Genomic DNA, 56745 nt, shown 5'->3' with positions numbered 1-56745 from the left:
GCCCGGAAACAGGGGGTTCGAACGGGTGCTGTCCGGGATGCCAGACCCACCCGGGTACCCCAAGCAACTGGCAGCAGGGGCCGTTTTGAACGCCCAAAACGGCCCCTGCTGCCAGTTACTTGTCCGGGTCAGGCGGAGGGGCGGCCGTGGATCCGGGCCGAGAGGTCATCCGCGGCCTTTTTGACCCGCGCGGCCAGGACCGGCCACTGCTCCGCGGGCAGTTTGTCCTCCAAAAACGTCACAGCGACGGCGGCGGTGGGCCAGCCCGCATGGTCCGTCACGGCGGCGGCGATCGAGCCGAAGCCCGGCGTCACCTCGCCGTGTTCGGTGGCGTAGCCGCGCAGCCGGACCTGGTCCAGATGCGAGGACAGCGCGGAGTACTTGGTGATGGGCGATTCGGTCTCATGCCGCGCGCTGAAGGCCGCGGCGTTCGGGTACAGCGCCCGGACCTGGGACTTCGGCAGCGCGGCCAGGATTGCCCGCCCGCTGGCGGTGAGGTGGCTGGGCAGCCGGACGCCGACGTCGGTCACGAGCGAGGGCCGGTTCTTGGCACGCTCTTCGACGATGTAGAGCACGTCGCGGCCATGCAGCACGGCCAGGTGGGCACTCTCGCCGAGCACGTCCACGAGCGTCGCCAGCATGGGCCGGCCCAGCCGGGAGAGCGGCTCCTGGCGGGAATAGGCGGAGCTGAGTTCGAAGGCGCTGATGCCAAGGCCGTAGCGCTGTTCCTCGTGCAGGTGCAGCACAAAGCCGTTCGCCTCCATCACGCCCAGCAGGTGGTAGACGCTGGAGCGCGGCAGGCCCAGGGAGGTGGCAATGTTCGACGCCGCCATCGGCCCGCGTTTGGAGGCCAGCAGTTTCAGGATGCGCAGCGTGTTCTCGGCCGCCGGGACCTTGGACGCGGTCCTGGCGGATTTGGCGGCGGGCTTCGGCGTGGCGCTGACTGCCACGTCTGGCGGGATGATGGCGGCTGGCATGTGGTCCTTTTCGACGTCGGGCGGTGTCCGGTATCCCGTACTTAAGCATGCACCCTGGCAGCCGGCACCGGCGGGTACGCAGCAGAAACCGGTGTCTGGAATACCAGACATTGTCGGGGTCGCCGCTGCGGGCCTTCCGCCCCTAGCCCGGCAGCGGGCGGCGGTGCTTCGCTGGACGCACGCCCCGGAACACGAGGAGGACCGCCGTGCGCTGGCTCGCAGGACTGTTTCTGGTCGCACACGGCCTCGTCCACCTGGCCATTTGGCTGCCACGGCCGGACGCGCAGGCGCCGTTCGACGTCGGCCGGTCCCCGTTTGCCGGGGAGGTGCTCCGGCTGGCCGTTGCCCTGGCCATCGCCGCCGCGGCGGTGCTGGGCCTCGGTGGCCTGGGGGTCCTGGTGGCGGCGCCGTGGTGGATTCCGGTCACGGTTGCCGGAGCGGGAATCTCCGCGTCCCTGCTGCTGCTCACATTTAACCCGTGGTGGCTGATCGGTCTGGGCATCAATGCCGCCATCATCGTCCTGGCTCTGCAGCAGGGGTGACGCAGGCGTGGTCATTCGTCAGAGCCTGCGGGAGGCCGGGCTGAAAGCCGTCAAGACGGTGCACACGCTGGCCTGGTTCAGCATCGAGGCGTCGATGGTCTACGTCCTGTATGCCGGGATCCGGGGGCGCTCCGACCGGCGGGCCGGCATTGCCGGCGCCATCGTGTTCGCCGAAACGGCGATCTTCGCGGGCAACGGCTTCCACTGCCCGCTGACGGCGGTCGCGCAACGCCTCGGCGACGAGAGCGGCTCCGTGACTGACATTTACCTGCCCCAGTGGTTTGCCCGAAACCTGCCGGCGATCCACGTGCCGCTGTTCGTGCTGGCCGTGGCTCTGCACGGGCGCAACCTCCGGGCGGCCGTTAAGGAAACCGGCGGCAGGATCGTCTCGCTCATGCGCCCACTCTAACCACCCGCCAGGCCCCCCGGGGAGCTACCCGCGGGTAAGTAGTTTTCAGGTGCGGCCCAAGTGGTTTGGGGGTGCCAAAGGGGTAGCTGTTACTCGTGTTACTCAGGACGGCGGACCGTAAGGTTGCCGTACGACGTTACCGGACCGGCCGGGCGCCTCCGCTGGGGGAGACCTCCGATCGATACGGGCCGCCGGGGCCCCGCCGCCGGCCAGAGCGGCGGCGGGAGCCCTCCGCGCTGAGGTGGGACTCAGCGCCCCGGTCTCGGAAACTGGGCGCCAAGTCCCACCTCGGCAGCAGCGGAACCCGCCGCTCGTGAACCGGCAGGCAGCCTACCGGGCGGACCAGCCGCCATCCATGGTGTAGCTGGCGCCGGTGACCATGCCAGCGTCGTCAGAGGCCAGCCAGGCCACCAGCGAAGCCACCTCCTCGGGCTCGACCAGCCGCTTGACGGCCGCCTCGGTGAGCATGATCTTGGTCAGCACCTCGGACTCGGGGATGCCGTGCACCTTGGCCTGGTCCGCAATCTGGGATTCCACCAGCGGCGTCCGGACGTAGCCGGGGTTGATGCAGTTGGACGTGACACCGTGCGCGCCGCCCTCCAGCGCCGTCACCTTGCTCAGCCCTTCCAGGCCGTGCTTGGCGGAGACATAGGCGCTCTTGAACGGCGAAGCCCGCAGCCCGTGAACCGAGGACAGGTTGATGATCCGGCCGAACCCGTTTGCGTACATGTGCGGCAGCGCGGCCCGGACCAGCAGGAACGGTGCCTCCAGCATCAGCGTGATGATCCGGCGGAAGTCGGCCGGATCGAATTCCTCGATCGGGCTGATGCGCTGGATCCCGGCGTTGTTGACCAGGATGTCGCAATCCAGGCTGAGCGTCTGCAGGGTTTCGACGTCGAGCAGGTTCACCGCCCAGGCGGTTCCGCCGACCTCGTCGGCGAGGGCGGTCGCGGCGGCCTCGTCGACATCCGCGACCACCACCTTCGCACCCCTCGCAGCGAGGGCACGGACGCTGGCCGCGCCGATTCCGCCCGCGCCGCCGGTGACCAGTGCCTTGCGGCCATTGAGCGTATTTTCCATTACCCAGCCTTCCAGTTCAGAGATTCACGGTCATCAGAGTCAAACAGTTCAGCGGTTGGCCGCCACGGCCAGGCCCTCGCGTTCGGCGTCGGCCCGGTCCACCTCCTCAAGGGCGATGCCCTTGGTTTCCTTCAGGCTAAGCACTGCCACCGTCGTAATGGCGCAGGCCACTACCAGGTAGATGGCGGTGGGCAGCCAGGAGCCGGTGTCCTTGAGCCATGCGGTTGCCAGGAGCGGCGCCAGCGAACCGGCGAAGATCGAGGTGACCTGCGAGCCCAGCGAGACGCCCGCGTAGCGCATGCGGGTGGGGAACAGTTCGGACATGAGCGCCGGCTGGCCGGCGTACATAAACGCGTGCAGGCACAGGCCGATCGTCACGGCGAGCACAATGATCACCGGGTTGCGGGTGTCGAACATCGGGAAGGCGAAGAACGGCCAGGTGGCACCGGTGATCGCGCCGACCAGGTAGACCGGCTTGCGGCCCCAGCTGTCCACGAGCCTGCCGACCTGCGGGATGACCAGGAAGTGGATGACGTGGGCAATCAGCAGGGCGAGCAGCAGCGAGGACGTGTCGTACTTGTGCACGCTCTTGAGGTAGACGATCGCGAAGCTCACCACGAGGTAGTACATGATGTTTTCCGCGAACCGGAGGCCCATGGCCTGCAGGATGCCCTTGGGGTACTTGCGGATGACTTCGCGCACGCCGTAGCTCACGGCCTGCTCCTGCTCCAGCTGTGCCTTGGCCTCGAGGAAGATCGGCGCCTCGGAGACATGGGTGCGGATGTAGTAGCCGACGAACACGATCACGGCGGAGAGCCAGAAGGCCACACGCCAGCCCCAGCCGAGGAAGTCTGCGGCGCTCAGAACGTTGGACATGATGAACAGGACCAGGGTGGCCAGCAGGTTGCCGACCGGGACAGCGGCCTGGGGCCAGCTGGACCAGAAGCCGCGGGACTCGTTGGGGCTGTGCTCGGCCACGAGCAGCACGGCGCCGCCCCATTCGCCGCCGAGGGCGAAGCCCTGGATGAAGCGCAGTGCAACCAGCAGGGCCGGGGCGAGGTAGCCGATGTCGGCGAAGCCCGGGAGGCAGCCCATCAGGAAGGTGGACACACCGATGATCACGATGGTGAGCTGCAGGGTGGGCTTGCGGCCCAGCTTGTCGCCGATCTGGCCGAAGACGATGCCGCCGAGCGGGCGGGCAACGAACCCGACGGCGTAGGTCAGGAACGCCTGGATGATGCCGTCCAGCTCATTGCCGGTGGCCGGGAAGAAGTACTTGCCGAACACCAGGGTGGCGGCGGTGGCGTAGAGGAAGAATTCGTACCACTCCACGACGGTGCCGACCATCGATGCGGCGACGATTTTCTTGAGGCCTGCACCCTTGGCGGCTGCGGCGGGGGATGCTGCGGAGCGTTGTTCTACGCTCATTTGGTTCTCCTTAGTGTCCACGGTGACACGCGCTGTGATTCACGGCACGGAAAATGGGCTTCATCGAGTATTGCCGCACATTACCCGTGGTTCAATGGCCAAACGGGCACGATGTGTGTGCAGAATTGCAGATATGAAGGCAAATCCCGACGATCTTTTGGTCCTGCTGGCCGTCTCGCGTTCGGCCAAATTCACGACGGCGGCGCAGGCCCTGGGCCTGAACCACACCACGGTCTCGCGCCGGATCGCCGCCCTGGAGAAGGCGCTCGGCGGCAGGGTCCTGTCCCGGGCCTCCGGAGGCTGGGAACTGACGGACCTCGGCGCCGCGGCGGTGGCCGTAGCGGAGCAGGTGGAAGGCGCCGTGCGCTCGCTCGAGCAGCCGGGCACGACGCCGGACCCGGTCACCGGCGTCGTGCGGATGACCGCCACGGACGGTTTCAGCGCCTATATCGCGGCCCCCGCGGTGGCCCGGCTCCGTCGCCTCCACCCCGGCCTCAGTGTGGAGATCATCACGGTAACCCGGCGGGCGCTGCAGCAGCGCTCCGGGCTGGACATTGAGGTGGTGGTCGGCGAGCCGCAGGTGCACCGCGCCGAGGCGGCCCGGCTGGGCGAGTACATGCTGGGCATGTACGCCTCGCGCAGCTACCTGGCCGAATACGGGACGCCGGCGTCGGTGGACGAACTAAAGGAGCACCCGCTGGTCTACTTCGTCGACTCGATGCTCCAGGTGGACGACCTCGACGCCCCGCGCCGGCTGGTGCCGACGATGCGGGACGGGCTGAGCTCCACCAACGTCTTTGTCCATGTGGAGGCGACACGGGCCGGGGCGGGGATCGGCTTCCTGCCCTGCTTCGCCGCCGACCTGCACCCGGACCTGGTCAGGCTGCTGCCGGAGCAGTTCGCCGAACTGCTCCCCTACTGGATGGTCCTGCGGCCGGATTCGATGCGACGGCCCGCTGTGGCCGCCGTCGTCCAGGCGCTGCGTGAGCAGACCGATGCGCACCGGGAGGCCCTGATGGGCCGCGGCGGCTACGCATCGACTGCTCCGTAGGCGCCGTTTTGGGGCCCGAAAAGGGCAGTTACGGAGCAATCGACGACGACGGCGCCGGGTCGGGTGACGACGACGCCGGGTCGCGGCGGACGGCGGCGCCGGCGGCGAAGGCGCGCACCTTGGCGTCGTCCCAGCTGTGGGCCGGCACGGCGCCGCCGAGCAGGCGACGAGCGAGGCCGGGGTCGTCGTCGAACGGCTCATCGCTGCCGGCGATGATCATGTTGCCGTAGCGCCGGCCCTTGAGCATGGCCGGATCGGCGATGATCATGGTGTGCTTGAAGGCCGCCGCGATGGTGGCGGCGTCCTCGCGCGCGTTGGTCAGGGCGGGGGCGTCGCCGGAATTCACCAGGTAGATCCCGCCGGGCGCCAGCACCCGCTTGGCGTGTTCGGTGAATTCCGCGGTGGTGAGGGGCCGCGGGGTCACGGCGCCGGCGAAGACATCGCGGATAATGAGGTCCCGGGTCTGCGGGGTGAGGCTCTCCGTCACTTCCCGGGCCTCCCCCACGCGCAGGCGCAGCAGCGGGGCCTTGGGCAGGTCGAACCAGCCGCGGACGTACTCGGCGAGCTTGCCGTCCAGTTCCACCACCACCTGGCGGGCGTCCGGATACGCGGCGTGGAAGTAGCGCGCCAGCGAGCATGCCCCGCCGCCGAGGTGCAGGGCTCGCAGCTTCGGCCGGGCCGCAGGGGGCCAGCGCGATTCCACCAGCGCGGCGATCCAGCGCATGTACTCGAAGTCGAGGAACAGCGGGTCCGCGAGGTCGATGTGGGAGCTCATGACGCCGTTGATCCGGAGCAGCCAGCCGGTCGAATTGTCCTGGTCCGGAATGAGTTCACAGTCGCCGGTATCGATGTAGTAGACGCCCGCGGCGGGGCCGTCAGGGCGGGCACCCTTCGGCACCTCCACCACTCCCGGCGCCGGTGTTCCGGCGTTTCGGCCGGCCGCCCTGCCCCGCTTCGCCATCAGCCGTCCGCCGTTTTGCTCATGCTTCAACCCTAGCGGGCGCCGTTCCGGCTATTTTCCGGATCTCCTTGAAATCGAATGCGAAGCGTGCTTAGTATCGAATGGTAATCATGCTTACTATTCGAGTTCGGCGCTGCCGGTCGGTTAGCCGGCAGCAGATCTACAAGGAAAGAGAGCGACGATGACAGAGAACCAATGGCCCCAGGACAGCACCTACGGAACCGCAGGGGTTCAGGGCGATACTGAACTGCGGCAGAGCTCGACCTTCCCGCCCGCTTCCGCCGGAACCTCCACCGGTACGTCTTCAAAGACCGACGCCGCCAAGGGTGAGGCGAGCGAAGTCAAGCAGCAGGCTGCCGAAGCGGCACAGAACGTGACCGAAACGGCAAAGGCCGAGGCCGCCAACGTTGCAGGCGAAGTCAAGAGCAACGCCAAGGACCTCCTGCACCAGGCACGCACGGACCTCACCTCGCAGGCCGGCACACAGCAGCAGAAGGCTGCCCAGGGCTTGCACTCCATCTCCGAGGAACTGCACACCATGGCAAGCGCTTCGGACCAGCCCGGCGTAGCCAGCGACCTGATCCGTCAGGCGGCCGAGCGGTCCTCGTCCGTGGCCACCTGGCTCGAAAACCGCGACCCGGGTTCGCTGCTCAACGAGGTAAAGTCCTTTGCCCGCCAGCGCCCCGGGACCTTCCTGCTGGCCGCTGCAGGCGCAGGTATCCTCGCCGGCCGCCTTAGCCGCAGCCTCAGCGCCGGCGCCCCGGAGACGACGTCAGCCGGCACCGCCGGTACCGCCGCGCAGTACAACGCCCCGGTCACCCGGGTGCCCGATGCCGGCGTCGCGGTCCCCCCGCCGCCGGTGACCTACCCGGAATCCACGACGGCGGGCGCCGCCGGAGGATACGCGACGCCGGGCGCGGAGACTTACCCGCCGAGCCCGCTCGAAGGATCCGGCATGCAGGATGATCCGTGGGCCAACGACCCGCTGGCGGCCGACCCGTACCGCATCGATCCGGCTGTCGACCCCGACCGTAAGGATCCGTTCGACGGAGGCCGTCGATGAGCAGCGAGATGCCCACGGGCGCCCCGATGCCTCCCACCGAGGCCCACGTGAAAGCGGAGACCAACTCCCTGGGTGATCTGCTCGGTGACGTCACGCGGGACATGTCCACCCTGATGCGTCAGGAAGTGGAGCTCGCCAAGGCCGAACTGAAGCAGACCGCCAGCCGGGCCGGCAAGGGCAGCGGCATGTTTGCCGGCGCCGGCGTCGCGGGCCACTTCGTCCTGCTGTTCCTCTCCCTCGCCCTCTGGTGGGGGCTGGGAACCCTGATGGGACTGGGATGGTCCGGCGTCGTCGTTGCGATCATCTGGGGCATCATCGGCGCCGTGCTGGCCTCGATGGGCCGCAAGGAACTGAAGGCGATCAAGGGTATGCCGCAGACCGCGGAGACCCTCCAGGAAATCCCCCCGACCCTCAAGCCCAGCCACTAGAGCGAGGAAAACACAATGAGTGAAAACCCGGATGCCATCCGCGCCGACATTGAAGCAACCCGCGCCCGGCTCGGCACCAACGTCGACGCCGTGGCCGACAAGGTTACCCCGTCGCACATCGTCCAGCGCCAGACTGACAAGGTCAAAGACGCAGTGTTCGGAGTGAAGGAGAAAGTCATGGGAGCAGCCGACCACACCACCGGCAACGTGCATTCCGCGGGCGGCAGCGCCGCCTCGCACCTGAACGACGCCGGCTCCGCCGTCGCCGACGCACCGCACCAGGCCAAGGTCAAGACCCAGGGCAACCCGCTCGCTGCGGGGCTCATCGCCTTCGGCGCCGGCTTGCTGGTGTCCTCGCTGATCCCGGCGAGCACCAAGGAGCGGGAAGCCGCGGACGCCCTCAAGACGGCCGCCGAGCCGCTCACCACCGAGCTGACCGAGGCCGCAAAGCACGTGGCCGAGGGCCTCAAGGAGCCCGCCCAGGACGCCATGGAGAACGTCAAGGCCACCGCCGCCGACGCCGCCCAGAACGTCAAGGGCGACGGCCAGCTGGCCGTCGCCGACGTCAAGGACCGTGCGGCCGACGCCAAGGACAACGTCCAGCAGGCCTAGCCCCACCCGGTAGACGGCCGGCTGCCCTCGCTCACGCGCTGGGCAGCCGGCCGCTGCGCTTAACCCACGAAAGAAGATTCCGATGGCCAAGAACCTCACCACGGCGGAAACTGGCTCCATGGACGACGCCGAAACCGCCAAGAGCAGCACCGCCAAAGCCAGGACCGCGCCCGCACCGGACGACGCGCGCAAGCCGGATCGCCCTACCGATGTCACCAAGCCCTCCTGGCAATACATCGCGAAGAAGACCCTGCGGGAATTCACGAAGGACCAGTGCCCGGACCTCGCGGCATCGCTGACCTACTACTCGGTGCTTTCAATCTTCCCGGCCCTGCTGGCGCTGGTGTCACTGCTGGGTCTTTTCGGGGACGCCCAGAAAACCACCTCGGCGCTGCTGGACATCGTCCAGGGGATCGCGCCCGGTGAGACCGTCAAGACGATCCGCCCGGTCGTCGAAGAACTGGCCAGCTCCTCGGCCGCTGGCTTGACGTTCATTGTGGGCCTCCTCACCGCCCTCTGGTCCGCCTCCGGCTACGTCGGGGCCTTCGGGCGGGCGATGAACCGCGTGTATGAGACGGACGAGGGCCGGCCTTTCCTCAAGCTGCGCGGCACCATGCTCGCGGTAACGGTGGTTAACCTGCTGATCGTCGTTGTGCTGGCCGCGATGCTTGTGCTCAGCGGGCCGGTGGCCGAGTCCGTGGGGAACATCATCGGCCTGGGCGGGGCCTTCCTGGCCGTCTGGAACATCGCCAAGTGGCCGGTGATGCTGGCGCTGGTGATCGTGGCCATTGCCATCCTCTACTACGCCACCCCCAACGTGAAGCAGCCCAAATTCCGCTGGATGAGCATGGGATCGGCCATCGCCCTGGTGGTCTTCCTGCTGGCATCCCTGGCGTTCGGCTTCTACGTGGCCTACTCCAACAGCTACAACAAGACCTACGGCGCCATTGGAGGTGTGATCATCGCGCTGCTCTGGCTGTGGATCCTGAACATGTCGCTGCTCTTCGGCGCCGAGTTCGACGCCGAAACCGAGCGCGGACGCCAGCTCCAGGCCGGCATCGAGGCCGAGGAGACCATCCAGCTGCCGCCGCGCGACACCAAGCAGAGCGACAAGCTGCAGGCCAGGGAGGAAGAGGACATCCGGCGCGGGCGCGAGCTCCGCGAGGAACACCGCCGCAACGGCCGGGCGGGGGACCAAAGCCCCTAGGCGCCCCGCACCCGGACGGGCTGTACTGGGGGGACGCACCGCTGGGGGGTGCCACCGTCCGCCTACCGGGAGGGTACATGCCGGCACCTGCAGCAGCTTCCCGGCCGGTCGCCGTCGGTTACGACGGTTCCGAGACCTCGCAGCTCGCCGTCCGCTGGGCCGCCAGCCATGCCGTCACCCGCCGTCTGCCCTTAAAACTGGTGCACGCCTGGGTCTGGCCGATGTTCACCAAGGATCTGGGCCCGGTGAAGGGCGTCGCCGGCAGCGGGCTCCGGCATTCCGCCGAGGCCATCCTCGCCGAGGGCCTCGCGCTGGCCCGCGAGGCCGCGCCGGGGCTCGACGTCGACGGCGTGATGGAAGCCGGCCTGCCCGCGCAGGTGCTGCGGCACGCGTCCGACGGCGCCGCCCTCCTGGTCGTCGGAAGCCGCGGCATGGGCGGGGTGCTGGGACATCTGGCCGGGTCGGTCTGCCTGGAACTGGCCAGCTCCGCGCCGTGCCCGCTGATGGTGGTCCGCCGCCCGCACCTGCCCGGCCGGCCCGTAGTGGTGGGCGTCGATGCCGCGGCCCGGAGTTCGGCCGTCCTCGCCGACGCCGCCCGGCTCGCGGCCGCGATCGGGGCCGGGCTGCAGCTGGTCCACGTCGAGACGGGCCGAGGCGGGACCGGCAGGGAGCACGGCCGGCACGCCCCGCTGCACGGCTCCGAGCTGCTGGAGCACGCCGTCGCCGAGGCCGGGCGGCTGGTCCCCGGGCTTGCCGCCTTCGGCACCCTCAAGGACGGCCACCCGGCCGCCAAAGAACTGGTGGAGGCGGCGGCAGACGCGGACGTGCTGGTGCTCGGCACCCACAACCGCGAGGGGGGACTCGGCAACACCGTTTCCGCGGTGCTGCACAAGGCCCCCTGCAATGTCATGATTACGCGCTGATTCCCGGGCTCCGGGAACGCCGGTTCCGGAGCCCCCGATTCAGGAAGAGGAGTGTGGGAAAGGGAGGCGCTGTGCGAGCCTGGTGGGTTGCGCAGCCGGGCCCGATTGCCGCCGGGCCGCTGGTGTTCGGCGAGCGCCCGGACCCTGTGCCCGGCCGCGGGGAAGTCCTGCTGCGGGTGCGCGTCTGCGGGGTGTGCCGCACGGACCTGCACCTGGCCGAGGGCGAGCTGGCGCCCCGGCGGCCCGGCGTCGTCCCTGGGCACGAGGTGGTGGGCGAGGTGCTCGACGTCGGCCCCGGAGCGGCCAGGTTCCGCCGCGGCGAGCGGGTGGGGGTGGCGTGGCTGGGCGGCACCTGCCGGTCCTGCCGGTTCTGCCTGCGCGGGCAGGAAAACCTGTGCCTGTCCCCCACGTTCACCGGCTGGGACCGCGACGGCGGCTACGCCGAACTGATCACCGTTGCCGAGGATTTTGCCTACCGGATTCCGGACATCTTCCCGGATGAGCAGGCGGCTCCGCTGCTGTGCGCCGGCATCATCGGCTACCGCGCCCTGGTCCGTGCGGAGCTGCCCGTCGGCGGCCGGCTGGGCATCTACGGCTTCGGCGCCTCCGCCCACCTCGCCGCCCAGCTGGCGCTGTACCAGGGGGCCAGGGTCTACGTGATGACGCGGTCGCGGGAGGCCCGCCGCCTCGCGCTGGAGCTCGGCGCCACCTTCGCCGGCGGAGCCGACGAAGTGCCGCCGGACCCGCTCGACTCTGCGATCCTCTTTGCCCCGGCCGGCGCCCTGGTGCCGCCCGCGCTGCGGGCCCTCGACCGCGGCGGGACGCTCGCCGTCGCCGGCATCCACCTCAGCGACATCCCGGCCCTGCACTACGCCGCGGAGCTGTTCCAGGAGCGGCAGTTGCGCAGCGTCACGGCCAACACCCGGGCCGACGGCGAGGAGTTCTTCCGTCTCGCCGCGGAGATCCCCCTCCGCCCCACCACGGTGGCCTACCCCTTTGACGCCGCGGACCGGGCGCTGCAAGACCTGGCCGCTGACCGGGTCACCGGCGCCGCCGTCATCCGCGTGTCCCCCTAGCCATCCTCTAACCGTTCGCTAACCGGCGCGGCGGAACTCGTGCTTCTCGCCGGCCCGGAGCAGCACCTGCCGGGCGCCCACCCGGACCAGGACCGGGGCGGCGTCCCCCGGGGCGGCGGAAACGAGTAGCCGGTCTGTTTCCAGGTGCACGGCCAGCAGCTGGTCGCGGTAGCGGACCTGGAAATCGACCCGGCGGAGTTCGGCCGGGAGCCGGGGCGTGAAGTCGAGGGCGTCCCGGGTGATCCGCAGCCCGGCGAAGCTGCGCTGGATGACGTCGATCGTCCCGGCCATGGCGCCGAGGTGGATGCCGGAGCTGGTGGTTCCGCCCTGGGTGTCGTCCAGGTCCGCGTCCAGGGCTTCGCGGAACGTGGCCCAGGCCTGCTCGGGGTCGCGCTGGGCGAGGACCGAGGCGTGCGCCACCCGGCTGAGCGTGGAGCCGTGCGCCGTCCGGGCCAGGTAAAAGTCCACGGTCGCGGCCAGCTGCGCCGGGGTGACCGTGTAGCCCAGCCGGCCGAGGACGCCGAGGAGCTGGTCCTCGCCCAGGACGTAGAGCAGCATCAGGACGTCGGCCTGTTTGGCGAGCCGGTAGTGGTTGGTGCTGTCGCCTTCTGCTTCCAGGATGAGGTCCAGCCGCTCGATGTTGCGGTAGCTGCGGCGGTAGTGGTTCCAGTCCAGTTCCCGGAGCGCACCGTAGCCCGCGAACTGGCTGATGATGCCGTCCCCGTGGAAGGGGACGAACATGTGCCGGCTCAGCCGCGTCCAGGCCGCTATTTCCGCCGTCGTTACGCCGAGCCGGGCCCGGAGGTCCTCCATGTCGAAGCCCCGGACGGACCGCATGATCCACCCGGCCTGGTCGAACAGCCAGGCGGCCATGATGTTGGTGTAGGCGTTGTCGTCCAGGCCGCCGCCCGGGTCGCCCGGATTTCCGGTGTGGTACTCGTCCGGGCCCATGACTCCGCGGAGGTGGAACCGGTCGTCGATGGGGTCATGCTCGGCCATCGAGGCGAACAGGCGAGCAACCTCGACAATGAGTTCCGCGCCGTGCTGGGTCAGCCAGCCCCGGTCCTGGGTGGCCTCGAAGTACTGCCAGGCGTTGTACGCGACGGCCAGCCCCACATGGCGTTGGAGGTGGGAATAGTCCGGCACCCAGTGCCCGGAAAGCTTGTTGTAGAGCAGCTTGGGGGTCTGCTCCGTGCCGTCGCTGCCGCTTTGCCAGGGGAACAGCGCGCCGCGCAGCCCGGCCGCCTTCGCGGCGTCGCGGGCCGTGCCGAGCCGCCGCCAGCGGTAGTCGATCAGCTCCCGGGCCAGCGAGGGCAGCCGGGAGTTCAACACCGGAAGGACAAACAGCTCGTCCCAGAAGACGTGCCCGCGGTAGCCCTCCCCGTGCAGCCCCCGGGCCGGCACACCCGCGTCCAGCTCGGCGGTGTGCGTCGTGAGGGTCTGCAGCAGGTGGAAGACGTGCAGGTTCAGGATCAGCTGCGCCTGTGAGGGGGCGTCGGACTCGATGATGAACGGGGCGAGCAGCAGGTTCCAGGCCCGCTCATGGTCCGCCAGCAGCGCCTCGAAACCGCCGGACCGCGCCAGCACCGCCTCCGCGCCCGTCAGCGGCGAGGAGACCGCGTGGTCGCGGGAGCTGGCCACCCCCACCGTCTTGGTCACCGTCACGGCGCTTCCGTCCGCGACCGGCACCTCGAAGCGGTGCGCGTACAGCCCGCCCAGCTGCTCGAAAACTGAATTGGCCGGGCCGGACAGCTCGGTCCGCAGCGCCAGGGCGATGCCGATCCTGCTCTGGCTGGTCTGCACCTGAACGCTCAGTCCGACGGCGCCGTCTACGGCTGTGTTCTGCCCACCGGCGGACTGCACACCGGCGGAGTCCGTCACCTGCACCGCCGTCAGGTGCCGCGCGGATAACTGCGCGTCCTCCGGGACGTTGGAGTTAGTCACCCCGGTGTCGCAGCCGCTGCGGATGCTGACGCGGCCGCTCCAGCCGTCGGCAGTGAGCCGCGTCTCCAGCGCGGCGAGGTGCGGCTCCGCCATCGAGACGAAGCGGCGCTGCACCAGCTGCAGCCGCCGCCCGGCGTCGTCCTCCAGCAGCGCTTCCCGGGTGAGCAGCGCCCGCTTGAGGTCCAGTGTGCGGCGCTCCCGGCGCAGCGTCAGGCCTCCCTCGGACCACCAGGAGCCTTCCTCGATCCGCAGGTCCAGGTGCAGCCAGTCCGGGATGTTCACCATGTGCTCGTCCACGGTCCGCTGGCCCTGTACCGTGCTGGCCAGCCGGTTGTAGACGCCCGCCAGGTAGCTTCCGGGGTAGTGGACCCCGCCGCCGCGGTGTTCGGGCGCCGCGCCGCGGGTGGCCAGATAGCCGTTGCCCAGGGTGGTCAGGGCCTCCCGGTGCCCCTCGTGCGCCGGATCGAAGCCCTCGTAGACCAACAGCCAGGGGTGGGTAATGACGAGGCCGATGTCCAGTTCGCTGACGTCTTCGACCACGATGTCCGCGCCGGCGGCTTCCAGTTCAGCCCGCCGGCCCGAGCGGTCGATGCCAACCACCAGCCCGAAACCGCCCGCGCGTCCCGCTTCCACCCCGGCGACGGCCGCTTCAATAACCATGGCCCGGCCGGGCGGGATGTCCAGCCGGCGGACCGCTTCCAGGGCCAGCGCCGGTGACGGCTTTCCGGCGACGTCGCGCCGCGCCGCCGCCTGACCGTCGGCAATGTGGTCGAAGGATCCGTCGAGGCCGACGGCGGCGAGGAGCTCGGCCGCATTGGTGGCGGAAGTGGCGAGGAGCTCGGCCGCATTGGTGGCGGAAGTGGCGAGGAGCTCGGCCGCATTGGTGGCGGAAGTGGCGAGGAGCTCGGCCGCATTGGTGGCGGAAGTGGCGAGGAGCTCGGCCGCATTGGTGGCGGAAGTGGCGAGCAGCACCGGGATCCGGCCCGCCCTGAGCCGTTCCAGCAGTGCCACCGTGCCGGGGAAGGCCCGCGGCGGCTGGCCGCGCAGCAGCTGCCCGAACAGCGCGTCCTGGCGTTTCCCGAGTCCGAACGCCGTCCAGTCCTCCGGCCCGTCCGCGGGCGAGCCCGCCGGCAGCCGGACCCCGCGCGAGGCCAGGAACGCCGCGGCCCCGTCGGCAGGGGTCCTGCCCTCGATGAACGCGGTGTAGTCGGCAACCGTGAGCGGCCCGTGCCGCGCTCCCGCCGGCAGCCGGGGATCGCCGAAAACCTCCTCAGCGAGCCGCTGCCAGGCGGCGGTGCGCAGTTCCGCGGTGTCCAAGACCACGCCGTCCAGTTCGAAGACCACCGCGTCGACGGGCGCCAGTGCGGCGGCGACTGTGGGCGAGTCCGTCATGCGCTATTCGTACCAGTCATCGGTGGGACGCAACAGTGGCGGCCGGCCCGGCGCGCGGCTTAGCCAAGGAGCGCATCCAGGGTCGCGAAGCCGTAGCCCGCCTGGCGGATCCGGTCGATGAGCTGCGGCAGGGCGTCGGCGTCCAGGGTGCTGCCGTCGTCGGGGTTGGAGCCGATGTGCATCAGCACGATTTCGCCCGGCTGCAGCCCGGCGAGCGCCCGGTCGGCGACGGTTTGGGCCGTGATCGCGCCGCTGGTCCCCTTCCAGCCCAGGGTGTCGACGCTCCAGCGGACCGGCAGGTAGCCCAGCGCGTTCACCGCGGCGATGGTCCGCGCGTCCCGCTCGCCGAAGGGGAAGCGGAACAGCGGGCGGGCATCGGCGCCCGCGGCCGCGATCGCCGCCTCCGCCCCGGCCAGTTGCTGGGCGATCTGCGCGTCGCTGAGGGACGTGAAGCCCGGGTGCGTCATCGAATGGTTGCCCACCCGGTGGCCGGCGGCCACAATCGAGGCGACCCCGGCCGGGTTGGCGCTGGCCCAGTTGCCGGTGAGGAAGAAGGTCGCCCGGACGCCGGTGGCCGCGAGGGTCTGCAGGATGCTCGGCAGGCCCGACGAGTTGGCGCCGGCGTCGAAAGTCAGGGCGACGACGGGCCCCGCGTTCGGGATGAGCCCGACGTCGGCGCCCCGGAGCGCCGCCGGGAACGGGTCCGCGGGCGGCGGAGGCTCGGCCGGCGGCTGCGGCGGGGGCTCAAGGGGCGGCGGTTCGGCGGGCGGCGGTTCGGCGGGCGGGGGCGGGGCCTCGGTTGAGGGCGGGCTCGATGGCGGGCTGGCTGTGGTGCTCGAGGGCGGCGACGGCGTCGTGCTCGGGGTCGGCGCAGCGGCAGCGGACGCAGAGCCCGAGGCCGCCGGGGACAGACCGACGGGCCGACCGGCGAGGATCACCGCCGTCACCACCGCCGCGGCGACAAGCAACACCGCGGCCGCCAGCGCAACCAACCGGCGGCGGTTCCCGGCCACTATCGACCACATGCTTCACCATGGCACCACCGGCCCCCGCGAGGTAGGGCTGAAGGACCCACGCCACGGAGATGGGTAGGCTGCGCAGTAGGATGCAGGTAGGCGCAGGCGAGGGATCCTGAGCGAAGAACGAGGCGGGTTGACCGTGAAAATTGTGCTCCGGTATCCGCTGGTTGCGGGCACGGTTGCCGTTCTCCTGGCGGTGATATTGCTGCTGGTGTCGGGCCAGAACGGCATCGCGAGGATCGCCGCGAGCATCTATGCCCTCGCCGTCGCCGCCTACCTCGCCGTTGGCATGGTCCGCCGCGTGATCGGGGGCCAGTGGGGCATCGACATCCTCGCCGTCACCGCCATCGTCAGCACAGTGCTGGTGGGCGAATTCGTCGCTTCCATGATCATCGTGCTCATGATGGCCGGAGGCACCGCCCTCGAGGACTACGCCGCGGGCCGGGCCAAAAAGGAACTGACGTCCCTGCTGGAGCGCGTCCCGCAGACCGCGCACCGGGAACGCACCGCCGGCGCGGCGGAGCCCAACGGCACCAACGGCACCAACGCCACGAAAACCGCCGGAACCAACCCGGCCGATACCAACACCGACGGCCATCATGAGGACGTGGCGGCCACCGACGTCGCGGTCGGCGACATCCTGCTGGTCCGGCCCGGCGAAGTGGTCCCGCTGGACGGCGTGCTGCTCTCCGGGGCCGGGACGTTCGACGAGTCCTCGCTCACCGGGGAAAGCCTGCCGGTGGAACGGGTCGCCGGCGAGCCCCTGATGAGCGGGTCGCTGAACGGCGAGGCCGCCATCCGGATGCGGGTCACGGCGCTGATGGAGGATTCGCAGTACAGCCGGATCATCGCCCTGGTGAAGGAGGCGGCCGAGAGCAAAGCGCCCATGGTGCGGCTGGCGGACCGCTACGCCGTCCCGTTCACCGCCTTCGCCTACCTGCTGGGCGCCGTCGGCTGGATCATCAGCGGCAGCCCGGCCCGCTTCGCCGAGGTCCTGGTGGTCGCCACCCCCTGCCCGCTCCTGATCGCCGCCCCGGTGGCGTTCCTGGGCGGCATGAGTCGGGCCGCGCGCGGCGGCATCATCGTCAAGTACGCCGGGGTGCTGGAGCTCCTCGGCCGGATCCGCACCGCCGCGTTCGACAAGACCGGGACGCTCACCTATGGCAGGCCGGCCCTGGTGGAAGTCCGGACCACCGGGGCCCTGCCCGAGGACGAGGTACTGCGGCTGGCCGCCTCCGCCGAGCAGTACTCCTCCCACGTGCTTGCGGCCTCCGTGATGGACGCCGCCCGCTCCCGCGTGCTGGCCTTCGAACGCGCTTCCGAGGCGACCGAATACGCCACGCACGGCGTCCGCGCCCGGCTGGACGGGCGGGACGTGGTGGTGGGCAAGCCGAACTTTGTGGCCGAATCCGCGGAGGGGGTGGTGGAGACGGAGCTGGTGTCCGGGCAGCTGGGCATCTACGTGGGGGTGGATGGCAAATTCGCCGGCTGCCTCGTGATGAGCGACCCGCTCCGCGCCGAGGCACGCCGCACCCTGGCCGAGCTCCTTGACCTGGGGGTCTCCGAGACCGTCATGCTGACCGGCGACGCCCTGGCCACCGCCGAACACATCGCGGAGGCCGCCGGACTCACGGACGTCCGGGCCGAATGCCTGCCGCCGGACAAGGTAGAGGCCGTGCGGTCGCTGCCGCTGCGCCCGGTGATGATGGTGGGCGACGGCGTTAACGACGCCCCGGTCCTGGCCGTCGCCGACGTCGGGATCGCGATGGGCGCGCGGGGTTCGACGGCGGCCGGCGAGTCCGCCGACGTCGTAATTATCCTGGACGACCTGTCCAAGGTGGCCTCGGCCGTGCGGATCGGCCAGCGGACCGTGAAAGTAGCGCTGCAGAGCATCTGGATCGGTATCGCGTTGAGCGTGGTGCTGATGGTGGCGGCCGCCGCCGGCTACGTCCCGGCGATCGCTGGCGCCCTGTCCCAGGAAGTGGTGGACCTCGCCACCATCCTGAACGCGCTGCGCGCGCTCAGTCCCGGGCAGCCCAAGGGCAGCGCCGCGGGCGGGCCTAGCTCCCGGACGCCAGCTTCTCGGCTTCCGCGATCCGCGGGACGGTCCTGAGGTAGCTGTCCGGGTTCAGCGAGATCGAATCGATGCCCTCGCTGACCAGGAAGGCCGCGAACTCCGGGTGGTTGCTGGGGCCCTGCCCGCAGATCCCGATCTTGATCCCGGCGGCGTGCGCCTTGCGGATCGCCTCGCTGATCATGGCCATGACCGCCTCGTCGCGCTCGTCGAACAGCGCGGCCAGCTGCGCGGAGTCGCGGTCCACACCCAGGACCAGCTGGGTGAGATCGTTGGAACCGATCGAGAACCCGTCGAAGCGGGTGGCGAACCGCTCGGCCAGGACCACGTTGGAGGGGATCTCGCACATCATGTAGACCTGCAGGCCGTGCTCGCCGCGGACCAGGCCGTTCTCCGCCATCACGGCCAGCACCTTGTCCGCTTCCTGCGGCGTCCGGCAGAACGGGACCATCACGATGATGTTGCCAAAGCCGATCCGTTCCCGGACCCGTTTCAGGGCCCGGCACTCGAGCGCGAAGCCGTCCCGGTACCGCTCGTCGTAGTAGCGCGAGGCGCCGCGGAAACCGAGCATGGGGTTTTCCTCGGCCTCCTCGAAGGCTGAACCACCCACCAGGTGCGCGTACTCGTTGGTCTTGAAGTCGCTGAGCCGCACAATCACCGGGTTCGGGTGGTAGGGCGCGGCGATCTTCGCGATGCCGAGCGCCAGGGTGTCCACAAAGTAGTCGCGCGGGTCGGCGAAGCCGCGCGTCAGGTCGCGGATCTGCGCGGCCTCCTGGGGGTCCGTGACCCGTTCCGGATGGACCAGGGCCATCGGATGGACCCGGATCAGGGCGCTGATGATGAACTCCATCCGGGCCAGCCCGACGCCGTCCGCGGGCAGCCGCCACCACTGGAAGGCCGCCGCGGGGCTGGCGATGTTGACCATCACCTTGGTGCGCGTCGCCGGCAATTCGCCCAGGTCCACCTCCTCGGTTTCGAACGCGAGCGTGCCGGCGTAGACGCGGCCCGTATCGCCTTCGGCGCAGGACAGGGTCACCGCCAGGCCCTCGGCCAGCACCCCGGTGGCGTTTCCGGTCCCGACGACGGCGGGGACTCCCAGTTCCCGGCTCACGATCGCCGCGTGGCTGGTGGGGCCGCCGTGGTCCGTGACGATCCCGGCCGCGCGTTTCATGATGGGGACCCAGTCCGGGTCGGTCATTTCGGTGACGAGGATGGCGCCGTCGCGGAACTTTTCGATGTCCGCGGCGCTCCGGATCACGCAGGCCGTCCCCTGCGCGATGGAGTCGCCGATCGCGGCCCCGGTCGCGAGGACGGTCCCGGTTTCCAGCAGGTGGTGCAGGGTGAAGCGGGAGCCGGTTTTTAGTGACTGCACGGTCTCGGGCCGGGCCTGGACCATAAAGAGTTCGCCGGTTTCGCCGTCGCGGGCCCATTCCATGTCCATCGGTCGGCCGTAGTGCTCCTCGACGGTCACGGCCCAGCGGGCCAGGGTGAGGATCTCGGCGTCGGCCAGGACGAAGGCGCGGCGTTCGGCGTCGGAGGTGTCCACCGTCCGGGTGCGGGCGTGGCCGCCGCGGCTGTAGACCATCTTCTGCGCCTTGGAGCCGAGGGTCTTCTCGATGATCGGGCTGATCCCCGCGGCCGGTCCTTCCGCCGCGGCGGCTTCGTCGAGCAGCGGCTTAAATACGAGGTACTTGTCCGGGTTGATGCTGCCCTGGACCACGGTCTCCCCCAGGCCCCAGGCGGCGCTGATCACGGCCGCGCGCGGGAAGCCGGAGTCCGTGTCGATGGAAAACATCACCCCGGAGGCGCCGACGTCGGAGCGGACCATCCGCTGCACCCCGATCGAGAGTGCGACGTCGAGGTGGTCGAAGCCCTTGACCTCGCGGTAGCTGATGGCCCGGTCGGTGAACAGCGAGGCGTAGCAGCGCCGGCAGGCGTCCATGAGTTCCCGGTCCCCGGCGACGTTGAGGAAGGTCTCCTGCTGGCCCGCGAAGCTGGCGTCAGGCAAATCCTCGGCTGTGGCGCTGCTGCGGACCGCGACGGAGAGCCGCTCGCGCCCGGCGCGCCGGCCCAGGTCCCGGTAATGCGAGCGGATGGATTCGGCGATGTCCGCCGGGAACTCGCTGGCCAGGAAGAGTTCGCGGATGGCTTCGCCGGTTTCGCGCAGCGTGGCGTCGCCGGCGCGGTAGGCCAGGATCCGCGAGCGCATGGCCGGTTCGATCCCGTTCGCCGCGATGAAGGTCCGGTAAGCCGCGGCGGTGGTGGCGAACCCGTCGGGGACCCGCACGCCCCGGGCCTTGAGGGACTGGATGAGTTCGCCCAGCGAGGCGTTTTTCCCGCCCACCTGGGGGACGTCGCCCATGCCGATTTCTTCAAACCACAGCACATGTTCGGGCATGCCGGCGCTCCTCGGGTGTTGGTCCGCCAATGGTCCGATCCTGCTTCCCGGCGCGGGGCGGGGTCAGAGGCTTTGGACCTTTGAGCCGGCGCTTAGGCGGCGGCGCCTAGCCGGTGCGGTGCCTGTCCTGCGGTGCCGGGCCGCCTTGTAAAGCCAGTCGGCGAGCAGGACGGCGGGGATCGCGGCGAGCGCCACGGCCAGGCCGCCGGGAGTCGGCGGGGCGTGGCCCAGCAGGGCCGCGAGCGGGCCGAGGAACAGGAAGACCGCCAGCAGTCCCAGCTCCGCCAGCACGGCCCAAAACAGCAGCCGGTTGGTGAACCAGCCCAGCCGCCAGGGCGGGGAAGTGGCGCTGCGGCACGCGAAGGCGTTGGCGAGCTGGCCCAGGACCACGGTGGTGAACGCGGCGCCCGAGGCGGCCAGCAGCGCGTCCGACGGCGGCAGTTCGGCTCCCGGGCTCCAGCCGGCGCCGAAAAGCACCGCGGTGTAGGCGATCATTTCCATCAGGGCCTCCACCGGACCCAGCAGCCCGAACACCCGGAACATCAGGGCCCGGTCCATCAGGTGCCGGCGTTCCGGCGGCCGCTTCAGGGCCCCTTTGCTGGGCGCCTCGCTGCCCAGGGCCAGCGCCGGCAGCAGGTCGGTGCCGATGTCCAGGGCGAGGATCTGCAGCACGCTCAGCGCCAGCGGGAACCGCCCGCCGGACAGGGCCCAGAACACAAACGGTGTCAGCTCGGCGACGTTGTCCGTGAGGTGGTAGGTCAGGAAGCGGCGGATGTTCGCGTAGGTGGCGCGGCCCTGCTCCACCGCCGCGATGATCGTGGCGAAGTCGTCATCCAGCAGCACCAGGTCCGCCGCCTCGCGGGCCACGTCCGTGCCGCTACGGCCCATGGCGACGCCGATATCCGCCTGCTGCAGGGCAGGTCCGTCGTTGACGCCGTCGCCGGTCATGGCCACCACGTGGCCGCGGTGCTGCAGCAGCCTGGCCACCCGGAGCTTTTGTTCGGGCGAGACCCGGCTGACCACGACGCCGTCGCGGTCCAGCAGCGCGGCCAGGACCTCGTCGTCCTCCGGCAGCGTGTGGCCCTCCAGCACCAACTCCGGGGATCCGATCAGTCCGGTTTCGCGGGCAATGGCGGCGGCCGTGAAGGCGTGGTCGCCGGTGACCATGCCCACCTTGATGCCGGCTTCGCGAGCCGCCTGGAGCGAGAGCCGGACCTCGGCGCGGGGCGGGTCGTGCAGGCCGATCAGGCCCAGCAGCGTCAGCCCGGTCTCCAGCTCGTCGGGCTTGCTGTGGGCGCCCGGCGGGCCCGGCAGGCTCCGCTGCGCGACCGCGAGGACCCTGAGCCCGCGCGAGGCCATCTGGTCCACCATCCCCAGGGCGGCCCGGGTGCCGTCATCGCCGCCATGGCCGCTGCAGAGGGGGATCACGGACTCCGGGGCGCCCTTGACGAAGAGCGTGGTGCCGACGACCGCGGACTCCCGCAGCCGCCGGGGGTCGAAGGCGAAGCGGTGCGACGGCGTCCGCTCCCCCGCCCGGCCGTCCGGTCCGGCCAGCCGGGCGGCGAGCGCATCTATGGCGGCTTCCATCGGATCGCCCTCGGCGATCCACTGTCCCTCGTGCGGCACGGCCCGGCCCACCGAGGCGGCGCGCGCGGCGGCGCTGAGCAGTTGCCCCGCCTGGTACGCGTCGGCCCCTGGCCGGGCGCCGCCGTCGCCGGTGACGTCCGCTTCCGGCCCGTAGCCTTGCCCGCTGATGCCGAGCAGCCCGGCGGGCGTCCAGACCTCGACGGCGTTCATCCGGTTCTGCGTCAGGGTTCCGGTCTTGTCCGTGCAGATGAAAGTGGTGGAGCCGAGCGTCTCCACGGCCTGCAGATTCCGCACCAGGGCGTTGCGGGAGGCCATCCGCTGGGCACCGATCGCCAGCGAGAGGGTGACGGTGGGCAGCAGGCCCTCGGGCACCAGCGCCACGGCCACGCCGATCGCGAAGAGGAACGCATCCCGCCAAGAGATGCCGACCAGCAGCGAGAGCAGAAAGAACAAGGCGCCGATGCCCAGGGCCACGGCGGCGACGATCCGGACAATCCGCTGCAGCTCCAGGGCCAGGGGGCTCGGCGGCGCCGCGACCTTGCCGGTGAGCGCGGCAATCTCGGCGAGCCGGGTCTGGCCTCCGGTGCTGGCCACCACGCCTTCGGCCGTGCCGATGACCAGGAAGGTCCCGCCGAACACGGTGTCGCCGGCGGCTTTAGTCACCGCTTCGCTTTCGCCGGTGAGCATCGATTCATCCACCGTGCAGCCGGCGGCGAGGGCCAGATTCAGGTCCGCCGGCACCCGGTCCCCTGCCACCAGCACGACGGCGTCGCCGGGCACCAGTTCGGTGGTGTGCACCTTAACGACGCGGTTGTCGCGGCGCACCGAGACCATGGCCGGAAGCAGTTCGCGCAGTTTGGCGGCGGCGTGCTGGGCGCGTTCCTGCTGGATGTAGGCGAACACCCCGTTGACGATGATCACCACGATGATGGCGACACCCAGTTGCGGCATCCCGGCGACGAAAGCGAGGACGGCAGCCACCCAGAGCATCACGGCGAAGAAGTGGGTCAGCTCCGCGAGCAGGCGCCGCCAGCCGGGGACCCCGCGGACCTGGGGCAGCCGGTTGGGCCCGGCCCGTTGCAGCCGCCGGGCGGCCTCCGCGGAGCTGAGCCCGGAGATCCCGGGCGCGTAGCTCATGCTTCCGAGGATGCCCCCGGGCGTCGGGGCCGGTTAGGGCCAAAGGTCACCGGCGCCGTCGTTCAACCGTCTGCGTCAGTTGCCGGTGGCGGCCGGCGGCCGCTGCCGCCCCAGCGCGCGCAGGTACGCACCGAAGCCCTGCGGCGCCCGCGCCTGGGTCCGCCCGGAGGTCAGCACGCGCACGCTGTCCGTGGCGAGGACGGTGAAAGCGAGGCTGCGCAGGCCCTGGACGAGGGTGCGGTCCTCGTGCGACTCCTGTGTGGAGAAGCCGCCTGCGGCCAGGTAGGCGGAGGCCCGGACGCCGAAGTTGGCGCCGTAGATGTGCGGGTGGTTTTCCTCGAAGGGGTGGCGCTCCAGCCAGCGGCGCAGCAGTTCCGGGTCCATGCCCACGGGGTCCGGTTCCACCGAGCCCAGCACCGCGTCTGCTCCGGCCTCCGCGAACTCGAGCTGCCGGACCAGCCAGTTCACCGGGACCTGCGAATCGGCGTCGGTGTTGGCCAGCCAGGTCCGGCCCGGCCAGGGCGCCGGCCGGGAGCGCTGGCCCGGTGCCCGCCGGCCGCCGAGCACGGCGCTGCGGACGCCCGCCGCCCGGCTGGCGCCGGCGCTGCGCAGCCGGACCTCGAGGGCGCTGAAGCGCGGGTCGGCGTCGACGTACCCGGCCGTAATCGCGGCGGAGCGGTCGGTGCAGCTGTCCAGGACGACGGTCACGCTGACTGCTACCCCGGGCCGCTGCCGCTGCAGCTCGTCGGCGGCGCACTGCACCGCCCGCAGCGCCTGCCCGAGGTGCTGGTCCTCGTTGTGGGCGGGCATGACCACGGCGACGGCGTCGATGCCGGGGCGCCGTTGCGGGGTCATGGCCGTGCCGGCCGCTCCGCTCACGGCAGCCGCTCCGGGGCGCGGAGGATTTCCAGCACGAAGTCGCGCTCCCGGTAGAGGCCGGCGTCCGGCCAGCGAAGCTGCCGGCGGGCTGCGGCGTGGACGGTGTCGCCGTCGAGTTCCCAGCCGTCGACCGGGTGCCGCCAGTGGCATAGCGCTAGGGTGCCGCCGGGCAGCAGGGCGGCTTCCACGCGGTCGAACAGGGCTGCCAGCTCCTCCGGCGCGAGGTAGTAGCCCACCTCGGAGACCACGATCAGGTCAAACGCCCCCTCCGGCCAGTCCTGCGGGACGGTGAGGTGGCGGGTCCTCGCGGCGGGCAGGTGCGCGAGCCGCCGGGTGGCGTGCGCCAAGGCGGCGCTGCTGGCATCGACCGCCAGGAAGCTCTCACAGCGTTCCGCTAGGTCCACGCTCAGGGTGCCGATCGAGCAGCCGATCTCCAGTCCGGCGGTGAAACTCCGGGCGGGCAGCGCGGCGAGCGTCAGCGCGCGCTTGCGGTGCTCGTACCAGCTGGTGGTGTAATCCCAGGGGTCCTCGTCCCGGGCGTGGACGGCGTCGAAGAGCCCTTCGGCGTCCGCCGCGGCGTAACCGGCGCGGGTGCCCGCGGGCGGAGCGGGCGCCTGCCAGGCGAAGGTTTCCCAGGGCCGCGAGAAATGCTCCAGGAACGCCGGCGGGAGCAGCACTTCGTCCCCCGGCCGGTCCGAGAGTGCCCGGACCTGGGAGGTGTGCGCGGCCATGGCCTGCGCCTTGGCCTGTTCCTCGGCCGGCGACAGCGGGATCCGCAGCCACGGCTGCCAGGCCGGATCCCCCGGGCTCGCCCAGAGCCAGTACCAGACCGGGTATTCCAGCAGCCCGTAGCCGGCCGCGGCGGCTGCCTCGGCGGCGGCGGCGCCCAGCGCGTCGTGGTCGGTGTGGCCGTCGTGCCGGTACGGCGCCACGAGGACGATCCGCTCCGCCGGCCGTCCGGTGGCGGCCGCGGCGTCGCCGATGGCGGCCAGGATCTGCACCCGGTGCCCGGCAAGCTCCCCGTCAGGGAGCCCGAGGTCCCGCCACTCGGCGGTCGGGACAAGCTGGCCCAGCGCACCGGCGAACTCGCGCAGCCGCAGGGCCGACAGCTGATCCGGGGTGATACTGGGCGATTCGGGGTGCGAGGCCTCCCCCGCCGTGCACAGCAGCACCCGGACCTCCGCGCCGAGCCCGTGCAGCCGGGCCAGCAGACCGCCGGCGCCGAGCGATTCGTCGTCGGGGTGGGCGGCCAGGACAATAAACGCCGTGGCGGCCAGCTCCGTTGCGTCCAGCGGCAGTTCCGGCAGGGCTGCGACGCCGCTGCAGGCCCATTCGGCCTCAGGCGTCCCGGCGTCGTGGTGCGTAAAGCTCACCATGGATGGTCCCCCTTGAAGGTCAGGGCCCCGAGTTGGGCGTCGTCGCGCATGGCGTGGTGCTGGCGGACGTAGAGCGAGAGGTCGGCCATGCGTTTGGCGTAAGGCTCGTCGAAAGCCAGCGGGCCGGGCCCGAGGTTTTGGCCCACCAGCGCCTGGATGCGGTCGACGGCGGCGGCCACGCTGCCGCGGACGCGCAGCGCCTCACTCCATGCGCCGGGTCCGGAGAGTTCCCCGGCGTCGATCCGGGCTGCGGTCCGGGCGAGGTAGTGCAGGAGGCCGGAGAGCGTGCGGTCGATTTCGCCGAGGTGCGCGAGGGCCAGCTGGTCCGGGTCGCGGCCGCCGTCGGCCGCCGTCTTGAGCGCGTCCGTGTAGCTGCGGGCCACGGCGACGGCGCCGCCGAGCCAGCAGGCGGCGACCCCCATGCCGCCCCAGGCGAAGCCGGGGCGCCGGTAGTACCAACCGGTGCCGCCGAGCGGCACGGCCGGGACGGCGTCGAAGTGCACGGTGCCGCTGGGGATTTCGCGCAGACCCCGGCTTTTCCAGAGCGGGTCCGCGAAGCTGACCCCGGCGGCGTGCAGGTCGACGGCGAAGGCGGCGCGGCCGCCGCCCACGTGGGCGGTCAGCACGGCGTGGTCGAGCTGCGCGGCGATGGAACACCATGGCTTGGACCCTTGGAGGACGACGGCGCCGCCGGTCTCCTTGGCGTCCAGCGTCAGCCCGGGCGCCTCGGCGGCGAAGACCCCCCATGTCCCGTCGAACGGGACGCTGTTTGCAGCCTCCGCCCCCGCCGCGGCCTGGGCGAGGATGGCGGCGGCGTCGAGGTGCGGCTCCAGGATCCGGCCGGCGGCGACATCGACGGCGGTGACCGAGGCGAGGATTTCCCAGAGGAAGGCGGTCCGGCCGGAACCGGGCTTGGGGGCGGCCTCCCCCAGATCTTTGGCAACGGCCAGCAGGGCCGGGACATCCCCGACGCCGGCCTCGGCGGCTCCCAGCAGCGGCCCGAGCCCGGCAAGATCTTCCGGGGAGGAGCTGATCCGCACGGCGTGGGGAGGGCGGGCGTCCTGGGTCGCGTTCATTCGGTGGCCTGTGTCCTTTGCGAAGTGCGCCTGGTGCTGTCCGTGCCAACGGCTGTGGGCCGGAGCCGCCGTCGGATAAATCTAAGCATACTTAGCATTTTCCTGCCGCCGTGCTGCCGCCTGTCTAACGCACGAGGGCGAGCGCGAAGCCGTCCCAGCCCTTCGACCCGACCGTCTGGATCACGGTGGCGTCCAGCCGCGGGTCCTCCCCCATCATCTGCAGCGCCGCGACGATCCCCGGGGCATTGACGGGGTCCAAGGCGGGCTCCAGGACCGCCCCCTCCCAGACCACGTTGTCCATCACCACCGTGGTGCCGGGCCGGCCCAGCCTGATGGCCCAGTCCAGGTATTGCGGGTTGTTTTCCTTGTCCGCGTCGATGAACACGAAGTCGAAGGGTTCGGCGTCCTCGGTTTCCAGTTCGCGCAGCGTGTCCAGGGCGGCGCCCACCCGGATGTCCACGAGGTGGCCGAGGCCGGCCCGGTCGAGGTTCGCGCGGGCCACCTCCGCGTGCCGGGGCAGGTATTCGCAGGTGACGAGCCGGCCGCCGTCGGGCAGGCCTTGGGCCATCCAGATGGTGCTAAACCCGGCCAAGGTGCCGATCTCCAGGACCCGTCGGGCGCCGGAAAGCCGGACCAGCAGCTTCAGCAACTTGCCGGCGTTCGGGGCGACCTCGATGGGCGGCATTCCCGCCTCTAGGGCGGCTTCCACCGCGTGCCGCAGCGATTGATCGGGCTGGACCACGACGCCGGAGAGGTACTCCTCGACGGCGATCCAGCGGGACGTGGGCTGATGCTCGATCATGCGCCCAGTCTTCCAGTTGGCCCCGTTTGGCGGTAGGGCCGGGGCCCGGCGCAACCGGGAGGACCGTCGGAAACTCGTGACTGGCAGGGACGACGCGTGGAGCCCTTACTGGTTGATGGGCTTGTCCAGGGCGAGGCTGATGGTCTGGCCGGGCAGAAGTTCTCCGGTGGGTAAATCGGCGAAGGCGTACCAGCTGCCCCCGGTGCAGGTGAGCGGGCGGTTCGCGGCCCTCAGACGCCCCGCCGGCCACGCGGCATCAAGCGGAGGTCTTGGCCTCCACTTGTGCCTTGAGCTCGGCGAGCATCGCCTCCACGTAGGGCTCGTGTTCCTTCACCATCATTCTCTCGATGGGCTCCCCCACGAGCGGGACCTTCACGTCCCACTCGGCCTCTGCGACCACCTTGGTGCCGCCTCCGGCGGGTTCGAACGTGAACCTCCAGGTCGGCTTCTCCGCAAAGAAGTGGACCTGCGCGACGATACGCTGACCCGGGACGACCTCGGTATACTCGACACCGCCCGCCAGGCGGAAGCCCAGGAGATGCGTGTTCAGACGGGCCGAAGTGCCGACACCTTCAGGCTTGATGTCGACATCCGTCACCTCGACGTCCTTCATTTTCCACAGGTGCCTGATGTCCAACGCGAAGTCGAACACTGTGTCGACCGGGGCGTCGATCGTGATGCTGCGTGTCAGTGTGGCCACGGTTCTAAACTCCCTCCATATGGACGGTCTCCCGTCTTCGTACTCCGACGCTAGGCAGGTGGCATGAAGGGCTCTAGAGGAGAAGGGCCCGGCCGGCCCAGGCATTGCAGGGGACCACACCGCGGTCCGGAGCAAACTCCGACGCCGGGCTACTCGCCCAGCGCCTTCTCCAGCCGGTCCAGCTTGCCGGTCAGTTCGCCGGTGTAGCCGGGGCGGATGTCGGCCTTGATGACCAGGGAGACGCGGCTGCCGAAGCGGCCCACGGCCTCGGTGGCACGCTTCACGACGTCGAACACCTCATCCCACTCCCCCTCGATCGTGGTGAACATGGAGTCCGTCCGGTTCGGCAGCCCTGATTCCCGGACGATCCGCACGGCCTCGGCGACGGCGTCGTGGACCGAGGCGTCGTCGGCGTCGGAGCCGGACGGAGCACCCGCGGGCCGGCCGGAAGGGGCGACAGAAAATGCAAGCAACATGGCTCCAGTCTGCCACGCCGGGCGAGGCCAGTTCGGGGCCGGATCCGCGGTCCGACACGTCACAAAGGGGCGTACCGGCCGGTAACAGGTTTCCTCCACCTCCGCGTTGCTACCCTGAGCAAATGAACCGGGGAGTAGACCGCAGGCCGCTCCGTGCGGACGCCGCGCGCAACGTCAACAAGATCATTGCCGCGGCCCGCCAGTGCTTCCGTGAACACGGCCCCGAGGTCCCCCTGCAGACCATCGCCGTCACCGCCGGGGTGGGGCCCGCCACGCTGTTCCGGAACTTCGCCGACAAAGAGGAACTCGTCCTCGCGGCCCTGCACCAGCAGCTGAAACTGCGGGTCAACCCGGTCATCGAAGAGGCCCTCGCCGGCAAGGACGCCGCGGAGGGTCTATTCCGGGTGGTCGACGCCCTGATGGGGGTCGCCAGCGACGAAGCCAACCTCCTCGGCGCGGTGGCCGGCCGCCGCGGTGTGCTCACCGGCATCACCGGGGACCTGATTGAGTCGATGGCCGTGCTGTTGGGCCGCGGCCAGGGCCAAGGCACGCTGCGCAGCGACATCTCCATGACCGACATGATCCGGCTGCTGGCCATGCTGATCGGCGTGGTGGACACCATGGAAGCCGGCTCGGACGCCTGGCGCCGCCCGGTGGCCCTGCTCGAAGACGCCATCCGAGACGAACGGCCCGACCGGCCGCTTCCACCCCAGTCGCTGCTGCCGGGAACCGTGTACGGCACCGCGTTCGGCGTCGGCTACGGCAAAACCTCCGGGACCACGTACCGTTGATCCCATGACATGGGAAACCGTGGCCGGCGTGATCGGCGGCCTGTTGCTGGTCTACGCCGCCCTGCTGGTGCTGCTGTGGGGCTACGCCCGGCGCCACCCCGGGACGGTCACCATGAAAGATGCCCTGCGGCTGCTGCCGGATCTGCTCCGGCTGATCCGGCGGCTGATCGCCGACCGCACCGTCGCGGCGGGGGTGCGAATCCGGCTGGCCCTCCTGCTGGCCTACCTGCTCTCCCCGATCGACCTCGTCCCCGACTTCCTGCCGGTGATCGGCTATGCCGACGACGTCGTCATCGTCGCCCTGGTGTTGCGCTCCGTGGTTGCCCGGGCGGGCGAGGAGGCCGTGGCGCGGCACTGGCCCGGCACCCCCGAGGGGCTGGGGCTGATCCTGAAGCTGGCGAGCCTCGGCGCCGCCCGGTGAGCTGGCCCACGCTCGGACGCCCTGCGGAATAGCGCCCGCGAAGCAGCCGTTGACGCTTGCATGAAGGCAATCACCTACAGCGAGTACGGCAGCCCGGACGTCCTCGAGTTGACGGAGCAGCCCCTGCCGAAGGTCGGGCCGGGCATGGTCCTGGTCAAGGTCAAGGCGGCGTCGGTGAACCCGGTGGACTGGAAGATCATGGCCGGCTACCTGGATGCAGCCATGGATCTGGAGTTCCCGGCGATCCCCGGGTGGGACGTGGCCGGCGTCGTCGAGTCGGTGGGCATCGACGCTCCGCACTTCAAGCCCGGCGATGAGGTCATCTCCTACGGCCGCAAAGACTACGTCCACGGCGGCAGCTTCGCCGAGTACATCGCCCTGCCGGAACGGCTCGTGGCGCGCAAGCCCGCGTCCCTGGGCTGGAACGAAGCCGCCGGCCTTCCGCTGGCGGGCCTGACGGCCTACCAGGTCCTCACCCGCCTTGGCCTCGCGGCCGGCGAGACGGTGCTCATCCACGGCGGCGCCGGCGGCGTCGGATCCCTGGGCATCCAGATTGCGACCGCCCTCGGCGCCCGGGTGATCGCGACCGCCTCGGAGAAGAACCACGCTTTCCTGCGCTCCCTCGGGGCCGAGCCGGTCAGCTACGGGGAAGGCCTCGCGGACCGGGTTCGCGCCCTCCGCCCCGAAGGCGTCGACGTCGTGGCGGACTTCGTGGGCGGGAACCTGGACGCCACGCTGGCGGTGCTGGCCCCCGGCGGCCGGCACGCCTCCATTGCGGACAGCGAGGTCGAGGAGCACGGCGGCACCTGGATGTGGGTCAATCCGGTGGGGGCCGACCTGCAGGAGCTCGCCAACCTGGTCGACGAGCGCGGGCTTCGGGTGGAAGTGGCGGACACCTTCCCGCTGGCGCGGGCCGCCGATGCCTTCCGGCTCAATATGGGTGGGCACACGCGCGGCAAGATTGTGGTTAAGGTCGACGGCGACGCCTGACGCCTGGCGGGCGGCCGGTCTGGCCGCCCGCAACGGCTGGGGCTGAACCGGTCAGCTGCCGCCTTGTTCTTCTGCCGGCTTTTCCTTGGCCTCATGAACGTGCTGGGCCGCCTCCTGCAGATGCTGCTGCAGTTTCTCTTCGGACTCGCGGCGACGCCGGGCCATCTCGCGCAGCTCCCGGGTGGATTCGGTGCCGGGGGAAACGAAGTGTTCGTGCGGCTTGGAGTGGTGCGCCTTGGCGGCGTCCGGAGTCGAGTCCGGCGTCGAGTCCGGCGTCGCCGCGTCAGGGGCCGCCGGATCGGGCGCAGCGCTGTTCGGAGCATCATTGTGGGTCATCTTTCAATACTCCCATCGGACGTCCCGGCGCGCTAAGGGCTAAAGACCGTTGAACGGCCCGCCGCGCATTAGTTCCAGCCGAGCAGCCGCAGCCCGGCCGCCGCGCCCGCCCCGGCCAGGACCACCACCAGGAACGGCGCCCGGAACCACAGCGCAACGGCCGCCGCGGCGAGGGCGCCGAGCCGGGCGTCCAGCGCCAGGGACTGCCCGGACGCCACCGTGTTCAGGACCGTCAGCGACGCCAGCAGCCCGATGGTCATGGTCCCGGCAATCCGGGACATCCGGGGATTGCGCAGCATGCTGGCCGGAACGAGGTAGCCCACCAGCTTCCAGGCGTAGGCCAGTCCGCAGGAGAGCAGCAGCCACAGCCAGAGCGTCATGATCCCTCCCCCGGGCTCCGGCGGCTTTCATGGCCGCGGTGCTGGTCCGCATAGGGGTCCACATCCGGTTCCAGGCCCTCATCCGTGCGCCCATGGCTGAACCATCCCACCACCGCCGCCACGGCCGCGGCGACCAGGATCGGCACCCCGGCGGGCACCAAGGGCACAGCCAGGACCGTGGCCAGGGCGCAGACGACGGCGATCGCGACCGGTTCGCGGCCCTTGAGCCGCGGCCAACACAGACCAAGAAACGCCGCCACCGCCGCGCCGTCGAGCCCCCACTGCTTCGGGTCGCCGAGGGCGGACCCGGCCAGCGCCCCCACGGCGGTGAAGAGGTTCCACAGCACAAAGATGCCGATCCCGGCCGTCCAGAAGCCCCGGCGCTGCTCCGCCGGGTCGGTCTGGCCGGTGCTGGTGGCCGTCGATTCGTCGATGGTCACGTGCGCCGCGGCGAACCGGCGCCAGCCCCGTGGCTGGAGCAGCGCGTTGAGCTGCATGCCGTAGATGCCGTTGCGCATGCCCAACAGGGTGGCTGCGCTCATCGCCGCGATCCCGGAGCCGCCGCCAGCCACGACGCCGATAAAGGCGAACTGCGAGCCGCCGCTGAAGAGCAGCAGGCTCAGCGCCATGGTCTGCCAGAAGTCGAGCCCGGAGGTCACCGACAGTGCCCCGAAGGACACGCCGTAGAGGCCGGTGGCAATGCTGATGGAGAGCCCCACCCGGACGGCCGGGGATTGTGCCAGCCTCACCGCAGGCGCTTCGGGGCGGGCCGGGACAGGCTCCACGCCCACACGATCAGCGGGGCCTGCAGCGGCAGGCGCAGGCTGTGGACGCGCCGCTGAACCGGTGTGCCGGCGGGCCCGTAGGCCTTGCGGAGCGCGTGCAGGTGCCCGGCGAGGAAGGCGGTGAACAGGACGGTGACGCCGCCGGCGGCCGCGCGGCGGGTCTGCGGGATCAGCAGTCCGACGGCGGCGCCGGCCTCCAGCAGGCCGCTCGCCGCGATCCATTCCTCGCGGGACAGCACGGCGAGGGGCCCGTTGGGCCGGCTGCCGGAGTCATCGCGGCACAGGTAGTCCGGGACCACCGGGGCGAAAAAGCCGGGGTCGCGGAAGTGTTTTGCCGCGCTGGCCAGCAGCAGTCCGGCCAGGGCGGCCGCGGAGAGCGTCTGGGTTGCCCGGGGGGACCAGCGAAAAGGCATGGAACCATGCAACCACAGCGGCGGAGCGGCCGGTAACCGGAGCCGTAACCTGCGGTGCGGCCTGCGAAAACAGGACTTTCCGCAGGGGGTCCGCCAGGGCCGCCCGGGAGTACCGTGGTGACTATGAGCAGTGTCGTGGAGATGACCGGCGTCGTGAAGCGGTTCGGGGCCGTGACCGCCCTCAACGGCCTGGACTTCGAGGTGGCCGCCGGCGAGGTGCACGGCTTCCTGGGCCCCAACGGGTCCGGCAAGTCCACCACACTGCGGTTGCTGCTGGGCATGCTGCGGGCCAATGCCGGATCCATCCGGGTGCTTGGACTCGATCCCTGGCGCGACGTCGCGACGCTGCACCGCCGGCTGGCGTACGTACCCGGCGACGTGTCCTTGTGGCCCAACCTGACCGGCGGCGAGGTGATCGAACTGCTCGGCAGGCTGCAGGGCGGCCAGGACCGGGCACGGCGGGACCGGCTGCTGGAGCGATTCGAGCTGGATCCCACCAAAAAGGCCCGCACCTATTCCAAAGGCAACCGGCAGAAGGTGGCCCTGGTCGCCGCCCTGGCCACCGACGCCGAGTTGTTCCTGCTGGACGAGCCCACCAGCGGGCTGGATCCGCTGATGGAGGACACCTTCCGCGGCTGCGTCCGGGACCTGCGGGCGCAGGGGCGCACGGTGCTGCTCAGCAGCCACATCCTCAGCGAAGCCGAAGCGCTCTCGGACCGGGTCAGCATCATCAGGGCCGGCCGGGTGGTGGAGACCGGCCCGCTGGAGCAGCTGCGGCACCTGACCCGCACGTCCGTCACAGCCGACGTCGGCGCCGTGCCGGACGGGCTGGAGCTGCTGCCTGGAGTGCACGATGTGGTGGTCGCCAACCACCGGGTCAGCGCCCAGGTGGATCCGTCGGCGCTGGGCCCCTTCCTGCAGGCCCTGACCTCGGCCGGGCTGCGCTCGCTCACCAGCCAGCCGCCGACGCTGGAGGACCTGTTCCTGCGGCACTATGGATCGGGGAACGGCGGCTCCGGCGACGGCGCCGGGGGCTCCGTTGCGGCTGAGGCCGGCCATGCCTGAGACCCTGGCCGGCACCGGGATCCTCCTCCGGCTGGGGCTGCGGCGGGACCGGTGGCTGCTGCCGGTGTGGGTGCTCGGCTTCGCCGTCGTGGCCTATTCGACGGCGCTGGCCGGCGCGGACCTCTACCCGGACGTCGGCAGCCGCATTGAAGCCGCCAACGCCCTGAATGCCACCGCCGCGATGGTGGCGATGTTCGGGCGCATCTACGACCCGGCCTCCCTCGGGGCCCTGTCGCTGATCAAATACACCGCGTTTATGACCGCCATCCTCGCGGTCTTGATGGTCATCCTCATCATCCGGCACACCCGGGCCGATGAGGAAAGCGGACGCCTGGAGCTGCTCGGCGGCGGCCGGCTGGGACGCGACGCGGCGCTGGCGGCCGCCCTCAGCATCGGCTTCGGCGCGAGCCTGGGCGTGGGGCTCCTCTCGGCCGGCGCGCTGGCCGCCGGCGGGCTCCCGGGTGCCGGTTCGCTGGCCTTCGGCCTCGGCTGGGCCGCCACCGGGATGGCGTTCAGTGCCGTGGCTGGCGTCGCGGCGCAGCTGACCGCGAGCGCCCGCGCCGCCACCGGGCTGAGCGTCGGCGTCATCGCGGTCACCTACGGGCTGCGAGCCGTCGGGGACCTGGCCGAACCGGGGCCCTCGGTGCTGTCCTGGCTCTCGCCCATCGGCTGGAACCAACAGATCCGGGCGTTCGCCGGGGACCACTGGTGGGTGCTGGCGCTGCCGCTGGCACTTTGTGTCCTCCTGATCCCGGCCGCGTTTGGCCTCCGGTCCCGCCGGGATCTGGGCGCCGGGCTGCGCGACGAGCGGCCGGGTCCCGCGGTGGGTTCGGTCACGGGGGTCTGGGCCCTGGCGGTGCGCTTGCAGCACCGGGTGTGGCTGGCGTGGGCCGTGGCGTTTGTCGTCTTCGGGATCGTAATCGGGTCCTTGGTCGGCAACGTTGAGCAGATGCTGAGTTCCCCCAACGCCCAGGACCTGATCAAGCAGATCGGGGGCGCCTCAGCGCTGCAGGACGCCTTCCTGGCCGCTGAGATCAGCATCATGGGCCTGCTCGCCGCGGCGTACGGTGTGTCGGCAGTGAATCACCTGCGCGGCGAGGAAGCGACGGGCCACACCGAAGCCCTGCTGGGGACCGCCACCACGCGCATCCGCTGGGCCAGCAGCCACTTTGCCTTCGCGCTGGCCGGGATGGCGGTGCTGATGGCGCTGGCCGGGGTGTCGATCGGCGCCGGCGCTGCCGCGACGATGCAGGACCCGGGTCTGGTGGGTCGGTCCACCGTCGCCTCGCTCGCGCAGATCCCCGCGGCGTGGGTGCTGGCCGGGGTGGCACTGGCGGTCTTTGGCTGGGTGCCCCGGATGGCGGGTGCGGTCTGGGGAGTGCTTCTTGCCTTCGTGGCGCTGGGGGAGTTCGGCGTGCTGTGGAATGCCCCGGAATGGCTGATGGACCTCTCCCCGTTCCGGCATTCACCGCTGCTGCCGGTGGGTGCCGAGGCGGTGCCGGCGCTGGTGGCCCTGGCCGCCGCTGCTGCCGGGCTCGCAGCGCTGGGCTACCTCGGCTGGCGGCGCCGGGATCTGGCCGCCTAGCCGGGACCGCCTGGGACCGGGGCGGCAGGGCGCCGCCGTCAGGACGTGCGGTCCGACTCTTCCCCGGCGCTCAGCCGGTCGAGCAGGGGCCGGACGGTCAGCAGGTGCTGGGCGAGCGCGACTTCCGGCTGCCCGGGATGGGCTTCTACGAAGGCCCTCAGCTGCTCCCGTTCATGCGCTGTCCCGGCATCGGTAGCAGCCATCAACTCTTCGATGATGGCCATCGCCTGCCGCCGGATCTCCGGCACCGTGTCCCGGCGGCCGACAGTTTCAACGCTCCTGAGACGTGCCCGGCTAAGACGCCAAGGCCCAACGCCGGCGTGATCTCGGGCGGTGTTATGTTCCGGAATTGACGACGGATTAGTCGACATCTGGTGTCCTTTATTGCTGTCCCAGAAAACCGGGGACGGGGCCACGGCCAGACGCGCTCCCTGGGAGCGGGTGCTCGACGCGAAGGACTGTAACTCCAGTATACGCCGTGGGCGCAAGGCCCCTACAGCGAAGCAAGCAGCTGGGCGCGGACCTCCGCGGGGCGGTTGGTGGTGATCTCCTGGATGCCCAGTTCCCGGCAGAGTTCGACGTCGTCCGCCGAGTCCACCGTCCAGACCCGGAACCGGCGGCCCGAATCGAGCCAGCGCCGGACGGCGCGGGCGTGCCCGCGGACGTAGGAGATGCCGGGTCCGGCCAGGCCCACCTCGCAGTCGTCCAGAATCCGCTCGCCCTCGGTCTGGGCGGCCTTCATGACGTTGGCGAGAGCACCGCCGGTGAGCGCGCCGAGGCCCAGTTCCTCCCGGATTTCCTCCACGTTCACGTCGTCCACGAGCTGGCAGATGGCGGCGGCCGGCACGGACTGGAGCAGGTGCTTTACCGAGTCGGGGCTGAAGCTCATGAAGGAGACCCGGATGTTGTCCAGCATTGAGGTGGCCCGGTCCCAGCCCTCGGCCTCGAGCACGGCCAGGACCCGATCCTCGAGCTTGAGCTGGTACGGGCTGGGGTGCTTGAGTTCGATCGCCAGCCCGATCTCGCGGCCGGCCCCGCGCAGGATGTCCAGCAGCTCCGGGAGCGTCAGGAACTGCTCGGAGAGGGCACCGTATTCCTCGGGAATGCGGGCGCCTTTCCACGAGCTAAAGTCCAGCTGCCGCAGCTCCGCCAGGGTCCGCTCCGCAACCGGGCCGGTCCCGTCCGAGGTGCGGTCAAGATTGGCGTCGTGGAGCAGGACGGGGTGCTGGTCGCGGGTGAGGTGGATGTCGCATTCCACGCCGTCGGCGCCGTCGGCGATGGCCTGCAGGTACGCCGCGCGGGTGTGCTCGGCGAAAGCTGCGCTGGCGCCCCGGTGGGCGTAGACGAGCGGGCGGGCGGCGGAGGGCTCCTCGGTAATCATGCTGATACGTTAGCGGACGCCGGTTGCGGATGCGCGGCTAGGCTGGGGACATGCAGGTGAACACTGAACGACCCGCCCGCCCCGCCGTCCCGGCGGCCGGCGCCGGACACCGGCTCTCCGCCGCGGACGCCGAGAAAGCCGCGGCGCTGCGGAAGATGAAGCTGCTGGCGGTGTCGCTGCTGATCGGCATGGCGGTCATTTTCGTGGTGGCTTTCGCCCTGCAGAAGCAGTATCCGTGGCTTGAGTACGTCCGGGCCGCGGCCGAGGGCGGCATGGTGGGTGCCCTGGCGGACTGGTTCGCGGTCACGGCGCTGTTCAAGTACCCGCTGGGCCTGAAGATCCCGCATACCGCGATCATTCCCCGGCGGAAGGACCAGATCGGGGCGTCGCTGGGCGAATTCGTGGAAACCAACTTCCTCTCCGAGCAGGTGGTGAAGGAGAAGCTGGCCAGCGTGGACGTCGCGCGGAAGGTCGGCGCCTGGCTGTCCGGCCCGGGCGGCGCCGAGCGTGTGGCCAAGGAGGGCGCGGCCGTGATCCGCGGCGCGTTCACCGTGCTGAACGACGACGACGTCCAGGCCGTTATCGAGGGCATGGTCCGCCGGCACTTGGTGGCTCCGCCGTGGGGGCCGCCGGTGGGCCGGCTCGCCGAGCGCGTGTTCGACGACGGCCACCACCACGCGCTGGTGGACCTGCTGGTGGACCGCACCGTGGACTGGGTCCGGGACAACCACGAGACGGTCAACCGGCTGGTCACGGACCGCTCCCCCGCCTGGGTGCCCAACTTCGTGGACGGCCTGGTGGGCGACAAGGTCTACGTGGAGATCCTGAAGTTCACCCACGCCGTGCAGGCCGACCCGCAGCACCAGGTCCGGCTCGCGATCGACAAGTACCTCAAGGAACTGGCCCAGGACCTGCAGCACGATCCGGTCATGATCGCCCGCGCCGAGGGCGTCAAGGCGCAGGTGCTCGGCGACCCGGAGGTCCGCGAACTCGCCTCCCGGACGTGGGGCACGGTCAAGGCCGCGCTGCTCGCCGCCGTCGACGACCCGCACAGCGAGCTGACCGTCCGGTTCAAGGCCGCCGTGCACGACTTCGGCACGCGGCTGGTGGTCGATCCGGAACTGGCGGGCAAGGTGAACACCTGGATCGGCGACGCCGCGGGGTACCTCGTGAACAATTACCGCGCGGACATCGCCGGTGTCATCACCGATACCGTGGCCCGCTGGGACGCCGAGGAGACCTCGCAGAAGATCGAACTCCAGGTGGGCAAGGACCTGCAGTTCATCCGGATCAACGGCACCGTGGTGGGCGCCCTCGCAGGGCTCGCCATCTTCACCGCGGCGAATTTGGTGTTCGGCTGACCAACGCGCGAACGGACACTTGAGGGCCGCTAGGCGGGCGCGACCTTCGCCCGGGGCCGGCCGTGCAGGGCGAAAACCGTAAACGCCAGCGCCGCGAGCGCCGTGACCACAAGCAACAGCAGCCCGATCGAATAGCTGTGCGTCGCGGCGTCGTAGGTGGCGCCCATGACCAGCGGCGGGAAGTAGCCGCCCAGGCCGCCGGCGGCGCTGACCACCCCGCTGATGCTGCCCACCTTGCCCGCCGGGGCGAGCACCCCCACCCAGGCGAACACGCCGCCGGTGCCCAGGCCCAGGGCCGCCGCCATGGCGACGAACGTCAGCCCGGCGGGCACGTCGCCGTCGGGCTGCAGGTTCACCACCCAGGCCAGCACCGCGACGCCGGCGAGCGAAACCACCACCACGGGCTTGGGGCCGAACCGGTCCGCGACGACGCCGCCCACCGGCCGCGCCAGCACGGCGGCCAGTGCGAACCCGGCGGTGCGGGCACCGGCAGCGCTGGGATCAAAACTGTAGACATCGCGCAGATAGGTGGGCAGGTAGGTGGCGAACGACACGAATCCGCCGAAGACGACGGCGTAGAGGAAGCACATCTTCCAGGTGACCGGGGTCTTGGCCGCGTCCAGCAGCTTGGGCAGCACCGGCGCGTTGTTGCGGCTCCAGCCCGGTGATTCCTTCATCAGGAACCAGACCAGCGCGGCCATGACGGCCAGGACCCCTGCAATCAGCAGGTGCGTGGGGAAGTACCCGATCCAGGCGACCAGCCGCGGGTTCAGGAACGCCGCCAGCGCGGTGCCGCCCATCCCGGCGCCGAAGACCCCGGTGGCGAAGCCGCGCCGGGACGGTTCGTACCAGGCGCTGACGAAGGGGATGCCGACGGCGAAGACCGTTCCGGCGACGCCAAGGACCAGCCCGGCGCCCAGCACCAGCGGGAAGGATCGGATGGTGCCGCCGAGGGCCACCAGCAGGATCGGGACGATGGCCGCCAGCAGGACGAAGCTGAACATGGCGCGGCCGCCGTACTTGTCTGTCAGGGCGCCGACGACGATCCTCCCCAGCGAGCCGACGAACACCGGCATCGCGACCAGGATGCCCGTGGTGGCCGGGTTGAGCTGAAGGTTCTGGGTGTAAAACGCCCCCAGGGTGGCCACCGAATTCCACGCCCAGAACCCCGCCACGGAGGCGGCGGTGGCGAGCACCAGGTTGAGCGTCCGGCCACCCGGGGCGGCTGCGGACGGGGTAGCTCCGGCCATCGTGGTTTCCTTTCGATTCAGCGGGGCGGGGTCAGTAACGCCGGCACCTCACCGGTTCCGGGTGTCCCGGTCGCGGGTTCCGACGGCGGACCAGCCGCGGCGGGCGGTTGTGGTGGAATTTCGCGCGGCGGCGGCGCCGGCTTTGGCGCCGTCCCGGTCGCGGTCCCGCGAGCGGTAGACGATGTAGGGGCGGAAGAGGTAGTGGAACGGGGCAGTGAAGGCGTGCACCAGGCGGGTGAAGGGCCAGATCACGAAAAGCGCCATGCCCACCAGGGTGTGCAGGTGGAAGGAAAAGGGCGCCGTCGCCATCGCCGCGATGTCGGGCTGGAAGATGAACAGCGAGCGGAACCACGGGGCCACCGTCTCGCGGTAGTTGTGCCCGTGTTCGCCCTCGAAAACGCTCGCCAGGGTGGTCCAGAGGCCAAACACGATGGCCGCAGTGAGTACCACGTACATGGATTTGTCGTTCCGGGTGGTGGCCATGAACACGGGCCCGGTGGTGCGGCGCCGGTAGATCAGCAGGATGATTCCGCCCAGGGTTCCCACTCCGGCGATCCCGCCGACCAGCAGGGCGTTGAAATGATAGAACTCCTGGCTCATTCCCACGGCCTGGGTCCACGCCATCGGGATGACCAGGCCGAAGAAGTGCCCGGCGATGACGGCGAGCAGGCCGAAGTGGAACAGCGGCGAGGCGATCCGCAGCAGCCGGGATTCGTAGAGCTGGGAGGACCGCGTGGTCCAGCCGAATTGGTCATATTTGTACCGCCAGACCAGGCCGCCCACCAGCACGACGACCATCACGTAGGGCAGGACGCCCCAGAGCACGATGTCCAGCGCCGAGATCGCGGCGGTGGCTCCGGGCTCGGCTTCGGAGGCAAGCATGGTCAGGCCCCCTTCACGGGCAGCAGTCGAGGATCGTACGGGTCCAGGCCCACCGCTTCTGTGGGCGGGCCGTAGCCGGCCATCCGCATGACCGCCTGTTCATCCGCGGGCGACTTGCCGGGCAGCGTGGCGCAGATGGCCTGCAGGATGCGGGCGTGCGGCAGCTCGTCCCGGAGCAGCCCGAAGCGGAGCATCTCCAGGCTGGCCCGGTAGCGGCTCAGCAGTTCACGCCCGGCCGCCAGGTCCACTAGCGCGGCGTATTCCAGCACCATGGGCAGGTAGTCCGGCAGTTCCCCGTGGGTGTCCACCAGGATGTCGCTTTGCCGGTAGGTCTTCTTGAAGTTGCCCAGCACTTCGCCCCGCCGCCGGGTGTCCCCGTCGGTCCAGTAGGACAGGTGCAGGGCGTGGCGTTTGCCGAGGTCGAACTCGCGCACGTAGTGGGCCTGGAGTTCCATCGGCGGGGTGGATTCCAGCCGTTGCAGGACCTCGGCGAAGTCCGCGACGGCGCCGGGGAATTCGGCCAGCGCGGCCCGCATCAGCGGCACGCGCCCGAGGAGCTCCTCGTCCGGGTAGGACAGGCACCAGGCGGCGGCGAGATAGACGATCTGCTGGCGGCGGGTCACGGCTGGTCCTCCGCGGCCGCCAGAGTGCCCGGCTCGGGCGGCCTTTCCGGGAAGAGTCCCGCCGGTGCTCCGGTTCCGTCCCAGTTGAGCAGGTTCACCCGGCCCCGCAACGTTGTTTCGCCCGGCGCCGCGCCGGAGGTCTGCCGGTCGCGGAGGGCGTGGAAGGTTTCCACCGCCACCGGGACGGGCCTGCCGCTGGCCTCGCCGAAGGGCGAGGAGTCTTGCATGCCAGGGCCGCCGTCGAAGTCCAGCGAGCAGCCCATCTCCTCGAGGTCGTGGGCCTGTTCCACGTGGGCCTTGGGGATCACGTAGCGTTCCTCGTATTTCGCGATCGCCATCAGCCGGTACATCTCGTACATGGTCTGGCTGTCCATGCCCACGGCTTCGGGGATGGTGTCGTCCGGGTCGTTGCCGAGGCTGATCCCGCGCATGAAGGAACGCATGGCCGCCAGTTTCAGCAGCACCGCGGTGACCCGGTCCGTGTCCCCCGCGGTGAAGAGCTCGGCGAGGTACTCCACCGGGATGCGCAGCGCGTCGATGGCGCCGAACAGGTTGCCTGCGTCCTCGCCGTCGTGCCCCTGGTCCCGCAGCAGGTCCACCACGGGTGAGAGCGGCGGGACGTACCAGACCATCGGCATGGTCCGGTATTCGGGGTGCAGCGGCAGGGCCACCTTGTAGACCTTGGCCAGGGCGTAGACCGGCGAGCGCCGGGCGGCGTCGATCCAGTCCTCCGGGATGCCCTGGGCCCGGGCGTTGGCCTGCACTGCGGGATCGTTCGGGTCCAGCAGCACGTCCATCTGGGCGTCGTAGAGCTCTTGCGGGTCGGTGACGGCGGCCGCCGCGGTGACGGCGTCGGCGTCGTACAGAAACAGCCCGAGGTACCGCAGCCGGCCCACGCAGGTTTCCGAGCAGACCGTCGGTAGCCCCACCTCCACCCGCGGGTAGCAGAAGGTGCACTTCTCGGCCTTGCCGGTCTTGTGGTTGAAGTAGATCTTCTTGTACGGGCAGCCGGTGACGCACTGGCGCCAGCCGCGGCACTTGTCCTGGTCCACCAGCACGATCCCGTCCTCCACGCGCTTGTAGATGGCGCCGGAGGGGCAGGAGGCCATGCAGGAGGGGTTCAGGCAGTGCTCGCAGATCCGCGGCAGGTAGAACATAAAGGTCTGCTCGTAGGCGAACTTGATCTTGTCCTCGGATTCCCGCCGGACCTTTTCCACGATCGGGTCCAGGTGCCCGTTCTCCGAGGAGCCGCCCAGGTCATCGTCCCAGTTCGCGGACCAGGTGATCTTGGTGTCTTCCCCGGTGATCAGGGACTTGGGCCGGGCCACCGGGAAGTCGTCGCCCAGCGGCGCGTCCACGAGCGTTTTGTAGTCGTAGGTCCAGGGCTCGTAGTAGTCCTTGAGTTCGGGCTGGACCGGGCTGGCGAAGATCCCGAGGAGCTTCTTGACCCGGCCGCCGGCCTTGAGCACCAGCTTGCCGCGCTTGTTCAGCACCCAGCCGCCGTGCCACCTCTCCTGGTCCTCGTAGCGGCGCGGGTACCCCTGCCCTGGGCGGGTTTCGACGTTGTTGAACCAGACGTATTCGGTGCCGGCACGGTTGGTCCAGGCCTGTTTGCAGGTCACGGAGCAGGTGTGGCAGCCGATGCACTTGTCCAGGTTCATGACCATGCCCATTTGAGCCATAACACGCATCAGTACTGCACCTCCTGGGAACGGCGCCGGACGGTGGCCACCATGTCCCGCTGGTTTCCGGTGGGGCCGAGGTAATTGAACGCGTAGGCCAGCTGCGCGTAGCCGCCGATCAGATGCGAGGGCTTGACCAGCAGCCGGGTGACGGAGTTGTGGATGCCGCCGCGCCGGCCGGTGGCCTCGGACTTCGGCACGTCGATGGTGCGCTCCTGGGCGTGGTGGACGTAGACCACGCCGGCCGGCATCCGGTGGCTGACGATCGCGCGGGCCACCAGGACGCCGTTGATGTTTAGGCATTCCACCCAGTCGTTGTCCTTGACCTCGATGGCGTCCGCGTCGGCCGGGCTCATCCAGACCGTCGGGCCGCCGCGGGAAAGCGAGAGCATCAGCAGGTTGTCCTGGTACTCGGAGTGGATGGACCACTTGGAGTGCGGGGTCAGGTAGCGGACCACCACTTCCATGGATCCGTCCCGGCCCAGCTTGGGTTCGCCGAAGAGCCGGTGCATGTCCAGCGGCGGCCGGTAGATCGGCAGGGCCTCGCCGATGTCCCGGATCCAGTCGTGGTCGAGGAAGAAGTGCATCCGCCCGGTCAGGGTGTGGAACGGTTTGAGCCGTTCGATGTTGATGGTGAAGGGTGCGTAGCGTCGGCCGCCGGTTTCGGAGCCGGACCATTCCGGCGAGGTGATCACCGGGACCGGGCCGGCCTGGGTCTGGGCGAACGTGATGAACTTTTCCTCCGAGCCCTCGGAGAGGTCCGCGAGTTTCTTCCCGGTGCGGACTTCCAGGTCCTTGAAGCCCTGCACGGACAGCGCGCCGTTGGTGGTGCCGGAGAAGGCCAGGATGGCCTCGGCCATTTTCGCGTCGGTGTCGATTGCGGGGCGGCCGTCCGCGGCGCCGCCGAGCATCACCCCGTTGGAGCGGCTGAGCCTCTCCAGCGCGCCGGCGAGTTTGTAGGTGACGTTCTTGACCGTGAAGCCGAGTTTGTCGGCCAGCGGCCCGACGGCGGCCAGCTTGTCCGCGATGGCCGTGTAGTCCCGCTCCACCACGGAAAAGACGGGCATGTTCTGGCCCGGGACCGCGGGGATGGACGTGTCCCGCCAGTCCCGCACGGTCCCGCCGGGCTGGGCGAGCTGGCCGGGGGTGTCGTGCTGCAGCGGCACGCTGACCAGGTCCTTGCGGACACCCAGGTGCGTTTTGGCCTGCCGGGAGAACTCCTGGGCCAGCAGGTGGAACATGTCGAAGTCTGTTTTGGTCTCCCACGGCGGGTCGATCGCGGGGGTGAAGGCGTGCACGAACGGGTGCATGTCGGTGGAGGACAGGTCGTGCTTCTCGTACCAGGTGGCCGCGGGGAACACGACGTCGGACAGCAGCGTGGTGGAGGTCATCCGGAAGTCCGCGGAGACCAGCAGGTCCAGTTTCCCTTCCGGCGCCTGCTCGTGCCATTTCACGTCCTTAGGTTTGAGCCCTTCGGCGTGGTCCTTGCCCAGGACGTTGTTGTGCGTGCCCAGCAGGTTCCGCAGGAAGTACTCGTTGCCCTTGGCCGAGGAGCCGAACAGGTTGGAGCGCCACAGCACCAGGGTCCGCGGCCAGTTTTCCGGAGCGTCCACGTCCTCAATCGCGGGGTTCAGGGTCCGGTTCTTCAGCGCCTCCGCGATGTAGCCGGGGGTGTCCTGCGCGGTGCCGGCGGCGACGGCGGCCTCCGCCTCGTCGGCGACATCCAGCGGGTTGCGGTCGAACTGCGGGTAGAACGGCATCCAGCCCAGCCGGGCGGACTGGGCCATGGCGTCCGCGGTGTGCATCCCGTCCAGGGCCCCGGCGGAGAGCGGGGACTTCAGCGCATCCGCGGAGTAGCCGTCTTGCCGCCACTGGTCCGTGTGCATGTACCAGTAGCCGGTGCCGATCATGGTCCGGGGCGGCCGGGACCAGTCCAGCGCGTTCGCGAGGGATACCCAGCCGGTGGCCGGCCGGGTCTTTTCCTGGCCCACGTAGTGCGCCCAGCCGCCGCCGTTGCGGCCCATGCAGCCGGTCAGCATCACCAGCGCCAGCACGGCCCGGTAGGTGGCGTCGCCGTGGAACCACTGGCAGATCCCGGCGCCCATGATGATCATGGAGCGGCCCTTGGACTCTTCGGCGTTGCGGGCGAACTCGCGGGCCACCCGGATGCAGGCCTGCGCGGGAACGGAGGTGATCTCCTCCTGCCACGCCGGGGTGTAGGGCGTCCCGGCGTCGTCGTAGCCGGCGGCCCAGTCGCCCGGTAGCCCATCGCGGCCGACGCCGTACTGGGCCAGCATCAGGTCGAACACCGTGGTGACCAGCTGGCCTTCGAGCTCGATGACGGGAACACCGCGCTTCAGCACGCTGCCGTGGCCGCCGGCGTCCTCGAAGCACGGCAGCAGGATCTCGGCGCTGTCACCGGAGACTTCGCGCAGCGACAGGGCGGGGTCGATTCCCTCAAGGTCGAGGTTCCATTTGCCCTCGCCGCTGCCGGAGTAGCGGAACCCCAGCGAACCGTTGGGAACTGCCGGACGTCCGGCCTTCTTGTCGAACAACACCGTGCGGAACGCCGCGTCCTCGGCCAGGGATTCGGCCGGGAGGTCCTGGGCGGTGAGGAACTTGGCCGGGGTGAGGGTGCCGTCGTCGCGCCGTTCCAGCCGGACCAGGAACGGCAGGTCGGTATATTGACGGACGTAATCGGTGAAGAACGGCACCTCGCGCTCGACGAAGAACTCCTTGAGCATGACGTGCCCCATCGCCATGGCCAGCGCCGCGTCGGTCCCGGCCTGCGCGGGGAGCCATTCGTCGGCGAACTTGGTGTTGTCCGCGTAGTCCGGGCTGACCGTGACCACCTTGGTGCCGCGGTACCGCACCTCTGCCATCCAGTGCGCGTCCGGGGTGCGGGTGACGGGGACGTTGGAGCCCCACATCATCAGGTACCGTGCATCCCACCAGTCGCCGGATTCCGGGACGTCGGTCTGGTCGCCGAAGACCTGCGGGCTGGCCACGGGGAGGTCGGCGTACCAGTCGTAGAAGGACGTCATCACCCCGCCGATCAGCTGGATGAAGCGGGTCCCGACGGCGTGCGAGACCATGGACATCGCGGGGATCGGCGAGAACCCGGCGCAGCGGTCCGGGCCGTAGGTCTTGATGGTGTTGACGTGCGCGGCGGCCGCGATCTCGATCGCTTCCTGCCAGGAGACGCGGACCAGTCCGCCCTTGCCGCGGGCCTGCTGGTAGCGGCGGCGGCGCTCCGGGTCCCCCACGACGTCGGCGAAGGCCAGCACGGGGTCGCCCAGCCGGGACTTGGCCTCGCGGTACATCTCGACCAGCACACCCCGGGCGTAAGGGAACCGGACCCTGGTCGGGGAATATGTATACCAGGAGAAGGCCGCCCCGCGCGGGCATCCCCGCGGCTCGTATTCCGGGCTGTCCGGGCCCACGGACGGGTAGTCGGTCTGTTGCGATTCCCAGGTGATGATGCCGTCCTTGACGTACACCCTCCAGGAGCAGGATCCGGTGCAGTTCACCCCGTGCGTGGACCGGACCACCTTGTCGTGGCTCCAGCGGTCGCGGTAGAAGATGTCGCCCTTGCGGCCGCCTTCCCGGAACACCGCCCTGCCGTCGTCGGTTTGGTCCCATTTCGTGAAAAATCGGCCCAGCTTCAACATTGCATCCGAGGCGGGTCCGTCCAACCCCGCGGAGCCTCCGGCAGTCATGCCCCCAAGCTATGGGCCGGATTCCGGCGCCGATAGGGCCCTACGGCACTGGGCGGCCACCGGCTTGTGCGTGCCGGGCCGCGCGGCACCGGGTCAGAAACTGATTCCCTTGACGAGGGTGACGAGCTGGTCCTTGGTCTGCTCGGCCGTGGGACCGGTGGGGGAGATCAGGATTTGCGCGGTGAAGATGGCCATGTTCTGGCCGCGGGCCACCATGAGGGACAGGTACGTGAGCGGTACGTCGCTGGGCGGACGCATTGCTTTGGGACCGCCGGGATCCGTCCGCACGATCAGAATCGCCCGGTCTCCGACGCCCTGGACGTCCTGGCCGTCCGGCACCGGCCGGGACAGCAATGAAGCGCCGCCCGGATGCAATTCGATGGAAAACACCAGCGAGTCCGGCCCGGGCGTACCCGGGGCGCCGAAGGTGTACCGGCAGTTACCCTCGCCCGGGAGGACCTGCGCCTGCGTGGTCGCGTCGAACGCCTGTTTGACTGCGTCGGCGCTGACCAGGGCGCACACGGGATTGTCGGTGGTGACCTGCGGGCCGACGGGCGGCGCGGACGGGACACTGAGCGCGCTCCCGTTGCCCCAGCCACCATCGACGGCGGCCTGTGCGAGCGAGCGGGCCGTGGCGTTGCCGTCCGGGACGGGTATGCCGGACGTCATCGGCGGCGTCGCCACGATGCGCAGGTCCAGTGACTCGGTGCCGCGGACCGCCTTGAGGACCGTGTTGGCCGATGCCCCGCCAGGTTCGCCGCGGAACCACCCCGTCCACTGGAAGCACGCGAAATCGCCGATGCCCGCTACGGGCGAGCAGTCCGGCGTCTTCCTCGCCTCGGCAATCTCTGTTGCCGACGCGGGCGAGGTCAACGCCACGGACAGTGCGTTCATGCCCTGGTCGGATTTGCTCATGTAGCTGCACAGGTACGCGGGGCTCCCTGGCGGTTTGCCCGCCTGGTTCTGGCCCGTGCCGGCGAAGCTCGGATCCACCTTGGCTGCAATCTCCGGGGTAATAAGGTCGCAGGCCGGATTACTCGAACCTGACGACGGCGACCCTGTCGAGGCAGGCGTACCCCCTTGCGCGCAGGCGCCGAGGAGAAGCACCAGGGCCGCGGTGAGCGCAAGGAAGTGTCGAGACGAACCGATCCGATGGCGCATTGTCTCCCCCAGTCCGCGGAGACTGCCTCCGCGTTTCAGGGGCGGCTCCGATAACACCCACGCTAGGGACCGGCGCCTCGTGTCAACAGGGCCGACCGGCCCCGGGGCCCCACGTTGTAGCTTCGCCCGGACTAGGCGAAGGGCTCCAGCTCGACGCCGGCCTGCTCCAGGGCGGCGCGGACGGCGGCGGCCACCGCCACCGAGCCGGGGGTGTCGCCGTGCAGGCAGAGCGAGTGCGGGGTCAGCGTGACCACCGTGCCGTCCACCGCCAGCACCTCGCCCTTGAGGGCCAGGCGCAGCGCGCGCTCGACGATCTCGTCCGGGTCCTCGATCACCGATTCCTCCTCCAGACGCGGGACCAGGGTGCCGTCCGGGAGGTAGGCGCGGTCGGCGAAGGCTTCATGGAACACGGGGTTGCCGGCGTCCCGGGCAATCCCGAGCAGCGCGGAATGCTCCAGGCCCAGGATCGGCAGCCCGGGATCGTAGGCCTGGATGGCTGCGACCACGGCGGAGGCCTGTTCGGCGTCGTGAATGGTGCGGTCATAGAGGCCGCCATGCACCTTGACGTAGTCCACCGAGGCGCCCACCGCGTGGGCCACGCCGTCGAGCGCGCCGAGCTGGTAAAGGACGGCCCCGAACAGGTCGTCGAAGGTCATGTCCATGGCGCGGAGGCCGAAGCCGGCCAGGTCGGGGTAGCCCAGGTGCGCGCCGACTTTAACGTCGAGCTCGTAGGCCGCGCGGCAGGTATCCAGCATGGTGACGGGGTCGCCGGCGTGCAGTCCGCAGGCCACGCTGGCGCTCGTAACCAACGGGAACATCGCCGCGTCATCGCCCATGGTCCAGGAGCCGAAGGACTCGCCCAGGTCAGCGTTCAGGTCCACGGCTCAGCCTTCCGTTTCAGGGCCGGCGGCCGGGGCTTCCGGGGCCGTGTCTGCCGCGTCGGCCGCATCCGCGGGGCGGTCCGCGCCGCCGGGCTGCAGCTCGCCGGGGATGGTCGTGGGCATGGGGCCGAAGGCCTCCTTGGCGTTCGCGATCACGGCACGTCCCATCATCCGGTTGCCGACGCCGCCCACCACGGCGCCGACGCCGAAAGGCAGCGCCCGGCCCAGCAGCGCGGTGCCCTGGCGCTTGAGCAGGTTCCGCAGGAAAGCCTGCTGGATCCGCTGCCGCACGGAGCCGAAACCGATCAGCGGCGCGCGGCGCGCAAACAGCGACCCCCACGCCTGCGTCGGGCCCCTGCCCTGGCCGGCGGCCTGGCCGCTCAGGGAGCTCAGCAGCGCCGTGCCCTCCTCGCCGAGCATGATCGCCATGACCAGGGTGCTGGCCTTCTCCGGGTCCACCATCCGCACGCCGTGGAGTTCGGCCAGCGAGGTTGCGTACAGTGCGGTGGCCTCGAGGAACCCGACCGTCGCGACGGCGGAGAGACCCAGGGCGGCCACGGTGCCGACGCCGGGGATAACGGCCGATCCGCCGACCAGGGCGCCGCCGCCGGTGACGGCGGCCAGGTAATTGCGCTCCAGGATGGCGGCCAGCTGCGCCGCGGAGGCGTACGGGTGCTTGCGCTGCAGCCGCCGCAGGTTTGCGAGCACCAGCGGGCGCTGGATTTCCACCGCGCGCAGGAGCATGTTGTGGACGCCGGCCTTGGGCTTGCCGTCGGCGTCGAACATCGCGCTGTGGGCGGTCTTCTGGGCAATTTTCATTGCCGGGTTGCTGCGCTGGGCCATCGTCGCCTCTCCGGAAACCATAAGGGTGCTGAACTTCTTCCAGCCTTAACACTAGGCCACAGCCCGTCCGGCCGCTCCTGCGCAGCAGGGCAGCGCCGCCCAACCCGCCGGTTCAGGGCAGCTGGAGCACCCAGGATTCGGCGAGGGCGACGAAGGCCGAGGAGGACGGCCCCAGTGGGCCGGGGTAGACCGCCGGAGTTCCCGGCCATTCCACCCCGAATTCACTGAGCCGGCCGGTGCTGCAGGGCAGGTAGACGTTGCACAGGGCGGCACTGCCTTCGCCGAGCTGGAAGTTCGGCGCGGTGAACTGACGCCGGTCCAGGACCCCGTGGACGGCCAGTTCCGCCTTGTGGCCGGTGGCGCGGAACCCGGTCTCCGGGTCCACCTCCACCGTGAATTCGTCATGGGTATGCCCGACGCCGGTCAGCGGGAACCGGGCCGCCTCAGGGAAATAGCGGGTGAGCTCGGTGGCCAGGGTTTCCGCGAGGGCTTCGTTGGCCCCGTAGCTCCGCCAGCCCTGCGGGGTGGCCACCAGCAGGGCGCTGCCCGCACCCCAGCGGGACCAGTCGGCCTGCCAGAAGGTGGCGAAGCAGCTGGCCGGCTCACCGGGAACCTGGGCGCCGCCGGCGTCCGCGGGGTGCAGCGCCAAGCCCACGTTGATCCCCACGAATGCCAGGCTGCGCCGCCCCGTTGCGGTGGCCGTTTTCTCCATGAAAGGAGCCTAACGGGGCGGCAGCGGCCGCGGGCGGAAGGTCGTTGCTTCCGGCCGCGGCCGTGTCCTCGCGCGGTTTCCCGGCTGAAGCGGCTCCGCCTGGAGCCCGCCGCTTAGCGCGGGGTGCGGATGAGCTTCTTGTTGACGAACTCGTCCATGCCGAAGCGGCCCAGCTCACGCCCCACGCCGGAGCGCTTCACGCCGCCGAAGGGCATGTCAGCCTGGGTCTGGGCCACCGAGTTGATGAACACCATGCCGGTGTCCAGCTGGTCGGCGACGTCCTGGGCCTTCGCCGGGTCGGCGCTGAACACCGAGCCGCCCAGGCCGTAGGGCGAGCCGTTCGCCAGGTCGATCGCTTCCTCCACGCTGGCCACCTTGTAGATGACGGCGGCGGGGCCGAACAGCTCCTCGGAGAACGCGCGCATCTCCGGGGTGACGTCGGTCAGGACGGTGGGCTCCACGTAGGCACCGGGGCCGTCCACCTTGTGACCGCCCGTGCGCACGGTGGCACCCTTGTCCACGGCGTCCTGGATCTGCTCGACCAGGCCGTCCGCGGCGCTCTGGGAGGACAGCGGACCGAACCGGGTGTCCTCCTGCTGGGGATCGCCGGGCTTGATCCGGGCCATCCGCTCGGTGAACTTCTCCACGAAGGGCTCGTAAAGGTCCTCGAGGACGATAAACCGCTTGGACGCGGTGCAGGCCTGGCCGGCGTTGCCCATCCGGCCCCCGACGGCGGCCTTGACGGTGGCGTCCAGGTCATCGGAGTCGAGCACGATGAAGGGATCGCTGCCGCCCAGTTCGAGGACGTACTTCTTGAGATTGCGCCCGGCGACCTCGGCCACGGCCGCTCCGGCCCGCTCGCTGCCAGTCAGGGAGACGCCCTGGACCCGGGAGTCAGCGATGATCTCCGCCACCTGGTCGTTGTCCAGGAAGAGGTTGGTGTACGCGCCCTTCGGCAGGCCGGCGTCGTGGAAGATCGCCTCGATGGCGAGCGCCGACTGCGGGCAGCTGCCGGCGTGCTTGAGCAGGATGGTGTTGCCCAGCACCAGGTTGGGAGCGGCGAACCGGGCCACCTGGTAGTAGGGGTAGTTCCACGGCATGATGCCCAGCAGGGCCCCAATCGGGGTGGAGCGGACGACGGCGTCGCCGCCGCCCTTGACCTCCAGGGGCTCGTCCTTGAGGAATTCGGGGCCCTCGGTGGCGTAGTAGTCGTAAATCGAGGCGACCAGTTTGACCTCGCCGCGGGCCTCGACCACGGGCTTGCCCATTTCGGTGGCGATCAGTCGGGCCAACTCGTCCTGGCGTTCGCGATACAGCTCGGCGACGCGGGCGATAACCTTGGTGCGCTCCTCCACGGGCGCCTTGCGCCACTCGAGGAAGGCCTGCTGCGCCGCGGCGAGCGCCGTCTCGACCTCGTCAGCGGTTGCGAGCGGAAATTCCTTTTCCGTCTCTCCGGTCGCAGGGTTCACTGTCTTGTAGGCAGTCATTGGTCCACCATCTCCGTTTCTGGCTGGTTTGAGCCTGTTCGGGCGCGGGACCGCGGGCTGGCGCCGGGTTCGGCGCCACGGCGGTTCCCGCCCAGTGCGTGGGCCGGTCTGTTCCCAAGAGCAGGACCGGTCCCTTAGGCGCCAACCGGTGCCCACCCCGGACTATTCCAAGCGTGCCGCCTAGCTGCCCGGCACCGCTAGTTGACCGCGCGCACCACCGGGATCGACGCCGTCGGCGGTCCGCCCGGGAACACCGTCGGCGGGGGGCTCACGACGGCGTGCAGCGGCACCGTGACAGTGTCGGTGCCGACCGTGTACAGCTCCCCGCGGACGTCGACCTCCAGCGGCGCCCCGTCCGGGACTGTTAGCCGGAGCAGCGTGTGGTCCAGTTCGACGTGCAGCAGGCCGCCCCGGAGTTTCAGGTGGAAGTCCAGGGAGTCCCAGTCGGCGGGAAGCCGCGGGTCGAAGTGCGGCACGGCACCCTGGTCCCGCAGGCCGGCGAAGCCGCTGACCAGCGAGCTCCAGACCCCTCCGGTGGAGGCAATGTGCACACCGTCGATCGTGTTGCCGTGGGTGTCGTCAAGGTCGATGTAGAGGGCGTGGATGAAGTGCTCCAGCGCGGCCTCCCCGTGACCTACCTCGGCGGCCATGATGCCCTGCACACACGCGGAGAGGGTGGAGTCCCCGGTGGTGATGGGGTCGTAGAAGTCGAAGGCTCGGCGCTTTTCCTCCGCAGTGAAGTCCTGCCACTGCAGGAACATCGCCAGCACGGTGTCGGCCTGCTTGAGCACCTGGTGCCGATAGATCACCAAGGGATGGAAGTTCAGCAGCAGCGGGTACTTGGACCGTGGCGTGTCCCAGTCCCACGGCTCCAGCGTCATGAAGTCGTTGTCCTGCGAGTAGACCTGGAGGTCCTCGTCGTAGGGCAGCTGCATCCGGTTCGCGGCCTGCTCCCAGAACTCCCGCTCGGCGTCGTCGATCCCGGGGTGGTCCAGCGCCGCTGCGGCACGCAGATTAAACCGGGCCATAACGTTGGTGTAGAGGTTGTCGTTAACGACCGCGGTGTACTCGTCCGGGCCGGTGACACCGTGGATGTGGAACAGCCCGTCCTTGCCGAAGAAGCCCAGCGAGGCCCACATCCGTGCCGTCTCGATCAGCAGATCGGAGCCGAGGGTCTCCTTGAACTCCGTGTCGCCGCTGGCCCAGATGTACCGGTTCGTGGCGAAGGCGATCGCGGCGGCGATGTGGAACTGCGCCGTGCCGGCGGCGTAGTAGGCACTGGCCTCCAGGCCGTTGATGGTGCGCCACGGGAACAGTGCGCCGTCCACGCTGAGCTCCTTGGCGCGGACCCGGGCCTCGGGCAGCAGGTCGTGGCGGAATTCCAGGACCTGGCGGGCGTTTCCCGGGTTGGTGTAGGTCAGGTAGGGCAGCAGGTACACCTCCTGGTCCCAGAAGTAGTGCCCGTCGTAGCCGGAGCCGGAGACGCCCTTGGCCGGGATGCCGGCCACGTCGGCGCAGGCGGTGGCCTGTGCCAGCTGGAAAAGGTTCCAGCGGATGGCCTGCTGCAGCTCGACCTGGCCGCCCACCACAATGTCGCTGGTGGTCCAGTAGACGCGGTAGTGCGCCTCGCTCTGGGCGAAGATTTCGGCCACGGACAGCAGGGCGGCCTCGGCCGTGCCGGCGAGGTCCTCGTCCGCGGCCCGTCCCACCGCGTAGCTGACGCTTTTCTCCAGCACGAAGGGCGCGTCCGGGTTCACGGCGAGGACGTAGCGGACACTGCTGTCATCCTGGTCCACCTGGGTGTCGAACGGCTGGACACCGGCGGAAGTCCAGTGGTCCACGGCCATCCCGAGCCGCTGCTTGGACTCGGCGGCCTCCCATGAGAGCCGGAGCGAGCCGTCGCCGCCGTCGAGCCGGACCGGGAGCAGCACCCTCCCCGCGTGGCGGCCGGCGCGGCGCGGGTCGTGGGCCGAGTGGTCCTCCACCGGCTGGTCCTGCCGGTTCACCACGGCCGAGGTCACGTCCGCGGAGATTTCCCGGTCGGCCGCGACTTCCAGCGAAATGCCGAGGGCACCGCGAGCCTGGTACCCCACCGCACGGCGCTCCGTGGTGGTCACAGTGGCGCCGGAGCGGCACTGCCAGACGATCCGGCACTCGTAGACGCCGGTGGCGAAGTCCACGCTGCGCCGGTAGTCCAGCACCGTGGACTCCTCGAGGCTGAGCATTTCGCCGTCGATGATGACAACGAAGTTGTTGGCGTCCGGGACGTAGAGGATGCGCTGGCCGGTGCGGGCGAAGCCGTAGGCGTTTTCCGCGTGCTTGATGTCCCAGATCTCGTGGAAGCCGTTGATGAAGCTGCCCGGAAGTTCGGCGTCGGCGGCCGCCCAGTGGGCGCCGCGGATGCCAAGGTGGCCGTTGCCGAGGCTGAAGAGGGTCTCCAGCGTGCCGGCGTTGCCGGGCAGGTGGACGGTTTCCACGAGCTGCCAGGGGTCGTTGGGGAACCTGGCGCGGTCCGAGGTAATGAGAGCCATGGTGAATCCTTTTGGCGGTGGCGGTTGTGCGGGTGGGAGGTGGCGGCCGGCTAGAGCAGTTCGGCCAGATCGCCGACGACGATCGTGGCGCCCGCGTCGAGCAGGGTCTTCCGGCCCGCTCCGCGGTCGACGCCGATGACCGAGTGGAAGCTCCCCGCGCTTCCAGCCTGGACACCGGAGACGGCGTCTTCGACGACGATGCACTCCTCGCTGGGCAGGCCCAGCAGCTGTGCGGCGTATTCGTAGGTGGCCGGGCTGGGCTTGCCCGGCAGGCCTTCGGCGACCGCGACGACGCCGTCGACCACCACCGGGAAGTAGTCCGAGAGCCCGGCGGCTTTCAGCACCGGAAAGGCGTTGCGGGAGGAGGAGACGACGGCGAGCTTGAGTCCGCGCCCCAGAGCGGCCTCGATGAAACGGACCGAGCCCTCGTAGGGCGTTACGCCGCCGGCCGCCACGATGTCGTTGAAGACCTTGTTCTTGCGGTTGCCGAGGCCGTGCACGGTGTCGTGGGCCGGATCGTCGTCGGCCGGGCCCTCGGGCAGCACGATGTTGCGCGAGGCCAGGAAGTCACGGACGCCGTCGAAGCGGGGCTTGCCGTCGATATGGTCGAAGTAGTCGCTTTCGCGGTAGCCCGGCGCGTCCGGCACGCTCTGGAGGTACCCGTCGAAGAGTTCCTGCCACGCGCGTTCGTGCACCACCGCGGTGGGCGTCAGGACGCCGTCGAGGTCAAAGAGGATGGCGGAGGCGCCGGCGAGGACATCGGCCGCGGCGGTGCTGTTGGAAGTCTCGGCGCTGTTGAAAATCTCAGTCATGGAGCGAATGTCCTTTCAGACGGTGGCTGGAAAGTCTTGGCAAAAACGGGGCCGCCGCGGGACCGCGCCGGGCGGCGGTCCCGGGGCGCGCGGTGGCGGGCATCAGCGCCGGCGGCGGGTGCTCCGGCGCTCCACCAGCTTGGTCTCCAGCAGGTGGGCGGCGGGGGGATTCTGGTTTCCCGGGTGGTGGAGCCTCTCGACCAGCAGGTTGGCGGCGAACGCGCCCTGGTCGGCGACCGGCTGGGCGATGGTGGTCAGCCCCAGGAACCAGCTCATCTGATGATCGTCGATGCCGATGACGGAGACGTTTTTAGGTGCTGACAGGCCGAGATCCCGCAGTGCCATCAGCGCGCCGAACGCGGTTTCGTCGCAGCCGGCGAACACGGCGGACGGCATCCGGCGGTTCTCGATCAGCTCCGTCATGGCCCGGCGGCCACCCTCGATGCTGGATCCGGCGTCGAGCACCAGGTCGGGGTCGACGGTCAGCTCGTGCTCGGCGAGGGCCAGTTCGAAGCCGCGCCGCCGGGCGTCCGCGGTGTCCACGGAACGTCCCGCCGGCTCCCGTCCGGCCAGCATCGCCAGGTCCCAGTGGCCCAGTCCGAGCAGGTGGCCGGTGGCCTGCCGCGCGGCTTCCTGGTCGTCGATCCCCACGTTGTCCCATGGCACGGCGTGCATCCCCACGCTCGCGACGGCCAGGCCGGAGGCTTCCAGCGCCGCAATCTCACCGCGGTCCAGGGCGACGTTCAGCAGCAGGACACCGTCCACGCGCTGGGCCAGCCCTGCGAGGTCGCCGAAGAGTTTGCGCTGCACGCTGGGCCGGTTCCGCAGGCTGACCAGCACGGTGTCGTAGCCGCTGTCGGCGAGGACTTCCTCCGCGGCCTCGACCGCCTGCGCGAAGTACCAGGCGGTCGCGGTGGGAACAATGATGGCCACGAAGCCGGTGGTTCCGCCGGCTAGCCGGGCGGCAGCCGAGGACGCCTTGTAGCCGAGCTTGGCAGCCGCATCGGTGACTTTGGCCTGCGCTTTTTCAGAAACGTTGGGGAGGTGCCGGAGCGCCCGGGAGACGGTGCAAATGGAGAGCCCGGAAAGGGCGGCCACGTCCTGGATTGTCACGCGCGGAGCCTTAGTCATGCGACACGGGCCTGGACCTTTCTTCCCCCTGCAGTAGTGGGCCGGTTTTAAATTGGCCAAAGTAAACTGTAAACGCTTATAAATTGGGCGCGCAAGTGGCTGCAGATTTCCATCGAGTAGAAATATCCGACGGCGCCGGGCGCCGGGGCACGGCCCGGCTCAGCGCAGCACGTAGTGGCGCAGGAAGGCGCCGACGTCCACCAGTTCAGCCGCCGAGACCGAGTGGCCCATCCCGGGGTAGCTGCGCGCCGTGAGCTGGGTGTGCCGGTGCAGCCATTCCTCGGTGTGCGCCGTGGCGTCGTCGTTGATTACGGGGTCCGCCTTGTCCCGGCCCCAGAAGAACGGCGGCCGCGCGGCAAAGGACTCGCTCATGGCTAGCAGCTCGTTGTCCAGCACAAAGCCGGACAGCCCGACGACGGCGCGGAACCCCTCCGGCCGCAGCCGCAGCAGGGTGCTTGCCATGGCCATGCCCTGGGAGTAGCCGAGCAGGCTGACGCTGCTGTGCTGCCCCTTGACCGAGTCGATCCAGCTGAAGACCGAGGAGGTGGCGGAGATGACGTCGGCGAAGTCGTGGGTGAGGAAGTAGTCCAGCAGGAACCAGCCGTAGTCGTCGCCGATCACCTTGGGCGCGCGCGGGGCGGCGCAGGTGAACTCGGGCGGCAGGCCGGGGAAGAGTTTGGCCATCCGGGTCTCGTCCGTGCCGTAGCCGTGGAGCAACACCAGCAGCGGCGTGCCGGCGCGCTCGTGCTCGGGCCTGGACCAGGCGACAGTTTCCATGGGGACAGCCTAGCCAGCCGCCGCCTGCCCCGGTCCGCAGCGGTTTGCGCGGCGGCTCTGGATTTGCGCTGCGGATTCGGACGGCCGCACCCCGGGCCCGGAACTTGTCAACCTCCTTGAGACAGACCC

General features: G+C 70.1%; 49 protein-coding genes and 1 pseudogene. 16 read left to right on the top strand and 34 right to left on the bottom strand.

Annotation, left to right across the window (positions count from 1 at the left end):
* Positions 1-128: 128 nt before the first annotated feature.
* Positions 129-977: an IclR family transcriptional regulator gene (locus ABLI39_RS09730; protein ID WP_349413218.1), complete on the bottom strand. Its 849-nt coding sequence runs from the start codon at positions 975-977 to the stop codon at positions 129-131.
* Positions 978-1183: 206 nt separating this feature from the next.
* Here ABLI39_RS09730 and ABLI39_RS09725 point away from each other — a divergent pair, with 206 nt between their 5' ends.
* Together ABLI39_RS09725 and ABLI39_RS09720 are read left to right on the top strand one after the other, a co-directional pair.
* On the top strand, positions 1184-1519 hold the full coding sequence (locus ABLI39_RS09725) for a hypothetical protein (protein ID WP_349413217.1): 336 nt from the start codon (positions 1184-1186) through the stop codon (positions 1517-1519).
* A 7-nt stretch (positions 1520-1526) separates the two neighbouring features.
* Entirely contained in the window at positions 1527-1928 is a 402-nt protein-coding gene (locus ABLI39_RS09720; protein ID WP_349413216.1) for a hypothetical protein, read from the top strand.
* Between the two features lie 330 nt (positions 1929-2258).
* Here ABLI39_RS09720 and ABLI39_RS09715 read toward each other — a convergent pair whose 3' ends face one another.
* Both ABLI39_RS09715 and ABLI39_RS09710 read right to left on the bottom strand, forming a co-directional pair.
* The gene (locus tag ABLI39_RS09715) at positions 2259-3008 is read right to left on the bottom strand and encodes a 3-hydroxybutyrate dehydrogenase (protein WP_349413215.1); all 750 of its coding nucleotides are present in this window, start codon (positions 3006-3008) and stop codon (positions 2259-2261) included.
* 48 nt (positions 3009-3056) lie between these two features.
* On the bottom strand, positions 3057-4436 hold the full coding sequence (locus ABLI39_RS09710; RefSeq protein WP_349413214.1) for an MFS transporter: 1380 nt from the start codon (positions 4434-4436) through the stop codon (positions 3057-3059).
* Between the two features lie 133 nt (positions 4437-4569).
* Between ABLI39_RS09710 and ABLI39_RS09705 the strand changes: the two genes are divergently transcribed.
* Positions 4570-5487 carry a LysR family transcriptional regulator gene (locus tag ABLI39_RS09705; protein WP_349413213.1) on the top strand — a complete coding sequence of 306 codons (918 nt, stop codon included), beginning with the start codon at positions 4570-4572 and terminating at the stop codon, positions 5485-5487.
* A 28-nt stretch (positions 5488-5515) separates the two neighbouring features.
* Here the strand turns inward: ABLI39_RS09705 and ABLI39_RS09700 are convergent, their stop codons facing one another.
* On the bottom strand, positions 5516-6448 hold the full coding sequence (locus tag ABLI39_RS09700; protein WP_349413300.1) for a spermidine synthase: 933 nt from the start codon (positions 6446-6448) through the stop codon (positions 5516-5518).
* A 181-nt stretch (positions 6449-6629) separates the two neighbouring features.
* On the opposite strand from ABLI39_RS09700, the gene ABLI39_RS09695 reads away from it, so the two are divergent.
* The 6 genes from ABLI39_RS09695 to ABLI39_RS09670 all read left to right on the top strand — a co-directional run bounded on the left by ABLI39_RS09695 (position 6630) and on the right by ABLI39_RS09670 (position 11757).
* Complete coding sequence (locus ABLI39_RS09695) at positions 6630-7511, top strand: hypothetical protein (RefSeq protein WP_349413212.1); 882 nt, start codon at positions 6630-6632, stop codon at positions 7509-7511.
* A complete protein-coding gene (locus ABLI39_RS09690) occupies positions 7508-7939 on the top strand; it encodes a phage holin family protein (protein WP_349413211.1) in 432 nt (143 codons plus the stop codon). Before ABLI39_RS09695 ends, ABLI39_RS09690 begins: the two co-directional genes overlap by 4 nt.
* 15 nt (positions 7940-7954) lie before the next feature.
* On the top strand, positions 7955-8551 hold the full coding sequence (locus ABLI39_RS09685; RefSeq protein ID WP_349413210.1) for a DUF3618 domain-containing protein: 597 nt from the start codon (positions 7955-7957) through the stop codon (positions 8549-8551).
* Between the two features lie 82 nt (positions 8552-8633).
* The gene (locus tag ABLI39_RS09680; protein WP_349413209.1) at positions 8634-9758 is read left to right on the top strand and encodes a YihY/virulence factor BrkB family protein; all 1125 of its coding nucleotides are present in this window, start codon (positions 8634-8636) and stop codon (positions 9756-9758) included.
* 77 nt (positions 9759-9835) lie between these two features.
* A complete protein-coding gene (locus ABLI39_RS09675) occupies positions 9836-10681 on the top strand; it encodes a universal stress protein (RefSeq protein WP_349413208.1) in 846 nt (281 codons plus the stop codon).
* Positions 10682-10752: 71 nt separating this feature from the next.
* Entirely contained in the window at positions 10753-11757 is a 1005-nt protein-coding gene (locus ABLI39_RS09670) for a zinc-dependent alcohol dehydrogenase family protein (protein WP_349413207.1), read from the top strand.
* An 18-nt stretch (positions 11758-11775) separates the two neighbouring features.
* Here the strand turns inward: ABLI39_RS09670 and ABLI39_RS09665 are convergent, their stop codons facing one another.
* Entirely contained in the window at positions 11776-15093 is a 3318-nt protein-coding gene (locus ABLI39_RS09665) for an HAD family hydrolase (RefSeq protein ID WP_349413206.1), read from the bottom strand.
* Between the two features lie 59 nt (positions 15094-15152).
* Positions 15153-16106 (bottom strand): polysaccharide deacetylase family protein, encoded by a 954-nt coding sequence (locus tag ABLI39_RS09660; protein WP_349413205.1) that lies wholly within the window; start codon positions 16104-16106, stop codon positions 15153-15155.
* A gap of 145 nt (positions 16107-16251) precedes the next feature.
* Between ABLI39_RS09660 and ABLI39_RS09655 the strand changes: the two genes are divergently transcribed.
* The gene (locus ABLI39_RS09655; protein WP_349413204.1) at positions 16252-18225 is read left to right on the top strand and encodes a heavy metal translocating P-type ATPase; all 1974 of its coding nucleotides are present in this window, start codon (positions 16252-16254) and stop codon (positions 18223-18225) included.
* Here the strand turns inward: ABLI39_RS09655 and ppsA are convergent.
* The 8 genes from ppsA to ABLI39_RS09615 all read right to left on the bottom strand — a co-directional run bounded on the left by ppsA (position 18173) and on the right by ABLI39_RS09615 (position 28617).
* Positions 18173-20584, bottom strand: coding sequence for a phosphoenolpyruvate synthase (ppsA, locus tag ABLI39_RS09650; RefSeq protein ID WP_349413203.1), 2412 nt, complete (start codon positions 20582-20584; stop codon positions 18173-18175). The genes ABLI39_RS09655 and ppsA overlap by 53 nt on opposite strands.
* A gap of 63 nt (positions 20585-20647) precedes the next feature.
* Positions 20648-23308: a cation-translocating P-type ATPase gene (locus ABLI39_RS09645; RefSeq protein WP_349413202.1), complete on the bottom strand. Its 2661-nt coding sequence runs from the start codon at positions 23306-23308 to the stop codon at positions 20648-20650.
* Between the two features lie 75 nt (positions 23309-23383).
* A complete protein-coding gene (locus ABLI39_RS09640) occupies positions 23384-24187 on the bottom strand; it encodes a glycosyltransferase family 2 protein (protein WP_349413201.1) in 804 nt (267 codons plus the stop codon).
* Positions 24184-25563: a PIG-L family deacetylase gene (locus ABLI39_RS09635; RefSeq protein WP_349413200.1), complete on the bottom strand. Its 1380-nt coding sequence runs from the start codon at positions 25561-25563 to the stop codon at positions 24184-24186. Before ABLI39_RS09635 ends, ABLI39_RS09640 begins: the two co-directional genes overlap by 4 nt.
* The gene (locus ABLI39_RS09630) at positions 25557-26639 is read right to left on the bottom strand and encodes an acyl-CoA dehydrogenase family protein (RefSeq protein WP_349413199.1); all 1083 of its coding nucleotides are present in this window, start codon (positions 26637-26639) and stop codon (positions 25557-25559) included. The genes ABLI39_RS09635 and ABLI39_RS09630 overlap by 7 nt, the downstream gene beginning before the upstream one ends.
* 124 nt (positions 26640-26763) lie before the next feature.
* Positions 26764-27441, bottom strand: a complete 678-nt coding sequence (locus tag ABLI39_RS09625; RefSeq protein ID WP_349413198.1) for an O-methyltransferase — start codon at positions 27439-27441, stop codon at positions 26764-26766.
* Between the two features lie 256 nt (positions 27442-27697).
* Positions 27698-28141 (bottom strand): SRPBCC family protein, encoded by a 444-nt coding sequence (locus ABLI39_RS09620; protein ID WP_349413197.1) that lies wholly within the window; start codon positions 28139-28141, stop codon positions 27698-27700.
* Positions 28142-28290: 149 nt separating this feature from the next.
* The gene (locus ABLI39_RS09615; protein ID WP_349413196.1) at positions 28291-28617 is read right to left on the bottom strand and encodes a thiamine-binding protein; all 327 of its coding nucleotides are present in this window, start codon (positions 28615-28617) and stop codon (positions 28291-28293) included.
* Positions 28618-28739: 122 nt separating this feature from the next.
* Between ABLI39_RS09615 and ABLI39_RS09610 the strand changes: the two genes are divergently transcribed.
* The 3 genes and pseudogenes from ABLI39_RS09610 (at position 28740) to ABLI39_RS09600 (ending at position 30819) form a co-directional block, all read left to right on the top strand.
* Entirely contained in the window at positions 28740-29408 is a 669-nt protein-coding gene (locus tag ABLI39_RS09610) for a TetR/AcrR family transcriptional regulator (protein WP_349413195.1), read from the top strand.
* 223 nt (positions 29409-29631) lie between these two features.
* Positions 29632-29713 (top strand): annotated as a pseudogene (locus ABLI39_RS17440) (YkvA family protein); the annotation flags it as partial.
* Positions 29714-29889: 176 nt separating this feature from the next.
* Positions 29890-30819, top strand: coding sequence for an NADP-dependent oxidoreductase (locus ABLI39_RS09600; protein ID WP_349413193.1), 930 nt, complete (start codon positions 29890-29892; stop codon positions 30817-30819).
* A 51-nt stretch (positions 30820-30870) separates the two neighbouring features.
* Here the strand turns inward: ABLI39_RS09600 and ABLI39_RS09595 are convergent, their stop codons facing one another.
* The 4 genes from ABLI39_RS09595 to ABLI39_RS09580 form a co-directional block, all read right to left on the bottom strand.
* The gene (locus ABLI39_RS09595; RefSeq protein WP_349413192.1) at positions 30871-31155 is read right to left on the bottom strand and encodes a hypothetical protein; all 285 of its coding nucleotides are present in this window, start codon (positions 31153-31155) and stop codon (positions 30871-30873) included.
* Between the two features lie 68 nt (positions 31156-31223).
* Positions 31224-31535, bottom strand: a complete 312-nt coding sequence (locus ABLI39_RS09590; RefSeq protein WP_349413191.1) for an AzlD domain-containing protein — start codon at positions 31533-31535, stop codon at positions 31224-31226.
* Positions 31532-32284 (bottom strand): AzlC family ABC transporter permease, encoded by a 753-nt coding sequence (locus tag ABLI39_RS09585; protein WP_349413190.1) that lies wholly within the window; start codon positions 32282-32284, stop codon positions 31532-31534. The genes ABLI39_RS09590 and ABLI39_RS09585 overlap by 4 nt, the downstream gene beginning before the upstream one ends.
* Complete coding sequence (locus ABLI39_RS09580) at positions 32281-32733, bottom strand: DoxX family protein (RefSeq protein WP_349413189.1); 453 nt, start codon at positions 32731-32733, stop codon at positions 32281-32283. Before ABLI39_RS09580 ends, ABLI39_RS09585 begins: the two co-directional genes overlap by 4 nt.
* Positions 32734-32856: 123 nt before the next feature.
* On the opposite strand from ABLI39_RS09580, the gene ABLI39_RS09575 reads away from it, so the two are divergent.
* Both ABLI39_RS09575 and ABLI39_RS09570 read left to right on the top strand, forming a co-directional pair.
* On the top strand, positions 32857-33798 hold the full coding sequence (locus tag ABLI39_RS09575) for an ABC transporter ATP-binding protein (protein ID WP_349413188.1): 942 nt from the start codon (positions 32857-32859) through the stop codon (positions 33796-33798).
* Positions 33791-35383, top strand: coding sequence for an ABC transporter permease (locus ABLI39_RS09570; RefSeq protein WP_349413187.1), 1593 nt, complete (start codon positions 33791-33793; stop codon positions 35381-35383). Before ABLI39_RS09575 ends, ABLI39_RS09570 begins: the two co-directional genes overlap by 8 nt.
* Positions 35384-35421: 38 nt before the next feature.
* Here the strand turns inward: ABLI39_RS09570 and ABLI39_RS09565 are convergent, their stop codons facing one another.
* Complete coding sequence (locus ABLI39_RS09565) at positions 35422-35586, bottom strand: hypothetical protein (RefSeq protein WP_349413186.1); 165 nt, start codon at positions 35584-35586, stop codon at positions 35422-35424.
* A gap of 290 nt (positions 35587-35876) precedes the next feature.
* On the bottom strand, positions 35877-36764 hold the full coding sequence (locus ABLI39_RS09560) for a glycerophosphodiester phosphodiesterase (RefSeq protein ID WP_349413185.1): 888 nt from the start codon (positions 36762-36764) through the stop codon (positions 35877-35879).
* Positions 36765-36814: 50 nt separating this feature from the next.
* Between ABLI39_RS09560 and ABLI39_RS09555 the strand changes: the two genes are divergently transcribed.
* Entirely contained in the window at positions 36815-38125 is a 1311-nt protein-coding gene (locus ABLI39_RS09555; protein ID WP_502935216.1) for a DUF445 domain-containing protein, read from the top strand.
* Between the two features lie 29 nt (positions 38126-38154).
* Here ABLI39_RS09555 and ABLI39_RS09550 read toward each other — a convergent pair whose 3' ends face one another.
* From ABLI39_RS09550 to ABLI39_RS09485, 14 genes are all read right to left on the bottom strand, one after another.
* Entirely contained in the window at positions 38155-39375 is a 1221-nt protein-coding gene (locus ABLI39_RS09550) for an MFS transporter (RefSeq protein WP_349413184.1), read from the bottom strand.
* Between the two features lie 48 nt (positions 39376-39423).
* Complete coding sequence (gene narI / locus ABLI39_RS09545; RefSeq protein ID WP_349413183.1) at positions 39424-40257, bottom strand: respiratory nitrate reductase subunit gamma; 834 nt, start codon at positions 40255-40257, stop codon at positions 39424-39426.
* 2 nt (positions 40258-40259) lie between these two features.
* Entirely contained in the window at positions 40260-40880 is a 621-nt protein-coding gene (gene narJ, locus ABLI39_RS09540; RefSeq protein WP_349413182.1) for a nitrate reductase molybdenum cofactor assembly chaperone, read from the bottom strand.
* Positions 40877-42571 (bottom strand): nitrate reductase subunit beta, encoded by a 1695-nt coding sequence (narH, locus tag ABLI39_RS09535; RefSeq protein ID WP_349413181.1) that lies wholly within the window; start codon positions 42569-42571, stop codon positions 40877-40879. Before narH ends, narJ begins: the two co-directional genes overlap by 4 nt.
* Positions 42571-46281 (bottom strand): nitrate reductase subunit alpha, encoded by a 3711-nt coding sequence (locus tag ABLI39_RS09530; protein ID WP_349413180.1) that lies wholly within the window; start codon positions 46279-46281, stop codon positions 42571-42573. The genes narH and ABLI39_RS09530 overlap by 1 nt, the downstream gene beginning before the upstream one ends.
* A 93-nt stretch (positions 46282-46374) precedes the next feature.
* Entirely contained in the window at positions 46375-47274 is a 900-nt protein-coding gene (locus ABLI39_RS09525; protein WP_349413179.1) for a hypothetical protein, read from the bottom strand.
* A 299-nt stretch (positions 47275-47573) separates the two neighbouring features.
* Positions 47574-48323: a LamB/YcsF family protein gene (locus ABLI39_RS09520; RefSeq protein WP_349413178.1), complete on the bottom strand. Its 750-nt coding sequence runs from the start codon at positions 48321-48323 to the stop codon at positions 47574-47576.
* A 3-nt stretch (positions 48324-48326) separates the two neighbouring features.
* A complete protein-coding gene (locus tag ABLI39_RS09515) occupies positions 48327-49166 on the bottom strand; it encodes a hypothetical protein (protein WP_349413298.1) in 840 nt (279 codons plus the stop codon).
* 112 nt (positions 49167-49278) lie between these two features.
* Positions 49279-49878: a hypothetical protein gene (locus ABLI39_RS09510; protein WP_349413177.1), complete on the bottom strand. Its 600-nt coding sequence runs from the start codon at positions 49876-49878 to the stop codon at positions 49279-49281.
* A 113-nt stretch (positions 49879-49991) separates the two neighbouring features.
* On the bottom strand, positions 49992-51365 hold the full coding sequence (locus ABLI39_RS09505) for an NAD-dependent succinate-semialdehyde dehydrogenase (protein WP_349413176.1): 1374 nt from the start codon (positions 51363-51365) through the stop codon (positions 49992-49994).
* Between the two features lie 197 nt (positions 51366-51562).
* Entirely contained in the window at positions 51563-53896 is a 2334-nt protein-coding gene (locus ABLI39_RS09500; RefSeq protein ID WP_349413175.1) for a glycoside hydrolase family 65 protein, read from the bottom strand.
* Positions 53897-53946: 50 nt separating this feature from the next.
* Positions 53947-54708, bottom strand: a complete 762-nt coding sequence (locus ABLI39_RS09495; protein ID WP_349413174.1) for an HAD family hydrolase — start codon at positions 54706-54708, stop codon at positions 53947-53949.
* Positions 54709-54810: 102 nt separating this feature from the next.
* Positions 54811-55821 carry a LacI family DNA-binding transcriptional regulator gene (locus ABLI39_RS09490; protein ID WP_349413173.1) on the bottom strand — a complete coding sequence of 337 codons (1011 nt, stop codon included), beginning with the start codon at positions 55819-55821 and terminating at the stop codon, positions 54811-54813.
* 177 nt (positions 55822-55998) lie between these two features.
* Positions 55999-56616 carry an alpha/beta hydrolase gene (locus ABLI39_RS09485; RefSeq protein WP_349413172.1) on the bottom strand — a complete coding sequence of 206 codons (618 nt, stop codon included), beginning with the start codon at positions 56614-56616 and terminating at the stop codon, positions 55999-56001.
* Positions 56617-56745: the final 129 nt, after the last annotated feature.

Source organism: Pseudarthrobacter sp. B907 (genome assembly GCF_040137805.1).
GTDB lineage: Bacteria > Actinomycetota > Actinomycetes > Actinomycetales > Micrococcaceae > Arthrobacter.
Note: the sequence above shows the minus strand (reverse complement) of the source record. Positions and strands in the feature narration are given on the sequence as shown.

Bases quoted from the DNA above. Each gene is read 5' to 3' on its own strand.
- narI (WP_349413183.1), bottom strand. From the start codon at position 40,257: ATGCTTGCCTCCGAAGCCGAGCCCGGAGCCACCGCCGCGATCTCGGCG.
- ABLI39_RS09505 (WP_349413176.1), bottom strand. From the start codon at position 51,365: ATGACTGCCTACAAGACAGTGAACCCTGCGACCGGAGAGACGGAAAAG.
- ABLI39_RS09530 (WP_349413180.1), bottom strand. From the start codon at position 46,281: ATGACTGCCGGAGGCTCCGCGGGGTTGGACGGACCCGCCTCGGATGCA.
- ABLI39_RS09630 (WP_349413199.1), bottom strand. From the start codon at position 26,639: ATGAACGCGACCCAGGACGCCCGCCCTCCCCACGCCGTGCGGATCAGC.
- ABLI39_RS09635 (WP_349413200.1), bottom strand. From the start codon at position 25,563: ATGGTGAGCTTTACGCACCACGACGCCGGGACGCCTGAGGCCGAATGG.
- ABLI39_RS09700 (WP_349413300.1), bottom strand. From the start codon at position 6,448: ATGGCGAAGCGGGGCAGGGCGGCCGGCCGAAACGCCGGAACACCGGCG.
- ABLI39_RS09690 (WP_349413211.1), top strand. From the start codon at position 7,508: ATGAGCAGCGAGATGCCCACGGGCGCCCCGATGCCTCCCACCGAGGCC.
- ABLI39_RS09645 (WP_349413202.1), bottom strand. From the start codon at position 23,308: ATGAGCTACGCGCCCGGGATCTCCGGGCTCAGCTCCGCGGAGGCCGCC.
- ABLI39_RS09500 (WP_349413175.1), bottom strand. From the start codon at position 53,896: ATGGCTCTCATTACCTCGGACCGCGCCAGGTTCCCCAACGACCCCTGG.
- ABLI39_RS09600 (WP_349413193.1), top strand. From the start codon at position 29,890: ATGAAGGCAATCACCTACAGCGAGTACGGCAGCCCGGACGTCCTCGAG.
- ABLI39_RS09680 (WP_349413209.1), top strand. From the start codon at position 8,634: ATGGCCAAGAACCTCACCACGGCGGAAACTGGCTCCATGGACGACGCC.
- ABLI39_RS09485 (WP_349413172.1), bottom strand. From the start codon at position 56,616: ATGGAAACTGTCGCCTGGTCCAGGCCCGAGCACGAGCGCGCCGGCACG.
- ABLI39_RS09550 (WP_349413184.1), bottom strand. From the start codon at position 39,375: ATGGCCGGAGCTACCCCGTCCGCAGCCGCCCCGGGTGGCCGGACGCTC.
- ABLI39_RS09685 (WP_349413210.1), top strand. From the start codon at position 7,955: ATGAGTGAAAACCCGGATGCCATCCGCGCCGACATTGAAGCAACCCGC.
- ABLI39_RS09675 (WP_349413208.1), top strand. From the start codon at position 9,836: ATGCCGGCACCTGCAGCAGCTTCCCGGCCGGTCGCCGTCGGTTACGAC.
- ABLI39_RS09495 (WP_349413174.1), bottom strand. From the start codon at position 54,708: ATGACTGAGATTTTCAACAGCGCCGAGACTTCCAACAGCACCGCCGCG.
- ABLI39_RS09590 (WP_349413191.1), bottom strand. From the start codon at position 31,535: ATGACGCTCTGGCTGTGGCTGCTGCTCTCCTGCGGACTGGCCTACGCC.
- narH (WP_349413181.1), bottom strand. From the start codon at position 42,571: ATGCGTGTTATGGCTCAAATGGGCATGGTCATGAACCTGGACAAGTGC.
- ABLI39_RS09560 (WP_349413185.1), bottom strand. From the start codon at position 36,764: ATGATTACCGAGGAGCCCTCCGCCGCCCGCCCGCTCGTCTACGCCCAC.
- ABLI39_RS09705 (WP_349413213.1), top strand. From the start codon at position 4,570: ATGAAGGCAAATCCCGACGATCTTTTGGTCCTGCTGGCCGTCTCGCGT.
- ppsA (WP_349413203.1), bottom strand. From the start codon at position 20,584: ATGCCCGAACATGTGCTGTGGTTTGAAGAAATCGGCATGGGCGACGTC.
- ABLI39_RS09510 (WP_349413177.1), bottom strand. From the start codon at position 49,878: ATGGAGAAAACGGCCACCGCAACGGGGCGGCGCAGCCTGGCATTCGTG.
- ABLI39_RS09610 (WP_349413195.1), top strand. From the start codon at position 28,740: ATGAACCGGGGAGTAGACCGCAGGCCGCTCCGTGCGGACGCCGCGCGC.
- ABLI39_RS09575 (WP_349413188.1), top strand. From the start codon at position 32,857: ATGAGCAGTGTCGTGGAGATGACCGGCGTCGTGAAGCGGTTCGGGGCC.
- ABLI39_RS09580 (WP_349413189.1), bottom strand. From the start codon at position 32,733: ATGCCTTTTCGCTGGTCCCCCCGGGCAACCCAGACGCTCTCCGCGGCC.
- ABLI39_RS09710 (WP_349413214.1), bottom strand. From the start codon at position 4,436: ATGAGCGTAGAACAACGCTCCGCAGCATCCCCCGCCGCAGCCGCCAAG.
- ABLI39_RS09625 (WP_349413198.1), bottom strand. From the start codon at position 27,441: ATGATCGAGCATCAGCCCACGTCCCGCTGGATCGCCGTCGAGGAGTAC.
- ABLI39_RS09665 (WP_349413206.1), bottom strand. From the start codon at position 15,093: ATGACGGACTCGCCCACAGTCGCCGCCGCACTGGCGCCCGTCGACGCG.
- ABLI39_RS09565 (WP_349413186.1), bottom strand. From the start codon at position 35,586: ATGGCTGCTACCGATGCCGGGACAGCGCATGAACGGGAGCAGCTGAGG.
- ABLI39_RS09615 (WP_349413196.1), bottom strand. From the start codon at position 28,617: ATGTTGCTTGCATTTTCTGTCGCCCCTTCCGGCCGGCCCGCGGGTGCT.
- ABLI39_RS09695 (WP_349413212.1), top strand. From the start codon at position 6,630: ATGACAGAGAACCAATGGCCCCAGGACAGCACCTACGGAACCGCAGGG.
- ABLI39_RS09730 (WP_349413218.1), bottom strand. From the start codon at position 977: ATGCCAGCCGCCATCATCCCGCCAGACGTGGCAGTCAGCGCCACGCCG.
- ABLI39_RS09595 (WP_349413192.1), bottom strand. From the start codon at position 31,155: ATGACCCACAATGATGCTCCGAACAGCGCTGCGCCCGATCCGGCGGCC.
- ABLI39_RS09515 (WP_349413298.1), bottom strand. From the start codon at position 49,166: ATGGCCCAGCGCAGCAACCCGGCAATGAAAATTGCCCAGAAGACCGCC.
- ABLI39_RS09570 (WP_349413187.1), top strand. From the start codon at position 33,791: ATGCCTGAGACCCTGGCCGGCACCGGGATCCTCCTCCGGCTGGGGCTG.
- ABLI39_RS09555 (WP_502935216.1), top strand. From the start codon at position 36,815: ATGCAGGTGAACACTGAACGACCCGCCCGCCCCGCCGTCCCGGCGGCC.
- ABLI39_RS09715 (WP_349413215.1), bottom strand. From the start codon at position 3,008: ATGGAAAATACGCTCAATGGCCGCAAGGCACTGGTCACCGGCGGCGCG.